This window comes from Microbacterium aureliae (assembly GCF_054780155.1).
This window is the reverse complement of sequence record NZ_BAAGWW010000002.1, coordinates 1021471-1079141: the sequence shown is the minus strand read 5'-3', so window position 1 is coordinate 1079141 and position 57671 is coordinate 1021471. Positions and strand designations below refer to the sequence as shown.

General features: G+C 71.8%; 48 protein-coding genes and 1 pseudogene (2 of these 49 only partly in view). 22 read left to right on the top strand and 27 right to left on the bottom strand.

Features of this window, described 5'->3' with window-relative positions; translation table 11 throughout:
- Together ACYVF4_RS11060 and ACYVF4_RS11055 are read right to left on the bottom strand one after the other, a co-directional pair.
- Positions 1-966, bottom strand: partial view of a glycosyltransferase gene (locus ACYVF4_RS11060; protein ID WP_460722628.1) — the 5' portion only. The gene continues 1881 nt to the left of window position 1, outside the view; only the first 966 of its 2847 coding nucleotides appear in the window; the start codon lies at positions 964-966; its stop codon lies beyond the left edge, outside the window.
- 78 nt (positions 967-1044) lie between these two features.
- Positions 1045-1371: a WhiB family transcriptional regulator gene (locus ACYVF4_RS11055; RefSeq protein WP_460722626.1), complete on the bottom strand. Its 327-nt coding sequence runs from the start codon at positions 1369-1371 to the stop codon at positions 1045-1047.
- A 230-nt stretch (positions 1372-1601) separates the two neighbouring features.
- On the opposite strand from ACYVF4_RS11055, the gene ACYVF4_RS11050 reads away from it, so the two are divergent.
- From ACYVF4_RS11050 to ACYVF4_RS11035, 4 genes are all read left to right on the top strand, one after another.
- Positions 1602-3002 (top strand): O-antigen ligase family protein, encoded by a 1401-nt coding sequence (locus ACYVF4_RS11050; RefSeq protein ID WP_460722624.1) that lies wholly within the window; start codon positions 1602-1604, stop codon positions 3000-3002.
- Complete coding sequence (locus ACYVF4_RS11045; protein WP_460722622.1) at positions 2999-4303, top strand: O-antigen ligase family protein; 1305 nt, start codon at positions 2999-3001, stop codon at positions 4301-4303. Before ACYVF4_RS11050 ends, ACYVF4_RS11045 begins: the two co-directional genes overlap by 4 nt.
- Positions 4304-4387: 84 nt before the next feature.
- Positions 4388-6301 carry a glycosyltransferase gene (locus ACYVF4_RS11040; RefSeq protein ID WP_460722620.1) on the top strand — a complete coding sequence of 638 codons (1914 nt, stop codon included), beginning with the start codon at positions 4388-4390 and terminating at the stop codon, positions 6299-6301.
- Between the two features lie 2 nt (positions 6302-6303).
- Complete coding sequence (locus ACYVF4_RS11035) at positions 6304-7269, top strand: glycosyltransferase family 2 protein (RefSeq protein ID WP_460722618.1); 966 nt, start codon at positions 6304-6306, stop codon at positions 7267-7269.
- A 34-nt stretch (positions 7270-7303) separates the two neighbouring features.
- Here the strand turns inward: ACYVF4_RS11035 and ACYVF4_RS11030 are convergent, their stop codons facing one another.
- The 10 genes from ACYVF4_RS11030 to ACYVF4_RS10985 form a co-directional block, all read right to left on the bottom strand.
- On the bottom strand, positions 7304-8509 hold the full coding sequence (locus ACYVF4_RS11030) for a polysaccharide pyruvyl transferase family protein (RefSeq protein ID WP_460722616.1): 1206 nt from the start codon (positions 8507-8509) through the stop codon (positions 7304-7306).
- Between the two features lie 12 nt (positions 8510-8521).
- On the bottom strand, positions 8522-9805 hold the full coding sequence (locus ACYVF4_RS11025) for a glycosyltransferase (RefSeq protein ID WP_460722615.1): 1284 nt from the start codon (positions 9803-9805) through the stop codon (positions 8522-8524).
- Complete coding sequence (locus tag ACYVF4_RS11020; protein WP_460722613.1) at positions 9802-10791, bottom strand: lysylphosphatidylglycerol synthase domain-containing protein; 990 nt, start codon at positions 10789-10791, stop codon at positions 9802-9804. The genes ACYVF4_RS11025 and ACYVF4_RS11020 overlap by 4 nt, the downstream gene beginning before the upstream one ends.
- A 114-nt stretch (positions 10792-10905) precedes the next feature.
- Complete coding sequence (locus ACYVF4_RS11015; protein ID WP_460722611.1) at positions 10906-12996, bottom strand: acyltransferase family protein; 2091 nt, start codon at positions 12994-12996, stop codon at positions 10906-10908.
- Positions 12993-14135 carry a polysaccharide pyruvyl transferase family protein gene (locus tag ACYVF4_RS11010; protein WP_460722609.1) on the bottom strand — a complete coding sequence of 381 codons (1143 nt, stop codon included), beginning with the start codon at positions 14133-14135 and terminating at the stop codon, positions 12993-12995. Before ACYVF4_RS11010 ends, ACYVF4_RS11015 begins: the two co-directional genes overlap by 4 nt.
- A 1-nt stretch (position 14136) precedes the next feature.
- On the bottom strand, positions 14137-16272 hold the full coding sequence (locus ACYVF4_RS11005) for an acyltransferase family protein (RefSeq protein ID WP_460722607.1): 2136 nt from the start codon (positions 16270-16272) through the stop codon (positions 14137-14139).
- Positions 16269-17021 carry an ABC transporter ATP-binding protein gene (locus tag ACYVF4_RS11000; RefSeq protein WP_460722605.1) on the bottom strand — a complete coding sequence of 251 codons (753 nt, stop codon included), beginning with the start codon at positions 17019-17021 and terminating at the stop codon, positions 16269-16271. The genes ACYVF4_RS11005 and ACYVF4_RS11000 overlap by 4 nt, the downstream gene beginning before the upstream one ends.
- Complete coding sequence (locus ACYVF4_RS10995; RefSeq protein WP_460722604.1) at positions 17021-17812, bottom strand: ABC transporter permease; 792 nt, start codon at positions 17810-17812, stop codon at positions 17021-17023. The genes ACYVF4_RS11000 and ACYVF4_RS10995 overlap by 1 nt, the downstream gene beginning before the upstream one ends.
- A gap of 20 nt (positions 17813-17832) precedes the next feature.
- A complete protein-coding gene (gene glf, locus ACYVF4_RS10990) occupies positions 17833-18975 on the bottom strand; it encodes a UDP-galactopyranose mutase (protein ID WP_460722603.1) in 1143 nt (380 codons plus the stop codon).
- Positions 18972-20033 carry a glycosyltransferase family 2 protein gene (locus ACYVF4_RS10985; RefSeq protein ID WP_460722601.1) on the bottom strand — a complete coding sequence of 354 codons (1062 nt, stop codon included), beginning with the start codon at positions 20031-20033 and terminating at the stop codon, positions 18972-18974. The genes glf and ACYVF4_RS10985 overlap by 4 nt, the downstream gene beginning before the upstream one ends.
- A gap of 240 nt (positions 20034-20273) precedes the next feature.
- On the opposite strand from ACYVF4_RS10985, the gene ACYVF4_RS10980 reads away from it, so the two are divergent.
- Complete coding sequence (locus ACYVF4_RS10980) at positions 20274-22118, top strand: hypothetical protein (RefSeq protein WP_460722599.1); 1845 nt, start codon at positions 20274-20276, stop codon at positions 22116-22118.
- 14 nt (positions 22119-22132) lie between these two features.
- Here the strand turns inward: ACYVF4_RS10980 and ACYVF4_RS10975 are convergent, their stop codons facing one another.
- Genes ACYVF4_RS10975 through ACYVF4_RS10965 form a run of 3 tightly spaced genes read right to left on the bottom strand, consistent with a single transcriptional unit; the run spans position 22133 to position 26302 of the window.
- The gene (locus tag ACYVF4_RS10975; protein ID WP_460722597.1) at positions 22133-22879 is read right to left on the bottom strand and encodes an ABC transporter ATP-binding protein; all 747 of its coding nucleotides are present in this window, start codon (positions 22877-22879) and stop codon (positions 22133-22135) included.
- Positions 22876-23784 (bottom strand): ABC transporter permease, encoded by a 909-nt coding sequence (locus ACYVF4_RS10970; RefSeq protein WP_460722595.1) that lies wholly within the window; start codon positions 23782-23784, stop codon positions 22876-22878. The genes ACYVF4_RS10975 and ACYVF4_RS10970 overlap by 4 nt, the downstream gene beginning before the upstream one ends.
- Before the next feature lie 52 nt (positions 23785-23836).
- On the bottom strand, positions 23837-26302 hold the full coding sequence (locus tag ACYVF4_RS10965; RefSeq protein ID WP_460722593.1) for an SH3 domain-containing protein: 2466 nt from the start codon (positions 26300-26302) through the stop codon (positions 23837-23839).
- A 144-nt stretch (positions 26303-26446) separates the two neighbouring features.
- Between ACYVF4_RS10965 and rfbA the strand changes: the two genes are divergently transcribed.
- Genes rfbA through ACYVF4_RS10950 form a run of 3 tightly spaced genes read left to right on the top strand, consistent with a single transcriptional unit; the run spans position 26447 to position 29736 of the window.
- Complete coding sequence (gene rfbA / locus ACYVF4_RS10960) at positions 26447-27316, top strand: glucose-1-phosphate thymidylyltransferase RfbA (protein WP_460722591.1); 870 nt, start codon at positions 26447-26449, stop codon at positions 27314-27316.
- The gene (gene rfbB, locus ACYVF4_RS10955; RefSeq protein WP_460722589.1) at positions 27313-28314 is read left to right on the top strand and encodes a dTDP-glucose 4,6-dehydratase; all 1002 of its coding nucleotides are present in this window, start codon (positions 27313-27315) and stop codon (positions 28312-28314) included. Before rfbA ends, rfbB begins: the two co-directional genes overlap by 4 nt.
- Positions 28315-28317: 3 nt before the next feature.
- Positions 28318-29736 (top strand): sugar nucleotide-binding protein, encoded by a 1419-nt coding sequence (locus tag ACYVF4_RS10950; RefSeq protein WP_460722587.1) that lies wholly within the window; start codon positions 28318-28320, stop codon positions 29734-29736.
- Between the two features lie 15 nt (positions 29737-29751).
- On the opposite strand, the gene ACYVF4_RS10945 is transcribed toward ACYVF4_RS10950, so the two are convergent.
- Genes ACYVF4_RS10945 through purE form a run of 3 tightly spaced genes read right to left on the bottom strand, consistent with a single transcriptional unit; the run spans position 29752 to position 32791 of the window.
- Positions 29752-30876, bottom strand: a complete 1125-nt coding sequence (locus ACYVF4_RS10945) for a glycosyltransferase (protein WP_460722585.1) — start codon at positions 30874-30876, stop codon at positions 29752-29754.
- Positions 30873-32327 (bottom strand): LCP family protein, encoded by a 1455-nt coding sequence (locus tag ACYVF4_RS10940; RefSeq protein ID WP_460722583.1) that lies wholly within the window; start codon positions 32325-32327, stop codon positions 30873-30875. Before ACYVF4_RS10940 ends, ACYVF4_RS10945 begins: the two co-directional genes overlap by 4 nt.
- A complete protein-coding gene (gene purE, locus ACYVF4_RS10935; RefSeq protein ID WP_460723128.1) occupies positions 32324-32791 on the bottom strand; it encodes a 5-(carboxyamino)imidazole ribonucleotide mutase in 468 nt (155 codons plus the stop codon). Before purE ends, ACYVF4_RS10940 begins: the two co-directional genes overlap by 4 nt.
- A 112-nt stretch (positions 32792-32903) precedes the next feature.
- Between purE and ACYVF4_RS10930 the strand changes: the two genes are divergently transcribed.
- Entirely contained in the window at positions 32904-33740 is an 837-nt protein-coding gene (locus ACYVF4_RS10930) for a nitroreductase family protein (RefSeq protein WP_460722581.1), read from the top strand.
- A gap of 57 nt (positions 33741-33797) precedes the next feature.
- Here the strand turns inward: ACYVF4_RS10930 and ACYVF4_RS10925 are convergent, their stop codons facing one another.
- The 3 genes from ACYVF4_RS10925 to ACYVF4_RS10915 all read right to left on the bottom strand — a co-directional run bounded on the left by ACYVF4_RS10925 (position 33798) and on the right by ACYVF4_RS10915 (position 36430).
- Complete coding sequence (locus tag ACYVF4_RS10925) at positions 33798-34934, bottom strand: 5-(carboxyamino)imidazole ribonucleotide synthase (protein ID WP_460722579.1); 1137 nt, start codon at positions 34932-34934, stop codon at positions 33798-33800.
- Between the two features lie 51 nt (positions 34935-34985).
- The gene (locus ACYVF4_RS10920; protein ID WP_460722576.1) at positions 34986-35540 is read right to left on the bottom strand and encodes a PH domain-containing protein; all 555 of its coding nucleotides are present in this window, start codon (positions 35538-35540) and stop codon (positions 34986-34988) included.
- 92 nt (positions 35541-35632) lie between these two features.
- Positions 35633-36430 carry a biotin--[acetyl-CoA-carboxylase] ligase gene (locus ACYVF4_RS10915; RefSeq protein ID WP_460722574.1) on the bottom strand — a complete coding sequence of 266 codons (798 nt, stop codon included), beginning with the start codon at positions 36428-36430 and terminating at the stop codon, positions 35633-35635.
- Between the two features lie 123 nt (positions 36431-36553).
- Here ACYVF4_RS10915 and ACYVF4_RS10910 point away from each other — a divergent pair, with 123 nt between their 5' ends.
- Together ACYVF4_RS10910 and ACYVF4_RS10905 are read left to right on the top strand one after the other, a co-directional pair.
- A complete protein-coding gene (locus ACYVF4_RS10910) occupies positions 36554-38143 on the top strand; it encodes an acyl-CoA carboxylase subunit beta (RefSeq protein ID WP_460722572.1) in 1590 nt (529 codons plus the stop codon).
- Positions 38140-38370, top strand: a complete 231-nt coding sequence (locus tag ACYVF4_RS10905) for an acyl-CoA carboxylase subunit epsilon (RefSeq protein ID WP_460722570.1) — start codon at positions 38140-38142, stop codon at positions 38368-38370. The genes ACYVF4_RS10910 and ACYVF4_RS10905 overlap by 4 nt, the downstream gene beginning before the upstream one ends.
- Positions 38371-38666: 296 nt before the next feature.
- Here the strand turns inward: ACYVF4_RS10905 and ACYVF4_RS10900 are convergent, their stop codons facing one another.
- Genes ACYVF4_RS10900 through ACYVF4_RS10885 form a run of 4 tightly spaced genes read right to left on the bottom strand, consistent with a single transcriptional unit; the run spans position 38667 to position 42976 of the window.
- Complete coding sequence (locus tag ACYVF4_RS10900; RefSeq protein ID WP_460722568.1) at positions 38667-39731, bottom strand: hypothetical protein; 1065 nt, start codon at positions 39729-39731, stop codon at positions 38667-38669.
- Positions 39728-40975, bottom strand: a complete 1248-nt coding sequence (locus tag ACYVF4_RS10895) for a sensor histidine kinase (protein ID WP_460722566.1) — start codon at positions 40973-40975, stop codon at positions 39728-39730. Before ACYVF4_RS10895 ends, ACYVF4_RS10900 begins: the two co-directional genes overlap by 4 nt.
- Positions 40972-41643 carry a response regulator gene (locus tag ACYVF4_RS10890; RefSeq protein ID WP_460722564.1) on the bottom strand — a complete coding sequence of 224 codons (672 nt, stop codon included), beginning with the start codon at positions 41641-41643 and terminating at the stop codon, positions 40972-40974. The genes ACYVF4_RS10895 and ACYVF4_RS10890 overlap by 4 nt, the downstream gene beginning before the upstream one ends.
- A 10-nt stretch (positions 41644-41653) precedes the next feature.
- Positions 41654-42976 (bottom strand): class I SAM-dependent RNA methyltransferase, encoded by a 1323-nt coding sequence (locus ACYVF4_RS10885; RefSeq protein WP_460722562.1) that lies wholly within the window; start codon positions 42974-42976, stop codon positions 41654-41656.
- A 40-nt stretch (positions 42977-43016) separates the two neighbouring features.
- Between ACYVF4_RS10885 and ACYVF4_RS10880 the strand changes: the two genes are divergently transcribed.
- Both ACYVF4_RS10880 and ACYVF4_RS10875 read left to right on the top strand, forming a co-directional pair.
- A complete protein-coding gene (locus ACYVF4_RS10880) occupies positions 43017-43685 on the top strand; it encodes a Maf family protein (protein ID WP_460722560.1) in 669 nt (222 codons plus the stop codon).
- Between the two features lie 75 nt (positions 43686-43760).
- On the top strand, positions 43761-45527 hold the full coding sequence (locus ACYVF4_RS10875) for an acetyl/propionyl/methylcrotonyl-CoA carboxylase subunit alpha (protein WP_460722558.1): 1767 nt from the start codon (positions 43761-43763) through the stop codon (positions 45525-45527).
- Between the two features lie 39 nt (positions 45528-45566).
- Here the strand turns inward: ACYVF4_RS10875 and ACYVF4_RS10870 are convergent, their stop codons facing one another.
- Positions 45567-47015, bottom strand: coding sequence for an NAD(P)H-quinone dehydrogenase (locus tag ACYVF4_RS10870; protein WP_460722556.1), 1449 nt, complete (start codon positions 47013-47015; stop codon positions 45567-45569).
- An 87-nt stretch (positions 47016-47102) separates the two neighbouring features.
- Between ACYVF4_RS10870 and ACYVF4_RS10865 the strand changes: the two genes are divergently transcribed.
- Genes ACYVF4_RS10865 through ACYVF4_RS10855 form a run of 3 tightly spaced genes read left to right on the top strand, consistent with a single transcriptional unit; the run spans position 47103 to position 50286 of the window.
- Positions 47103-47936: a purine-nucleoside phosphorylase gene (locus ACYVF4_RS10865; RefSeq protein ID WP_460722554.1), complete on the top strand. Its 834-nt coding sequence runs from the start codon at positions 47103-47105 to the stop codon at positions 47934-47936.
- The gene (locus tag ACYVF4_RS10860; protein ID WP_460722552.1) at positions 47933-49648 is read left to right on the top strand and encodes a phospho-sugar mutase; all 1716 of its coding nucleotides are present in this window, start codon (positions 47933-47935) and stop codon (positions 49646-49648) included. Before ACYVF4_RS10865 ends, ACYVF4_RS10860 begins: the two co-directional genes overlap by 4 nt.
- Positions 49649-49701: 53 nt before the next feature.
- Entirely contained in the window at positions 49702-50286 is a 585-nt protein-coding gene (locus tag ACYVF4_RS10855) for a GNAT family N-acetyltransferase (RefSeq protein WP_460722550.1), read from the top strand.
- A gap of 132 nt (positions 50287-50418) precedes the next feature.
- On the opposite strand, the gene ACYVF4_RS10850 is transcribed toward ACYVF4_RS10855, so the two are convergent.
- Positions 50419-52344 carry a BglG family transcription antiterminator gene (locus tag ACYVF4_RS10850; protein WP_460722548.1) on the bottom strand — a complete coding sequence of 642 codons (1926 nt, stop codon included), beginning with the start codon at positions 52342-52344 and terminating at the stop codon, positions 50419-50421.
- 146 nt (positions 52345-52490) lie between these two features.
- Between ACYVF4_RS10850 and ACYVF4_RS10845 the strand changes: the two are divergent.
- The 6 genes and pseudogenes from ACYVF4_RS10845 to ACYVF4_RS10820 all read left to right on the top strand — a co-directional run.
- Positions 52491-52733, top strand: a pseudogene (locus ACYVF4_RS10845) (PTS sugar transporter); the annotation flags it as partial.
- 147 nt (positions 52734-52880) lie between these two features.
- Positions 52881-53156: an HPr family phosphocarrier protein gene (locus tag ACYVF4_RS10840; RefSeq protein ID WP_460723126.1), complete on the top strand. Its 276-nt coding sequence runs from the start codon at positions 52881-52883 to the stop codon at positions 53154-53156.
- 6 nt (positions 53157-53162) lie between these two features.
- Entirely contained in the window at positions 53163-54836 is a 1674-nt protein-coding gene (gene ptsP, locus ACYVF4_RS10835; RefSeq protein ID WP_460722546.1) for a phosphoenolpyruvate--protein phosphotransferase, read from the top strand.
- Complete coding sequence (locus tag ACYVF4_RS10830; RefSeq protein WP_460722544.1) at positions 54833-56377, top strand: PTS mannitol transporter subunit IICB; 1545 nt, start codon at positions 54833-54835, stop codon at positions 56375-56377. The genes ptsP and ACYVF4_RS10830 overlap by 4 nt, the downstream gene beginning before the upstream one ends.
- A 102-nt stretch (positions 56378-56479) precedes the next feature.
- Entirely contained in the window at positions 56480-56917 is a 438-nt protein-coding gene (locus tag ACYVF4_RS10825) for a PTS sugar transporter subunit IIA (RefSeq protein ID WP_460722542.1), read from the top strand.
- On the top strand, positions 56917-57671 hold the 5' portion of the coding sequence (locus ACYVF4_RS10820; protein WP_460722540.1) for a mannitol-1-phosphate 5-dehydrogenase. The gene runs 400 nt beyond the window's last position; the window shows 755 of its 1155 coding nt (coding positions 1-755); the start codon lies at positions 56917-56919; the stop codon falls past the right edge of the window. The genes ACYVF4_RS10825 and ACYVF4_RS10820 overlap by 1 nt, the downstream gene beginning before the upstream one ends.

The window sequence follows — 57671 nt, the reverse complement described above, 5'->3', positions numbered from 1 at the left end:
CCCTGCCAGCTGCGACCACGACACACGGCGGGTGGCGGCGATGCGGGTGCGCGCCCGCGCGACGGCGAGGATGCGGACCGCGGCGACGGCCGCCGCCCCCCACTCGGGCAGGATGAGCGACGGATGCTTGCGCACGAGGTGCAGGATCGTGCGTCCCGCTGCGGCCGGAAGTATCGCGAGCCACAGCAGCGGCACGGCGGCGGCGGGGGCGTACGCCATCCGGCGGTGCAGGCGCGCGACGCGGGAGGCGTAGGCCAGGCGGCGCCGGCGCGCCGGGTACAGCGGGGAGGGCATCCCCGCCACACCATCGCCCGAGACGGCGACGAGGGCCGCGGGGGCGAGGATCACGCGCGCGCCCGCCAGCCGCGCCCGGATGCCGAGGTCCAGTCCCTCGTCGGCGCCCGAGAGCCCCGCGTCGAGGCCGCCGAGCGTGCGCCAGGCGTCGGCGCGGACGAGGATGCCGCGCACGTCCGCCCCCATCACGTCGTCGCGGCCGTCGTGCTGGCCCTGATCGAACTCGCCGTCGGCGAGCCCCACGGTGCGGCCGAACCGGTTGATGGAGACGCCCAGCGAGACGATCACCGTGCGGTCGTCCCACCGCACGAGCTTGGGCGCGACGAAGGCGACCGACGGCGCGAGCTCCAGGGCGCCGGCGAGATGGCCGAGGGCCTCGGGCTCGGGCGCGGTGTCCTGCGCGAGCAGCCACACCGCATCGGCATCCGGATGCAGGTCGACCATCGTCGTCGCCGCCGCGTACGTGGTGGCCGCCGGGGCGGTCACCACCGAGGCCGGCGCGGCGGCGACGACGTCGGCGACCCCGGGGTCGTCGCCGCACACGACGATCGTCAGGTGGTCGACCGGGCGACTCTGCGCGGCGAGCGCCGCCAGGGTCCGCCGCAGGTGGAAGGCGGCGGGTGTGCGACCGTCGGGGCGCACGACGAGGATGGCGTGTACTCGGGCGGGCATGACTCGGTCAGCCTAAGCCGCGCGATCGGCGATGCAGTCCGCACGCGCCGGAGGCGCGGGATCCGCCGACCGGACCGCTCAGCCGGCGCGCCGCTTGAGCTTGCGTCGCTCGCGCTCGCTCAGGCCGCCCCAGATCCCGAAGCGCTCGTCGTTCTGCAGCGCGTACTCGAGGCACTCGCCCCGGACGTCGCACGTGCCGCAGATGCGCTTGGCATCACGGGTCGAGCCGCCCTTCTCGGGGAAGAACGCCTCGGGGTCGGTCTGCGCGCACAGCGCGTCGGTCTGCCACGAAAGCGGATTGTCGTCCTCGCCCTCTGCGGGACGCCGTAACCCCGGCACCCCCAGCTGGACTGGATCGACGAACCAATTGTCGGGAACGCCTGAACGGTATTGTGAGCCCGCCATATCGTCCTCCCCCTGTTTCTTCCCCCCGCCACGCCGGTCCGCGTGTACCGATAATTACACCCATGTAGTTCCGCGCGGTCAAGTCGCGGATACTAAAACCTCAACTCCCTGTTGAACCTTCACGACTCGCCGTCGGCGTGTCGCGGGTACGTAACGGTCCGGGCGCCCCCGGCGCCCGGCATCCGGTCGCGAGGCTCGGCCGCCCCGCGCGCGGAGTAGCCTGTGTGACGATGGCCGTCCACACCACGCATCCGGCGTCCGCGCCGCCGACTCCGCCGGTGCGCGAGAAGACGGGGCATCTGCTGCTGCGCGGCTGGTGCATCTTCGTCCTGTTCACGGGATTCGCCGGCGTCGGTTGGGTGCTCGCCTTCGGCGAGATCGGCGGCGCGATCGTCGGCCTCGGCGGCGGCGCGGTGTCCCTCGTGCTGTGGAGTCTCGTCCGCCCCCCGGTGCACTGGCAGCGCCTGCCGTGGATCGCCCTCGGCTACGTCGCGTGGGCGACGGCGTCGGTGCTGTGGTCCGCGTGGCCCGCGGCGACGGCGGTGACGCTGGCCCTGCTGTACGTGACCACCCTGCAGGCACTCTTCGTCGGCGCCGTGCTGACGTGGCGCGAGCTCATCCGCGCGATCGCGTCGGCCCTGAAGTGGACGATGGCCCTGTCGCTGCTGTTCGAGCTGTGGGTCGCCCTCGTGGTCGGGGTGCCGGTCCTGCCCGGGTTCGTCCCCCGCGACGAGCCGGTGGACCCGATCCTCTACTGGTCCCGCGCGAACCTCTTCGACGGCGGTCGGATCCAGGGCATCATGGGCAACGCCAACCTGCTGGCGCCGGTGGCGCTGCTGGCGATCATCGTCTTCGCGATCCGGTTCGCCGCGCGGGTTCCCCGCCGCTCGCTGCTGATCGGCTGGATCGCACTGGCGGCCTTCCTGTTCGTGCGGGCCGCATCGGCGACGGCGTTCCTGGCCGCGGCCGGCGTCGCGGTGGTGCTGATCACCGTGCTTCTCATGCGCACCGCCCGTCGCCCGGGCGCGCGCACCCGCTACTACATCGGCTACGCCGTCGTCGCCCTCGGCGGCGCGGCGGCGCTGTGGTTCGGGCGCGAGGCGATCTTCCGCGCCGTCGGGCGCAGCGCCGATCTCACCGGCCGGGAGGACATCTGGCGCGCCGTGCTCGAGCGCGCCGGCGAGCGCCCCGTGGCAGGCTGGGGATTCAGCACGCCGTGGCTGCCGTGGGTGCCCCAGTTCGACGGGTGGATCATCGATCACGGCGAGACGGTCATGCAGGCCCACAGCGTGTGGGTCGACGTCTACCTGCAGCTGGGAGTGGTGGGGGTCGTCCTGGTGACGCTCACCTTCGCCGCCTACGTGTGGCGCTCGTGGTTCTTCGCCGTGGACCGCCCGCGCTGGGACCTGCGCGCCGACCGTCCGTACTCGCCGCTGACGCTCCTGCCGACGCTCGTGGGCGCCATCCTCCTCGTCCAGAGCCTCGCGGAGTCCACTCCGCTGCTGCTGTGGGGGTGGATGCTGGTGGTGATGCTCGGCGGCAAGATCAAGCAGTCCCCGCACATCGGGGTGGGGCCGGCCGAGCACAGCGCGGCCATCGAGCGCGGCGAGCCCGCCGGCCCGCCGTCGTGAGCAGCCCCGCAGATCACCGCCTCTCGGCCTGGCTCGGCGGAGTGCTGGCCTCGGCGGCCTTCGCCCGCGCCTACACCAGTGCCGTCCTCGGCGCGGTCTTCGGCGCCTATGCGATCGAGCGGCTGACCAGCCACGTGACGTACGTGACGATCATCGTCGCCCTGTGCGGCCTGGGTATCGGCGTCCTCGTCGCGCGACGCGAGGAGATCTCGCTCATCCGGCTGCTGCCCACCACGCTCGTCATCTTCCTGGGGTGGACGCTCGCGAGCACGTTCTGGAGCACCGATCGTGGACTGTCCCTGGGCAGCTGGGCGTCCACGGCCGGGGTTGCCCTGCTCGCCGTGGTCATCGGCCACGTCCGGGACACCCTCCAGACCGCCCGGGCGGTCGGCGACGTGCTGCGCGTGATCCTGGGGATCTCGCTCGGCGTCGAGATCCTGTCCGGGGTTCTGCTGGACACCCCGCTGCGCTTTCTGGGGGTCCAGGGCGCGATCGCCGACCTCGGACCGATCCAGGGGATCTTCGGCACGCGCAACCTGCTGGGCTTCGTCGCCGTCATCGCTCTCATTACATTCCTCATCGAGTACCGGACGCAGTCGGTGCGCCTGGGCACCTCGGTCGCGTCGGTCGGCCTCGCCGGCATCCTCGCGGCGCTGAGCGACTCTCCCACCGTCCTCGTCCTCGCCGTCGCCGTCGGTGCGGCGACCGGTGCGCTCGCGCTCGTGCGCCACGCCTCGGCCGCGCGGCGCCCCGCCCTGCAGTGGGTCCTCGCGGTGGCGGTGACGGTGACGATCCTCGTGGGGTACGTGGCGCGGCATCCGATCATCGCCTTCATCAACGCCGGCCAGGACTTCTCGCTCCGCGTGGACCTGTGGAACGCGATGGTCGACTTCGTCCGCGCGCGACCGGTGCAGGGCTGGGGCTGGTACGGCCCGTGGGTCTCGGACGAGCTGCCCTTCAACGTCATCAACTTCCGCCTGGACACCACCCACGCCACCGGGCTCAACGCGTACTTCGACGTCCTTCTGCAGGTGGGCTGGTTCGGCCTGCTGGCCTTCGGCGCGTTCGCGGGAGTCGCCCTCGTACGGTCGTGGCTGGATGCCAGCGAACGGCAGAGCGTGATCTACGCCTGGACGCCGCTCGTGCTCATCGCGCTGCTGGTGGACTCCTTCTTCGAGAGCTTCACGCTGGCGGGCATCGGCTGGATGATGCTGGTGCTGTGCGCCGTGCGAGCCGGGCAGTCCTCCCGGGCGTGGCGGGAGCGGCTGGACCGCCGGCCCGAGGGCACCACGCTGGGCTGAGCCCACCCGGGGTGCGCTCATGCGGGCGCGCTAGGATGCACTCTTGGTCGCGCCCGGCCCCTTCCGCCGAACCCCGGAGCTGTCTTGCCTCACGTCCTGCAGAAAGTCGTCCTCCCCCAGGAACGAGACCCCGACCTGCTGCCCCTCTACGTCGACCCCGAGACCTGGTCGATCATCGACGAGGAGCACGTCCGGGTGTCCAACCGGGCGCACATCGGCAACGTCCTCGGGCGGCAGCGCGCGCGCATCCAGGCGGGCCGGCGGGTGTCGTTCGGCTCCTACTTCAACGCCTTCCCCGCGTCGTACTGGCAGCACTGGACCTCGGTGCGCAACATCCAGCTCACCGTTCGCACCAAGGGACGCGCGACGATCCTCGTCTACCGGTCCAACGGCGGCGGGACGCCGCAGCGACTGGCGACCGAAGAGGTCTCGGGCCAGGCCTCGACCACGTTCGACCTGACCCTCACCCAGTACAGCGACGGCGGGTGGATATGGTTCGACATCGTCTCGGACGACGAGGTCGCGATCTTCGAGGGCGCCGAATGGACGACCGAAGAGGAGCCCGCCCGCACCGGCAAGGCGTCCATCGGCATCACGACGTACAACAAGCCCGACTACTGCATCGCGACGCTGCAGAGCATCGCGGCCAACCCCGACGTCGTCGAGCTGATCGACAGGATCTTCGTCGTCGACCAGGGCACCGAGCGCGTGGACGCCGAGTCCGAGTACCCGGCGGTGGCCGAATCGCTCGGCGAGACGCTGCGCATCATCACCCAGCCGAACCTCGGCGGTTCGGGCGGGTTCGCGCGGGCGATGTACGAGACCCTGGAGCGACCCGACAGCGACTTCGTCCAGCTCCTCGACGACGACGTCATCATCGAGCCCGAGTCGCTGCGCCGCTCGGTGGTCTTCGGGCGCTTCACCACCGAGCCGACGCTCGTGGGCGGCCACATGTTCGATCTGCTCGACCGCCCGAAGCTGCACGCGTGGGCCGAGGTCGTCGACGACAAGCCGTTCATGTGGCGAAACCTCTTCCAGGAGAAGATGCCGCACTACTTCGGCGAGACGAACCTGCGCCAGACCGGCATCCTTCACATGCGCATGGATGCCGACTACAACGGCTGGTGGATGTGCCTCATCCCGAAGCAGGTCATCCGCGAGGTGGGTCTGGCCCTGCCGGCCTTCATCAAGTGGGACGACGCGGAGTTCTGCGTCCGCGCGGGCAAGGCGGGCTATCCCACCGTGTCGATGCCGGGCGTCGCCCTCTGGCACGTCTCGTGGCTGGGCAAGGACGACGCCATCGACTGGCAGGCCTACTTCCACGGACGCAACCGGCTCGTCGCGGCGCTCCTGCACTCGACGCAGAAGCGAGGCGGCACGCTCATCCGCCACAGCCGTCGCATCGACATCAAGCACCTGCTGATGATGCAGTACTACCCCGTGGCGCTTCGCAACCGGGCGCTCCGCGATGTGCTGCGCGGCCCGCAGCACATGGCCCAGAACATCGCCACCGCGATGCCCGCGGCCCGGGCGCTGGCGAAGGAGTTCCCCGAGACGGTCGTGCACAAGGACGTCGACAAGATCCTCCGCGCGACCAAGGGCCGCCAGACCTTCCGCCGGCTCAAGCGCAACGTCTTCGACAGCCCCACCGGCATCGCGCTGCGGTGGTTCACCGCCACCACCCTGATCTCGCACTGGCTGCACACCCCGAAGCCCGAGAACGTCGCGACCCCCGAGGTGGAGTTCGGCAAAGGCGACGCGAACTGGTGGCGCCTGCCGCTGCACGACAGCGCTCTGGTGAGCGCGGCGGACGGCTCCGGCAAGAACATCTACGTCCGCGACCGCGCGTTCTTCCGCCGCGCGATCGTCGAGACGGTGATCCTGCACTGGCAGCTGCAGCGCCGCTGGCCGAAGCTGGCCAAGCAGTACCGCGCGCACCTCGGCGAGATGACGTCGCCGGGCTCGTGGGCTCGCATCTTCGGCGAGGGCGACCGCTGACGATGGCGGAGCCCACGCCCGGAGCGACGTTCGATCCCGCCTCCGCGACGATCGCGATCGTCACCTTCAACCGCTCGTACCTGCTCACGCGGCTGCTCGAGAGCCTGGTGAGGATGCAGCCCCAGCCCGGGCACGTCGTCATCGTCGACAACGCCTCGACCGACGACACCACCGCGGTCGTGGAGTCCTTCCGCGACCGGCTGGGCGCCACGCTGGTGTACCGCAGGCTCGAGACGAACACCGGCGGGTCGGGGGGATTCAGCGAAGGCATGCGCGTGGCGTACGAGCTGGGTTCGGAGTGGATCTGGCTCATGGACGACGACGTCGAGGTCATCCCCGACGGCCTGGCGAAGATGGGCCGCTGGGCCCCCCGGTTCCAGAGCATCCAGGGCCGGCGCTACGACTACGACGGCAGCGAGTTCTACTGGCAGTACCGGATCGCCGAAAGGATGGGCATCCCCATCCCGTTCGCCCCCGCGGGGTTCGACGAGTCCGGCTTCAAGCCCATGAACTCCGGCTGCTTCGAGGGCATGTTCATCCACCGCGACATCGTCCGGCAGATCGGCCTGCCCGATCCGCGGTTCTTCATCTACTGGGACGACCAGCTGTACGGCTGGCTCGCCTCGCGCAAGACCGCATCGGTGATCGTCGACGAGTTCGTCCTGCGCCGCACCCGCGAGATCAAGCAGTGGGACATGGGCGTGCGCCACATGAACGCCTCGAGCAACGCCTACCGGTACTACATCATGCGCAACCGCGCGATCATCAAGCAGTACTATCGGTCGCTCGGGGTCTACAGCCCGGTGCTCTTCGGACTCGGCACCGCCCTGACCTTCGGCAAGGAGCTCATCCGCCTGGTCTTCGTCGAGCGGACGGTGCGCGGCACGTCGCACCTGTTCCGCGGGCTGCGGGACGGGCGCGCGATCTCGCGCGACCGGTCATGGTCGCCCATGCCCGCGCTGGGCTGATCGCCGCCCGCGAAGACCGCCGCACCGCCCAGGCTCAGACGCCGGGCCACCCGCTGCGGGCGTCGGCCACGAGCCGGTCGCCCATCTCGCCCACCCGAGTGTCGACCGTCGCGATCACCTCGTCGCGGTGGGCGGCGAGGTGCGCCGTGAGCCCCATGACCTCGTCGACGGCGTCGGGCTCCAGCATCCGCTCGATCGGACGGGAGAGCTCGGGCAGGCCCAGCTGCTCGTAGAACAGCCGGCCCTTGTCGACGTAGTACAGCACCAGCGCCGGCACGCGCGCGCACGCGGCGAGGATCGCCGAGTGCAGCCGCGAGGCGACGAAGTAGTCGCACCGCTGGATCACGGCCGAGAGCTCGGCGGGCGAGAAGCGGTCGTCGTCGAGGACCCGGGCGCGGTGGGGCTCCTTCATCCGCGAGATGATGTCGTGCGCGAGCGCATCGTCGCCCTCTGAGGCGGCCATGTGCATGGGGAAGAACAGCAGATTCGCGCTCGACTCCGCCGTGATGCGGTCGGCGAGCCTCACCAGGTTGTCGCGATACGTCTCGAAGTCCGCTGTGTCGGAGCTCTCGCCGCGCAGCGCGAACGGCAGCCAGCCCCCCTTGCGGTAGTGGAACCAGCGCCGCACGCCCATCCCCACGACGTCGTCCAGGAACGCCCCGTCGACGTCCAGCGACGTCTGCAGCCGGCCGGCGAGGTCATCGGACCAGGGCGCGACGGGCGCGAGGATCGCGGGGTCGAACGACGCCGTGACCGGGATGCGGACCCCCCAGGCGCGGAGCTTGTCGGCGGACTCCTCGTCGCGCACGACGAAGCCGCGGGTGCGGCCCACGGTGTACGCGATGGCCCGACGGCTGCTGGGCGCCGAGGTCGGCCCGATCCCCTGGAACGCCCCGAACACGTTGCGGTTCACGAGCGAGACGCCGGTGATCTTCAGAGCCCAGTACAGCAGCCCGAGGCGGTTGGTGTAGTCCTTCAGGATCTCGCCGCCGCCCCACAGCACGACGTCCGCCGTGCGCGCGTGACGCAACAGCCGCAGATAGTCCAGCGGCCGGATGCTGTAGGGCGACTGCGGCAGGAACCGGATCCCGAACCAGCGCTCGTCGCGCTCGTCGAACTGCGAGAGCGCGTGGATGTCGGCGTCGGGCCACCGGCGGCGGACGACCTCGATCAGACCGGCGAGGATGGCGCGGTCGCCGCGGTTCTTCGGCGAGTCGCTGTTGAGGATGAGGACACGCATGAGGTCGGGCTCCTAATCGGCGGCGGGGGCGGGGCGGTCGCCCAGGAAGGGGTCCAGCAGGAACTCGGCGGTCTCCTCCGCGATCCGAGGCCAGTCGAACCGGGCCGCGGTGGCGCGCGCGGCGTCCGCGACGGCGCGCAGGCGCTCGGGGTGCCACGAGAGCACGTCGGCGAGGTCGCGGGCGAGGGCCGGCACGTCGCCTGCCGGCGTGATCACGCCGTCGACCCCGGAGGTGACCACCTCGCCGGCGTTGCTGGCGTCGGAGGCGATGGTGGGCACGCCGTAGGCGAGGGCTTCGAGCAGCGACACGGGCAGGCCCTCGGCGTCGCCGTCACCGGTCACGATCGACGGCAGAACGCAGACGTCCGCCTGCCGGTACAGCAGGTCCTTGTCGGGCCCCGACTGATACCCCACGAAGGCGACGCGGTCCGCGAGCCCGAGCTCCCGGGTCTGCGCCTCCAGCTGCGGACGCAGCGGACCGTCGCCGGCGACGATGAGCCGGGCGTCGGGGACCGTGTCCCCGACGTCGGCGAAGGCGCGCAAGAGCAGCGAAACGCCCTTCTTCTCTGCCAGCCGTCCCATGAACAGCACGGTGCGCGCCGGACGCGGTTCGGACCCCGCATCCTCCACCGGACCGGCGAAGGCGACGTCGACGCCCATCGGGATGACGCGCGAGCGCTCGCGGATCCCGCGCCACGCGCCCTCGTCGAAGAAGGGGCGCATGCGCTGCAGCGACGTCTCGCTCACCGCGGTGAAGCGGCGCGCCGAGGCGGACACGCGAGAGACGACGGCGCGCCCGGCGGCGCCGAACCGGCCCCACACCGCCACGTCCGAGGCGTGGGTGGTGAAGACGAAGGGGATGTCGGCGCGACGTGCGACCGGTGCCACGCAGACCGCCTGCGGCGTGAACCAGTGGGCGTAGACGATGTCGGGGCGGTCGCGCGCGACGACGCGGCGGACGGCACGGTATTCGCCCCACAGCAGCGCCGGGACGGCGAGCAGCTGGAGCGGATTCCGGCGGATGGCGGGCATGATGCCGTGGCCGGCCAGCGACTGCCAGCGACGAGGCCGCAGGTAGTGGAACCGGAGCTCGGTGAAGCGCTCGTGCACCGTCCGGTCGGCTGTGCCGCTTCGCGCGTCGTGCGGCGCCAGGACCGTGAAGCGCCAGTCGGGGCGGGCCTCGGCCAGCGCGACCACCTGATCGTGGACGAAGCGCGGAACGGTGTCCCGAGGGCCCGACGGGAAGGTCGAGGCCACCACGAGGACATGGCGGCGGGCGGCAGCGGGTCGATTCATGCGGGATCGGCTCCGATCGCGGCGGGCCTGCGGCGCCCGCGCGAGGCCCAGGCGAGCGCGAAGAAGACCAGGTCCACCACGATGCTCCACAGGCGGAGCACGATGACCAGGACGAGCGCGACGGCACCCGGCATGACCACGGCGAGAAGGAGCCCGAGCGTCCCCTCGCGCACGCCGAGGCCGCCGGGGGCGAAGACGGCGAGCATGCTGACGGCGGATGAGAGGCTGGCGGCGCCGATGACGAACAGCGCGTCGGTGAGCGGCAGCTGCGGATAGACCGACACCGCGACCAGGTAGTAGCTGGTGCCCGTGATCAGCGCTCCGCCGACGTACATCGCCGTCGCTTCGAGCATGGCGGCCCACCCGGGGAACAGGCTGGGATCCGGCTGTCCGCGGCGGAGCACGCGGAAGGCGAGCGCCAGCAGACGGTGGAAGACCGGCGGGACGAGGGCGATGACCCCGGCAGCCAGCGCCGCCACCATGGCCCATCGCACCCACGGCGCGAGGGCCGCCGCCCGGGAGTCCAGCATGACCAGCGCGATCCCCACGACGAGGGTCGCCATGATCTGCAGCGCGCCTTCGAGGACGCCGCTGACCGCCAGCTTGGAGCGCGGCACCCCATGTCTTCCGGCGAAGTAGACCTTGCCCAGGATCCACGTCGCCGCCCCGGGGATGTAGCGGCCGAGCCAGGACTTCGCGTAGATGTACGTGAGCTCGATGTAGTGGCCGCGGAGCCCGGTACCGCCGAGGCGGTGCAGCAGACGCAGCCAGATGAACACCCCGAGATAGCGGAAGAGCAGGCTCAGCACGGTGGCCGCGATCAGCGGCCACCACGACAGGGTCAGGCCCCGCAGCGCAGTCCAGTCGATGCTCAGGACCGCCACGGCGAGGAACGCCAGCAGCAGCGCGTAGAAGAGGATGGGCACGGCGCGTCGCAGCCAGCGGCGACGGCGCGACGGCGCGACGGCCGATGCGTCGTCACTCATGCGGCGAGCGCTCCCCTCGCTCGGCGCGGCGCCGAACGGGCGACGGGCCAGCGGGAATCGAGGGGCGACAGCACCGGGCGAGTCTACCAACCGTCACCTGTCGGCCCCGCCAGTTCAGCCGCCGACGACCGCCGCGATCTCGCGATCCAGGTACGGCGCCAGGGTTCGCGCGTAAGTCGCCGTCAGGTGCGCGCCGTCCCGCGTGGTGATCACGCCGCCCACCACCATGTGGCAGCGGTCCGTGTCGCACATGTAGCCGTTCAGGTCGACCAGGTGGGCGTAGGCATCCCGCTCGACCGCGTCGGCCAGCCCGTCGTCGCGGAGCGCATCTGCGCGCGGCAGGGAGCAGGCACCCGCGGTCACGGCGCTCCGGTCGAGGACGCACGTGAGGGCGTCGCCGCCGAAGAGAGGATTGTCGCGGATGGCGATGACGGGGGTCGCCGGGTCGGAGCGCGCCGCCCACGCCGAGGCGTGCCCCGCGGCCCGCGCGTCGCGCAGGGATTCACCGGGCGGGACGACGTACTCGGCCTTGCTCGAGTTCGTCACCAGGATGGCGTCGAGCGGAGTCTGCGCGACGAACCGGTCGACGTCCTCGTTCCAGTCCGCGCACCGCCGGGTCAGCGCGCGGTTGGGCTGTTCGCGCGGCAGGTCCGTCCAGTGGCACCCCGCCCGCCCGGCGATGTCGATCCGCCAGCCGTGGGCCCGGGCGATCTGCTCGTAGGCGCCGATGAGGGCGTTGCTGTGCGAGTCGCCCACGGCGAGCAGGTGCTTGGTGTAGCCGCTCTCGGGGCCGACGCGGCACATCGCGAAGTCCTCGGAGCCCAGCCCCGCCCAGCATTCGGGGCGGTTGGCGTCGTCCGATGCGAGCGACTCGACCGCGGGCAGGAGGGACGACGTCGCATCCCAGGCATCGGCGCACTCCGGGCGATCGGGATCGGCGGCTGCGGCCCCGTGACAGCCTCCGGCCTCCACGGTCGGGCGCAGGGCGTGGGCGGACCACTGCACCCCTGCCGCCACGATCGGGACGACGGCGATCGCCGCCAGGGCCGGCGCGAGGCCGCGCGCCCGGCCGCGCGCGGCGGTCCGGGCCGACAGGGGACGTTCCAGGACCCACCACGTGAGCGCCGCCAGAGCGACGGACAAGGCCAGCACCAGCACGCCTCCGGCCGGACCGAGCCGGCCGTCGACCCGCCCGCGAAGCGCGAGGTACCCGATGAGGACGGGCCAGTGCCACAGGTACAGCGAGTACGAGATCTTGGTCAGTCCCGCGAGGGCTCGCGAGCGCAGCACCCGCGCTGCGCTCGAGTCTCCCCGCGCCGAGACCGAGAGGACCACCAGGGCCGCGCCCCCGACGGGCACGAGCGCGGCGGCACCGGGATAGGCCGCCGCCCCGTCGAGCACGAATCCGCTGGCGAGGATGAGCACGAGCCCGAACCAGCCCGACACCGCCGGCACCGGCATCCGCTTCGCCGCACCGAGACCGATGATCCCGCCGACGAGCAGGCCGGCACCGACCTCCCACGCACGGGCAAGAGTGTCGAAGTAGGCCGCGGCGGCGCCCTCGGCATTGCGCACCACGGCGTAGGCGAACGAGGCGATGGTCCCGAGGGCGGCGGCAGCCCACAGCGCGACAGTCGGGCGGTGCCTCACGCCCGGCATCGCGCACACCAGCGCGACGACCGCCGGCAGGATGAGGAAGAACTGCCCCTGGATCGACAGCGACCAGAAATGCTGCACGGGACTCGTCAGCGGACCCGCGGCGCCGTACGCGAGCTGCGAGCCGATGAGCTGCCAGTTCTCGAGGTACAGCGCCGCCGAGATGATCTCGGCGACGGTCTGCGATCGGGTCCAGGGCGGCAGCAGCACGAAGGTCATGACCAGGGTCGCGCCCAGCACGACGGCGGCGGGCGGCGCCAGCCGGCCGAAGACCCGTGACCACCGGGCCACGAGCCTGCCCTGCTCGCCCGCACGGATCGCGGACCCCAGCGACAGCGCCAGGACGACTCCCGAGACGAAGAGGAAGACGTCGACGCCGCCGGACACCCTCCCCTGCCCGAAGAGGTGGAACACCACGACCAGGGTCAGCGCGACCGCCCGCAGACCGTCGATCTCGGCGATCCGGGCTGTCCGTGGCGCCGCCACAGTGCTCGGTCGCCCGGAGGCCGGCGGGGCGCCGGCGTCCGCGGCCACCGACGTCGCGGTCATCGCGCGGGGTAGAGCGAATCGGCCAGCGCGAGCTTCCGACGCGCCAGCTCGCGGGCGTGGGCGGGGAAGCCCGCCTCGATCGTCGCATCGGCGGCGTCCGGCTTGTCGCCGGCGGTGAGAACGGACCACCCGGTCCCGAGTGCAAGCAGCGACGAGTGCTTGACGTCGTAGTAGCCCGCCTCGCCCTGGACGATCAGGCCGGACGCGCCGGCCGCCGCGGCGAGCAGGTGGAAGTGGAAACGGCTGGTCAGCCAGCGCTGCCCGGAGCGGGCCGGCAGCCCGTCCGACCAGATGTGCCCGAACGGATACACCCGCTCCGCCGATCCCGTCGCGCCGAGGTACCGGACGTCGTCCGGGGGGATCGCCTCGACCATCCCCACCTCGCGCGCAGTGCCCGAGAAGGAGCGGATGGTGCGCCGCACGTCGTCGTCGTCCCACGCCCGCAGATCGCCCTGCACCAGGACCATCCGATCCGGGCTCGGCCGCGCGTCGAACACGGGCCGGTCCAGGGCCAGCGCCAGGAAGGCGTCGTCGAGGCCGACGTCCGCCCCCGCGAGGCGGGCGCTGGGCTCATCGCGGAACTCCGCGTGGTCGAATCGGGCGAACCGCGACGCCAGCCACGGCGCCTGCTGCTCGGTCAGCGGCATCAGCCCCTGCCCGGTGGCGAACAGGCGGATGCCGAATGCCGCGCGGAGCGCCACGAGCGCCCCGACGAGACCGAGGTTGTCCTGCCAGAGGGCGTTGAGGTATCCGCCGCCCAGCAGGTGGACCGAGGCCATCCGCCGCAGCGCCAGCAGGCCGGGATCGAAGCGCGGGGATCCGAGCTCCACCACGAGCCGGGTGATGCGCTCGGTGTCGGCGAGCGGGTCGTGCATGGGGCTCGACAGCGCGAGCTCCCACAGCGTGTTCGTGACGCGGAGCCGGGGATGGGTGTCGGCGAACAGGTGCGAGGCTCTGCCGGGATGCGGGCAGTCCAGCCACACCTCGCGGTGCGGGTGCCGCACGGCGAGGTAGTCGAGCCAGGCGCGGGTGATCAACTCGTCGCCGTAGTTCGGGTGACCGGCGGTCGAGATCAGGTAGAGCGGATCGCCCTGGTCCCGACGCCCGAGGCCACGGATGGCCGGCACCGTGAATCTCATGTCACTTCCCCAGTGCCCGGTCGAGCTCGCGGCCGAGAGCGGGCGCCATCGTCTCGGAGAACGTCGCCGAGTAATGACTGCGGTCGTAGTGGGTGATGACTCCCCCGACGACGAAATGGCAGGTGCCGTCGTCGCACTGCGCCGCGTTGAGGTCCACCGCGCGGACGCCCCGCGGCAGCGCGCGCTCCAGCGCGAGGTCGATGGGGTCCAGCGGCAGCGCCTCGCTCCGGGGGAGGGCGCACGGGTCGTCCGATCCCCGTTCGGCCGCGATGCAGTCCGGGACGCTCTCGGGCGCGATCGGACCGTCCCGCAGGACCACGACAGGCGTGCCCTCAGAGGCCAGCGCAGTCCACATCCCGCGGAAACCGTCCGCCACCTTCTGCAGGTCCGCGCGCTCGGAGATCACGTCCGTCATGGGACGCGAGCCGCTTGCGGTGACGATGAGGTCGACCTCGGGATCCGCGGCCGCCACGCCGGGGACGCGCTCCTTCCACTCCCGGCAGGCGGGGTCCTGCTCGATGCGCAGCTCGTCCCCGAAACCGGCGACGACATCGTCGTACGTGGGCAGCGCCGCCCGGCATCCCGCATACCACATCAGCTTCACCTGCCAGCCGCGGTCCTCGGCGAGTGCTGCCACAGCCGGCAGGTAGTGCTCCACGTGCGAGTCCCCGACGAGGGCGATCGTGGTGTCCGCGTCGCGGGGCCCCCACACGCACTGCGGGACGCCGTCCACCTCGTCGCAGTCCTGGTAGGGCACTCCCGCCCACTTCACCGGAGTGTCCTGCCGGGCGAAGTCCGCACCCAGGACGGGGGTGACCTGATGTGCGCCGCCGCAGTCGGCGTCGAGCATCGCCGCGGCTCCGAAGCAGCCCGAGTCCTTGAGCTCGGCCACTGTCGCCCGCGCCTGCTGCAGCTCACGGTCGAGAACGGCGATCGGCGTGAGTCCGACGGCGACGATCACGGCGGTGGCGGCACCGAGCGCCGCGGCCGTGCGCACCTTCGCGCGGACGTCGAGATCGTGCGAGCCGCGGAACCGGTCCTCGACGTAGGTCTTCGTCAGCCAAGCCAGGACGAAAGAGCCGACGAGGATGCCGAACTTCTGGAGCATCGTCAGCGGCGCCCCGGTCATGAGCGGGATGAGGACGATCGGTGGCCAGTGCCACAGGTAGAGCGAGTACGAGACGTCGCCGACCCACTGCACCGGGCGGCGCGCCACCAGCCAGTCCGGTCCCCGCCTGCCCGGGGCGTGCCCGGCCGAGATCACGGCGAGGGCTCCGGCCACCGGCACGACGGCGGCGTAGCCGGGGAACGGGGTGGCTCCCGAGAACGCGAAGATGGACCACGCGATGAGGCCGTACCCGGCCCACGCGACGACGGCCGCGAGCCGGGGGTTGGCGGCTGCGCGACGCGCGACGGGCGCCGCGAACACGCCGAGCAGCGCCCCGGCGGCGAACTCCCACGCGTGCGTGAACGTGGAGAAGTAGCCGTAGGCCTCGGCCCGGACCAGGACGGAGTACGCGAACGAGCCCGCGAGGACGGCCGAGATCGTCGCCACGACCGCGAGACGCTGCGCGCGCGCCGTGCGCGTGCGAGCGATCAGGACGGCCACGGTGAGCAGCACCGGCCACACGAGGTAGAACTGCTCCTCGACCGACAGCGACCAGTAGTGCTGGACGGGCGAGGCGCCCTGGTCCTCGGCGAAGTAGTCGACGGAGTTCGACGCCAGCAGCCAGTTCTGGACGTACACCGCGCTGGCGACGATCTCTGAGAGGAACTGCCGCCACAGCACGCTCGGCACGGCCACCAGCGTCGTGACCGCCGTCACCAGCAGCACGACGAACGCCGCGGGGATCAGGCGGCGGACGCGGCGCATCCAGAAGGTCGTCAGGACGGGCCTGCCCGTGCGGGCGGAATCGCGCAGCAGGTGCGAGGTGATGAGGAAGCCCGATATGACGAAGAAGACGTCCACCCCGACGTAGCCGCCCGGGATCAGCCCCGGCGCGAGGTGGAAGGCGACCACCGCGAGCACGGCGACCGTGCGGAGCGCCTGGATCTCGGGCCGGAAGCGCGGTCCGTCCTCGAACCAGTGCGACGCGGGCCGACGGCTCCGCGCCGGAGCGGTGGATGCGCGGGTCACGAGCCGGCCACCCCCTCGCTGTCGGCGTTGTAGCGGTCCAGGACGTCGGCGATCGGGCCGTCCATCGTCAGGCGGTGACGGTCGAGATAGAGCCCGCGGGTGCAGAAGCGGCGCAGATCGCGCTCGTTGTGGCTGACGAAGAAGAGCGTCCTTCCCTCGGCCAGCATCTCGTCGATGCGGCGGTAGCACTTCTCGCGGAAGGCCTTGTCGCCCACCGCCAGCACCTCGTCCACGAGCAGGATCGGCTCGTCCAGCTGCGACACCACTGAGAAGGCCAGGCGGACCTTCATGCCGTTGGACAGGTGCTTGTAGGGAGTGTGCTGGAAGTCGGCCAGTTCCGCGAAGTCGATGATGGAGTCGTAGCGCCGCGCGACCTCCGCACGCGGCATCCCGTGCAGCCCCGCGGTCAGACGCACGTTCTCGCGAACGGTCAGGTCGCCGACGAATCCCCCGGTGATCTCGATGAGGGGGGCGACGCCGCCCGCCACCACCACACGGCCCTCATCCGGCAGGAGGACGCCGGCGACGAGCTTGAGCAGCGTGGACTTGCCCTGGCCGTTGCGCCCCACGACGCCGATGGCCTCGCCGGCGCGGACCTGGAAGCTGACCTCGCGGAGCGCCCAGAACTCATCGGGCCGGGAACGACGGGAGGGCCCGGCGAAGAGGTCCTTGAAGGACCGGCGGCCGCGTCTGTTGCGGCGGAACCGGATGCCGAGGCCCTCCACGCGGATGGCGACGTCGCCGGACATCACAGCTCCTTCAGCACGGGTCGTTCGAGCCGCCGGAAGACCGCGAGCCCCGCCCCCAGGATCAGCACGGACAGGAGGGCCGCCGAGACCACGCTCAGCGTGTCCCACTGATCGGGGAAGAAGCCGACACGGTAGAGGGTGAAGATCCCCGCCAGCGGGTTCAGGGCGGCGAGCTGGGCGAAGACGCCCGGCAGGTCCGCCACCCCGTAGATGATCGGCGACGCGTAGAACAGGGCGCGGAGGATGAGGCGCGTGGTGCGCTCGAGGTCGCCCCACAGCACGCACAGCGGTGAGACGATCAGGCCGAGGCCCACCAGCAGCATGGTCTGCAGGAGGACGGCGACGGGGATCCACAGCACGCCCCACGTCACGCTCGCCCCGCCGAAGACCGCGAAGAGTGCGAGCACCGGCAGGGACAGCAGGAACTCGATGCCCTTGCTCAGCACGATCCGGTTGACCCAGATCGACCGGGGAATGGCCGTCGAGCGCACGAGTCGCGCGTCCTTGTTGAAGGCCTTGGTGAAGTCCGTGACGGATGCGTTGAACCACACCCACGGCAGCAGCGCCGTGATGAGGAAGACGATGTACGGCTCCTCGCCCACGCCGCGACCGAAGACCTGGGTGAAGACGAACCAGTAGATGAGGCTCATCACCAGGGGATCGAGCACCGACCACAGATACCCCAGGGTGCTCGTGGCGTAGCGCACGCGCAGGTCTCTCGCCGACAGGAGCCACAGCGAGTGCAGATAGCGACGCGGCGAGCCCGCGGCGCCGACGAGGACAGTCGTCACGGAGAGTCTTCCCCCGGCCCTCAGGCCAGGTGGTTGTTCCACATCGACAGCGCCGCCCCGATCGCCATGTGCATGTCGAGGTACTGGTAGGTTCCGAGACGCCCGCCGAAGTGCACGTCCTTCTCGCCCTTCGCCAGCTCGCGGTAGGTCAGCAGACCGGCACGGTCCTCCGGCGTGTTCACCGGGTAGTAGGGCTCGTCAGCGCGGCCGGCGAACCGGGAGTACTCCCGCATGATCACCGTGCGGTCGGCGGGGTAGGACTCCGCCCGCTCCGGGTGGAAGTGCTTGAACTCGTGGATCCGCGTGTACGGCACCGATGCGTCGGCGTAGTTCATCACCGACGTGCCCTGGAAGTCGCCGACGTCGAGGACCTCCTCCTCGAAGTCCAGCGTGCGCCAGCTCAGGGCGCCCTCGGTGTAGTCGAAGTAGCGGTCGACGGGACCGGTGTAGACGACCGGCAGCTGTCCGACCGTGGCCTGCTTGTTGAGCGGCTGCGCGGTGTCGAAGTAGTCGGTGTCGAGCCGGACCTCGATGTTCGGGTGATCGGCCATCCGCTCGAGCCAGGCCGTGTAGCCGTCGGTGGGAAGCCCCTCCCACGTGTCGTTGAAGTACCGGTTGTCGTAGGTGTAGCGCACCGGCAGGCGGCTGATGACCTCGGCGGGCAGCTCCCGCGGGTCGGTCTGCCACTGCTTGGCGGTGTAGTCACGGATGAAGGCCTCGTACAGCGGGCGCCCGATGAGCGCGATGCCCTTCTCTTCGAGGTTGGCCGCGCTCTTGGCGTCGAACTCTCCGGCCTGCTCCAGGACGAGGGCCTTCGCCTCATCGGGGGTGTAGGCGGCCTGGAAGAACTGATTGATCGTGCCGAGGTTGATCGGCAGCGGATAGACCACGCCCTTGTGGTTGGTGTAGACGCGGTGGACGTAGTCGGTGAACGTCGTGAACCGGTTCACGTACTCCCACACGGTCGGGTTGGATGTGTGGAAGAGATGCGCCCCGTATCGGTGCACCTCGATCCCGGTCTGCGGCTCGTTCTCGCTGTACGCGTTCCCGCCGAGGTGGGACCGACGGTCGATGACCGTCACCTTGCGACCGGCCGCGGCGGCCCGTTCGGCGATGGTCAGGCCGAAGAAGCCGGAGCCGACGACGAGGAGGTCGGTGTTCATTGGGGTCCAATCTGCGGGCCGGAGTCACGGGTCGAGAGGTGCCGGGGCATGGCCACCGGCATGGAGGGGTGGTGCGTCGCGTCGGCGACGCCCACGCGGTTGGGGTCGAGCGTCCGCTCGGGGGCGTACTGCAGGAGCTTGATGCGCTCGAGGGCGTCCTCCATGAGCGTGCGGTTGGTGCGGAGCATGTCCGATATCACCAGGAGCGCGAAGCTCAGCAGCGCGCCCACGAGCAGGGCGCTTCCCAGGATGAGCGACTGGATGTGGTCCCCGGCGGCGCCGATCCACGTGAGCACCAGGAACCGGACGAACGGGATCGCCGCACCGACGAAGAACAGCACAGCCAGCGAGAGGAAGACCACGTGCGGCTTGAACATCACGTAGCTGCGCATGATCGCCTGACCGGAGCGCCCCATGTGCTGGAAGATGTTCTTGAACAGCCGGGACTCCCGCGTCTTCGGGTTGGTCTTGATCGGCATGCTCGCGATCCGCAGGCGCTTGTTCCCCGCCTGGATGATCGTCTCCATGCAGTAGCTGAACTGGGTCACGACGTTCAGGCGCACCAGGCTCTCGCGCGAGTAGGCGCGGAAGCCGCTGGCGGCGTCGGGGAGGTCGGTCTCGGCGGCGAAGTTGACGACGTGGGAGCCGATGCCCTGCATCAGCTTCTTGAACGGCGAGAAGTGCTCGATCGTCTTGGTCTGGCGGTCGCCGATCACGATGTCCGCCTCGCCGGCCACGATGGGCTGCACGAGGTCCGCGATGCGCTCCTGCGGATACTGGTTGTCGCCGTCGGTGTTCACGACGATGTCCGCGCCATGCTGCATCGCATAGTCGACACCGTCCCGGAACGATCGGGCCAGACCCATGTTGCGCGTGTGGAAGACGAAGTGCTCGACGCCGAGCGAGCGGGCGATCTCGACGGTGTCGTCGGTCGATCCGTCATCGACGACGAGGATGTGGATCTCGTCGATCCCGGGGATCTCTTTGGGGATCGTGGCGAGGACCGACGGCAGGGTCTGCTCCTCGTTGAGGCACGGGATCTGGACGAACAGGCGCATACGGGGAACGGTCCTTCAGGTCGAGTGGGCAGAAGTCGGCGCGAGCGCACCTGTGTCTGCCGCTGGACATTGTATCGACGGCCCCCTGAACGACTGCTTCACGGCGCGCGACCGCTCGGGCCGCGGCCGGGGCGCGACGCCGCCGCCTCTCAGACGGCACCGGCTACACTGGCCCGCGCACCGGTCGACTGCCCGAGGCCGTCCGACTTCCCCCGCCCCGCGTTCATGAGGACCTCTCCCGTGTCGATCGCCGATGTAACGATCCCGACCACGCTCCGCCGACGGAGCGAGCCCGCCCGTCCGGCCGCCGCCGCGTCCGGAACCTGGTGGCGCGTGCTCGCCGTGGCCGTCGTGGTGGCCGCCATCGGCCTGCACGTCTTCTCGGCGTGGGACGCCAACGCGCCGCGCACCCCGTGGGACGAGAACCACGTCCTGCAGATGGCGCGCTGGATCTCGGGCGATCACAACGTCACGCCGCTGTCGGGTGCGGGCTACTACCCCGGCTGGTCGTTCATGATGGCCCCGATCTGGTGGTTCACACATGACGCGGCCACCGTGTACGCCGCGGCCATCGCGCTCGGCAACGTCGTGGCGATCGCGACGATCGTGCCGCTGGCGCTGACGGCACGCCGGCTGAGGCTCGGCTGGGCGCAGGCGGTCACCGTGGCGGGCCTCGTCATGTGCCTGCCCGCACGCATCGTCAACGCCGACTATGTCCTGGCCGAGAAGCCGCTCATGTTCTTCCTGGCCTGGGCGCTGTTCGCCGCGGTCGCACTGTGGCTGCGCCCGACCTGGTGGCGGATGACGCTCTTCGCCCTCGCCGTGGTCGCCGCGTATTTCGTGCACGCCCGCGCGCTGACCATCGTCATCGTGGCGGCCGTCTGGCTGCTGCTGTTCCTCCGCCGCCGGTGGGTTCTCGTGCCGCTCGGCCTCGCGGTGCTGGCCGGCGGATCCTTCGCCGTTCGCGAGATCTCGTCGGCGATCCATCAGCACGTGCTGCTCACCGGCTTCTCGCAGGGCAGCAGCGTGCTGAAGAAGCTTCTGGCGGCCCCGCCCAGCGACATCGTGAAGGTCTTCGTCACCCAGATGTGGGCGCAGTTCGTCGGCACGGCGGGGCTGATGGCGATCGGCCTGGTCGTGCTGGCCGTGTGGGTCTGGCGGGAGCTGCGGCGCGCGCACGTCGGTGTCGGCGGATTCCTCCTGGGAGTCACCCTGTCCACCATCGCGATGAGCGTGGTCTCGTGGGCCGGATCACCGGACCTCGCCCCCACCGAGGGCGCCCGCTTCGACGCCTCGATCTACACCCGCTACATCGACCCGGTCGCGGCGCTCATCAGCCTCGTGGCGCTGGTCGCGATCGTGCGCGTGCTCGGCCGGAGCGTCGTCATGGTCGCGCTCGTCGTCTCGGCGGCCGCGTCCGCCCTCGTGGTGCTGTGGATCGCCCCCACCGTGCCGACATGGGGGAACCTCAACGGTCCGGCCAACTCGGCGGCGATCCTCAGCTGGGACCGCTTCTTCCCGACCGGGTCGCCGTATCCCGTGCCGCTCGTGCCGTGGTTCACCAACCCGAACAAGTGGTGGCTGCTGGCGTCGGTCTTCCTGATCGCCGCGCTCATCGGCTGCCTGCTGCTGCGCGCCCGGCCGCATGTGCTCGTGGCGGTGGGCGCGGTGGTCATGATGCCGCTGTCGATCGCGGCGAACCAGACGCAGTTCCGCGACTATCCCGACGACATCTCGGCGGCGGTCGAGCAGGTGGAGGAGGTCACGGGCGAACAGGCGGCGCTCGACTTCCACCGCGACTGCCGGGACTCGTCCCTCTCCATCCATCAGGCCGTGAACTGGGTTCCTTACTGGCTCTCGCCCCGCGAAGTCGAGCTGGTCAGCCTGAAGAGGGGCGAGACCTTCGATTCCGAGCTCGTGGTGGCGTGCGGATGGTGGCCGGAGGCCGCCGACTTCGGGGCCCTCCCCGTGGATGCCGGCGACGACTACGGATATCGCCTGTGGGTCCTGCCCGGTGGAGTGCAGCAGGAGCTCGCCGACGAGGGGCTCCTGCTCACGCGCGAAGAGGTCGGCGCCGGGAACTGACCGCTCGCCGCGGATCAGGCTGCGTTCATCGCCTCGATGGCGTCTTCGACGCCGCCGTCGAAGACGAGCTGGCCCTTGCGGATGACGATGGCGCGGTTGCAGAGCTCACGCACCATCTCCATGTCGTGGCTGACGATGACGAGGGTCTTGCCCCCGTCGATAAGCTCGTCGAACTTCGCCCGGCACTTGGCGCGGAAGGGCGCATCGCCGACCGACAAGATCTCGTCCACGAGCAGCACATCGACGTCGACGTGGATCGCGACCGAGAACGCCAGTCGCATGAACATGCCCGACGAATAGTGCTTGACCTCCTGGTCGATGAAGTCCTCGATCTCGCTGAACGCGACGATCTCGTCGTAGCGCGCCTCGATCTCCTTCTGCTGCATCCCCAGGATGGCCGCATTCAGGTAGACGTTCTCGCGACCCGACAGCTCGGGGTGGAAGCCCGCCCCCACCTCGATGAGTCCGGCGACGCGACCGCGCGTGAGGATCTCCCCCGCGTCGGGCTTCATCACGCCGGACAGCAGCTTCAGCAGCGTGGACTTGCCAGAGCCGTTGTAGCCGAGGATGGCGACCGATTCGCCCTCGTTGATGACCACGTCCAGTCCGCGCAGCGCGTGGAAGGGGGTGGCGATGCGCCGTCGGCGCACCCAGCTGACCACGGTGTCCTTGAACGAGTGGGCGTGGTTGAGCAGGAAGGTCTTGCGGACCCCGTCGACGATGATGCTGGGCCGCGCTGCGGCGGGGATCATTTCGCTCATAGATCCTGGGCGAACCTTCCTTCGAGGCGGCGGAAGACGAGCTGACCGAGCGCGATGACGACTACCGAGATCAGCAGCGCCCACACCGTGCCCAACGCGAGATCCGAGGGCAGGGACAACGACTGCGCCTGCATCTGCTCGAGCGTCACCGGCTGCCAGAAGGCGTAGTGGAAAAGCTCCACGGCCTGCGTGACGGGATTGAGCAGGTACAGCTCGATGAGCCACGGGGTGTCCGCGAAGGCGTCCCGCACCATCGTCCAGAAGTAGAGGACGGGCGACGCCCACGTCACCAGCATCAGCAGCAGCTCGACGATGTTCTCCGCGTCGCGGAAGCGGACGTTGAGGGCGCCGAACAGCAGCCCGGCACCGAAGGCGAAGAGCATGAGGATGAGGATGCCGGCGAGCGCCGCCCCGATGCCGAGCAGCGAGATGTGACCCAGCCACCCGAGGAACACGCAGACGATCATCAGCAGCGCCAGCTGGGGCAGGAAGTGGATGAAGGCGACGAACACGGCCGAGACCGCGAACAATTGCCGCGGCAGGTACACCTTGCGAACGAGCGGAGCGTTCCCGACGATCGAGGTGGTCGCGTTCTTGAAGGCCTCCGAGAAGAGGTTGATCCCGATGATCCCCGAGAACAGGTACACCGCGTAGTTCGGGATGCCGCGCTCGAGCTGCAGGAAGACGCCCATCACGAGCCAGAACACCACGAACTGCGCGGCGGGGCGCACATAGGACCACGTCCAGCCCAGCGCCGAGTTGCGGTAGCGGGTGGTCACGCCGGTGCGCACCAGGAGACGCAGGAGGTAGCGCCAGCGCACGACGTCCAGAAGCCCCCTGCTGGTACCGGGAACGCTGAAGTCCGAACGCGGCACATCCGCAAAGAGGTCTCGCTTGATCGCCACGATCTGCAATCCTAGGCGAGCGCCGCTGGGCGCATGCCTCGCGTGCGGCCCGTCACTTCAGATAGTCGCCGTGCACCCACCCGCGCCGCGTCCCCGCGGTCACCTCCCGCCACGATCCCGACGCCGCGACGATGACGACCGTCGTCCCGGCGGCGAGCGTGCCCAGCGACGTCGCGGTGGTGCTGGGGGACGTCCGCAGGTTGACCGAGGCGGTCGTCGTCGTGCGGACGTGTGCGATGTCCTTCATGGGGACCCAGAGCTCGCCCCCTTCCGTGCGCAGCAGGCGCCACGCCCCGTCGGCCGAGGCGCCGATCGCCGGGGCGATCACGCCCGCCTTGAGCGCTACGGCCTCGTCGGCGCAGAGCGCATGGGGCGCCTTCCGCCCGGTCGTGGCGACCTTGACGATGTAGGTCCAGGTGGCGGACGTCACGCCGGTCGGCGGGAGACATGCCTTGTCCGCTGACGTGGCCTGACGCAAGTCCGTCACCGGCACCCACAGATCGCCCGCCCCGGTGCGCAGCAGGCGCCATTTCAGGTCGTCGCTGGCGCCGACCGCCGTCGCCATGGTTCCCGCCGGCAGCGCAGCGGAGCCCGCATCGCACGTGGCGCTCGGAACGGCGCGTCCCGTCGTCGCCGCCGACGTGACGAAGGTCCACGAGGCCGGGCGGGTCGACAGGGGAACCGCGCACGCGATGTCCTGCGCGGTGGCCTGGCGCAGGTCCGCCAGCGGCAGCCATTTCTCGGCGCCGCCGATGGAGAGCTTGCGCCACGACCCGTCCGCAGAAGTGGCCACGGCGCTGCCGACCGCACCCGCGGGCACGGGGGTCGCACCTGTCTCGCACGCGCCGTCAGGAGCGGTGCGCGACGTGGTCGCGACGGCGGTGACGTACGTCCAGGACGCGGGCGCGGTCCCGCTCGGCGAGGCGCACGCCGCTTCGGCGGACGTCGACCGCCGCAGGTCGGCGACCTTCGCCCACAGCCTGCCACGCTCGGTGTCGAGCAGACGCCACAGGCCGTCGGCCGAGGTGCCGCTCGCACGGGCGGCGATGCCGGCGCCCAGCGGCACCGCGCCCGCGGTGCAGGCTTCGGACGGGGCGGCACGGCCGGTCGTGGGGACGGTGACGGTGTAGGTCCACGACGCGGGCCCCACGCCTGCAGGAGTGGTGCACGCCGCCTCGCCCGTGGTCGCGCGACGAATGTCTGTGAGCGGCACCCAGAGGTCGCCGTCAGCCGTGCGCAGCTGGCGCCATTGACCATCGGACGACGTCGCGACGGCGGTCGCGACCGTCCCGACGGTCAGCGGTGCGCCCGTCCCGCAGTCGGCGTCCGGCGCCGCGCGGCCGGTCGTGGCCGCGATGACGGTGTACGTCCACGACGCCGCGGAGATGCCGCCCGGGTACGCGCACGGCGCCTCTGCCGACGTCGCCTGCCGCAGGGACTCCCGCGGCACCCAGCGGTCCCCCGACGACGTGCGGATCTTCCGCCACGAGTCGTCGGCGGTCGTCGCCAGGGCCTTGGCGACGGTGCCCGAGGACAGGGTCACGGCACCCGTGGCGCACTCCGAGTGGGGCGCGGTCCGCGCCGTCGTGTCGGCGAGCGTCACATAGGTCCAGGACGCGGGGCTCGTCGACGCCGGCGCCGCGCACGGCGAGCTTGCCTGGGTCGATCCGAACCAGTCGGTGAAGTAGTTGAAGAAGTTGCGGTTGCCGTAGGCCGAGCAGCCGTCACCGCTGCCGTAGCCGGCTCGCAGCGCTGCCGCGTTCGGCTGGTACGGCGTGTAGTAGTAGAGGTTCGCCGTCGCCTGGTTCTCGACGTACACCGGCGACGTGCCGCACCCGTGGTTGGGGTTGTACAGGATGTTCCACGTCTTGCCCGGGGCGTACCACGTGAAGAACTGACTCGTGCCGGCGGGGTTGGCATAGCGCTTGAACTGCCAGGCCGCGCCGTAGACCTGGTTGAAGAACCCGTAGTAGCGGGTGTCGCACGCGGCGGTGTCCGGGCACCCCTGGCCCATCGCGATGGTGTACCGCCATTCGCTCGGCCACGTGTGGGTGACGAGCCCCTGCTCCTTCTGCAGGGTGACCAGGATCACCTGCGGGTTGATCCCGCAGGCCTGGGCGACTTTGAGGATGATGCGCGACGCCCGCTCGCGCACCCCGCCGCTGTAGGCCCCGCACATGGCGTCGGCCGTGGTGCTGCGCGAGGTGTCGTACCAGTCCTTGAGGCACGTGTACCCCGACTGGCAGCTGGGGACCTTGGCCTCGAGGAAGGCCTGGATCTGCGCCTCCGACATCGTGCCGCGGTTGAAGAACACCGAGTTGCTGACGATGTTGCCGGCTTTGAATCCCGACAGGTCCGCCGTCTTCACCGGTTCCTGGGCGACCGTCGCGGGCGCTGAGGCCGCGACGTCGGCCTGCCGCGGAACCGGCTCGACGGCCTGCGCGCCGGACCCGCCCAGCAGCGAGACGATGACCGCCACCGCGGTGATCGCTGCAGCGAAGGACGATCTCGCCGTCACTGGACCACTCGCTTCTCGATGGCATTCACGTGACCAGTGTGACTGATGGGGCATGAGTAATACAACAACCCGCGACCGGCACGTCCGCGACACGCTGTCGATCGCCGATTAGCGACGGTCCGGTGCGAATGCGAGGATGACGGCATGCGGGGGATCATTCTGGCCGGCGGCTCCGGCACGCGCTTGCACCCGATCACCCTCGGAGTGTCCAAGCAACTCGTCCCGGTGTACGACAAGCCGATGGTCTACTACCCGCTGTCAACGCTCATGCTGGCGGGCATCGACGAGATCCTCGTCGTGACCACCCCCCACGATCTGCCGTTCTTCGAGAGGCTTCTCGGGGACGGCTCCCAGTTCGGGGTGTCGATCTCGTTCGCCGTGCAGCCGTCGCCCGACGGCCTGGCGCAGGCCTTCACGATCGGCGCGGACTTCATCGGCTCGGATGCGGTGGCGCTCGTCCTCGGCGACAACCTGCTGTACGGGCCCGGGCTCGGCACGCAGCTGGCCCGCCACCGCGACATCGACGGCGGGGCGATCTTCGCGTACTGGGTCGCGGACCCCTCCGCATACGGCGTGGTCGAGTTCGACGCCGCCGGAAGGGCGGTGTCGCTGGAAGAGAAGCCCACCTCGCCGAAGAGCAACTTCGCCGTCCCCGGACTGTACTTCTACGACAACGACGTCGTGTCGATCGCGGGCGGCCTGAGCCCGTCCGCCCGAGGGGAATACGAGATCACCGACGTGAACCGCGCGTACCTCGAGGCCGGCAAGCTCCAGGTGGAGGTGCTGCCGCGAGGCACGGCATGGCTGGACACCGGCACCTTCGATCAGATGACGGATGCCGCCGAGTACGTCCGCACGATCCAGCGCCGCACGGGCATGTCCATCGGCGTCCCCGAAGAGGTCGCCTGGCGCCAGGGGTTCCTGTCGGACGACGAGCTGCGCACGCGCGCCGAAAAGCTGCTGAAGTCGGGCTACGGCCGCTACCTGCTGAGCCTGCTGGAGCAGGGGCGATGACGCGCCGGCTGCTCGTCACCGGCGGCGCGGGCTTCATCGGTTCGAACTTCGTCCATCACGTCATCGAGCACACCGACGACCACGTGACGGTCCTGGACAAGCTGACGTACGCCGGCAACCGCGCGTCGCTGGCCGGCCTGCCCGAGGACCGGCTTCGCTTCGTGCAGGGCGACATCTGCGACGCGCCCCTCGTGGACCGGCTGTTCGCCGAGGTCGACGCCGTGGTCCACTACGCCGCGGAGTCCCACAACGACAACTCCCTGCACGACCCGCGACCGTTCCTGGACACCAACATCGTCGGCACCTACACGCTGCTCGAGGCCGCGCGCCGGCACGAGCGACGGCTGCATCACGTCTCGACGGACGAGGTCTACGGGGATCTCGAACTGGACGACCCGGCGCGCTTCACCGAGACGACCCCCTACAACCCCTCCTCGCCCTACTCCTCCACCAAGGCCGGATCGGACCTGCTCGTGCGGGCGTGGGTCCGCTCGTTCGGCGTCCAGGCGACGATCAGCAACTGCTCCAACAACTACGGCCCCTACCAGCACGTCGAGAAGTTCATCCCTCGACAGATCACGAACGTCCTGCGCGGCATCCGGCCGAAGCTCTACGGCACGGGCCACAACGTCCGCGACTGGATCCACGCCGACGACCACTCCTCGGCGGTGCTGCGCATCCTCGAGGGCGGGCGCGTAGGCGAGACCTATCTGATCGGCGCCGACGGCGAGAAGGACAACCGCAGCGTCGTCGAGGCCATCCTGACGTCGATGGGTCAGCCGGCCGACGCCTACGACCTGGTCGCCGATCGCGCCGGGCACGACCTGCGCTACGCCATCGACTCGTCGAAGCTGCGTGCCGAGCTCGGCTGGATGCCGCGCTTCGCCGACTTCGAGACCGGACTGGCATCGACGATCCGCTGGTACCGCGACAACGAGGCATGGTGGGCCGGCGCGAAGGACGGCGTCGAGGCGTTCTACGCGGCGCGGGGGCAGTGACCGGTGGACATCGACTTCTCCAAGCCGCTCTCCCGCGCCGAGACCCCCATCCCCGGCCTGACCGTATGGGAGCTCCCGGTCCACGGTGATTCGCGAGGGTGGTTCAAAGAGAACTGGCAGCGCGAGAAGATGACGACCGCGGGCCTGCCCGACTTCGGGCCGGTGCAGAACAACATCTCGTTCAACGATGCCGCCGGCACCACGCGAGGCATCCACGCGGAGCCGTGGGACAAGTGGGTGTCCGTGGCGACGGGGCGGATCTTCGGCGCATGGGTCGATCTGCGCGAGGGGCCCACCTTCGGGGCGGTCCACACCGCCGAGCTGGACCCGTCGCGCGCGGTCTTCGTCCCGCGCGGCGTCGGCAACGCCTACCAGACGCTCGACCCCGACACCGCCTACGTCTATCTGGTCAACGACCACTGGTCGGCCGACGCGGAGTACACCTTCCTGCACCCGGCCGACGAGACCGTCGCCATCGGCTGGCCGATACCGCTGGCCGACGCCGAGCTGTCGGCCAAGGACCTGGCCCACCCCCGCCTGGCGGAGGTCGCACCGGTGCCGCCGCGGAAGACCCTCGTCGTCGGCGCCGACGGTCAGCTGGGCCGGGCGCTGCGCGCGGCATGGGGCCCCGCCGGGCACGTGGAGTACGCCGGCCGTGCCGAGCTGGACCTCACCGACCCGGGCCTCGACGGCGCCCGACGATGGCGGGACTACGACACCATCGTCAACGCCGCGGCCTACACGGCCGTCGATGCGGCCGAGACGGCGGAAGGGCGCACGCGCGCCTGGGCGGTCAACGCCACCGCGGCGACCCGGCTCGCCCGCATCGCCGCAGAGAACGGGCTCACCCTCGTCCACGTGTCGAGCGACTACGTCTTCGACGGGACCCGTGCCGGGGCCTACCTCGAGGACGATCCCGTGGCTCCGCTCGGTGTCTACGGTCAGACGAAGGCCGCCGGCGACGGCGCCGTCGGCGGGGTCCCCCGCCACTACATCGTGCGCACCAGCTGGGTCATCGGCGACGGCGCGAACTTCGTGCGCACGATGACCGCGCTGGCCGAGCGCGGCGTGGACCCGGCCGTCGTCGCCGACCAGGTGGGGCGCCTCACCTTCGCCGAAGACCTCGCCGCCGGCATCCGCCACCTGCTGGACGCGCGGGCGCCGTACGGCACCTACAACGTCACGTGCAGCGGCCCGCCGGCCTCGTGGGCGCAGATCGCGGCCCGGGTGTTCTCGCTCACCGGGCACGACCCCGGACGCGTCCGGCCCACGACCACCGCAGAGTACTTCGCCGGCGCGGCGACGCCCGTCGCTCCCCGGCCGGCCAACAGCGTGCTGGATCTCGCCAAGGTGACCGCGACCGGATTCACGCCGCGCGACGCCGACGAGGCGCTCGCGGCGTACCTGAACGCCCCGCGGTAGCCTTCCGCGACGCCGTCACAGGTTGGCGTGCAGCTCCCAGACGCGCTCGGCGGCGCTGCGCCACGAGAACACGCGCCCGCGGTCGGCGGCGAGCACGCCCAGGCGCTCGGCGGCGGCCGCCGAGGCCAGCCCCTCGGCGAGCGCCGCGCCGATGCCCTCACCCAGGATGACGGCATCCGTCCCCGGCACGAGGACGCCGCCGTCCACGACGACCTCGGAGTGCGTCGGCGACGCCGAGGCGATGACGGGGACGCCGAGGCTGAGGGCCTCGACCACCCGCCAGGGGAAGGCGGCGCGGCGGGACGGCGCGACGAAGGCGACGGCGGCGCCGAGCACCGCCGCGCGGTCGTGCGGGTCCAGCGAGCCGCGCGCGTGCACCCGTCGCTCCGGCACGCCGGCGGCCTCGGCGAGCTCGGCGACCGCCGGCTCCCGCCCCTCGGCGACGTCGATGACGACGACGGGAAGATCGATCCCGGATGCCGCGACCCCGGCCAGCGCCGCGGCGACGCCGTCCGTGCCGGTCGGTCCGGCGCTCAGCAGAACGAACCCCTCGGGGAGCCCGAGGTCGCGCCGGCGCCCCACCTCGTCCGACGGGACGGCGAATCCCGCCGGGGCGGCGCCGGCGATCACCCGCACGCGGTCGCCGAGCTTCGCGACGGCCGCCAGGCGCTCGGCCAGCGCGTAGGTGGGGACGACGACGGCGTCGGCGTGCCTGGCGGCCCGCTTGAGCATTGCCCGGTGCCAGGCTGCGCTCGCGCGCGGCAGCTCGTCGGGCGCCTCCCACGGGCGCGGGTCCCACACCGTCACGACGGTCTGGTCGTTGTCGTGCACCCGGTCGTGGCGGACCAGCGGCGCGAAGAGGGTCGGCGAGTGGATCATGCCGCCGCCGATCCCCGTGGCGACCCCGAGCTGCAGCGCGGTGGCGAGTTCGCGACGGGCGAGCGCCGTGCGGCGCACGCCGGCGAGGCCCGGCACGCTGCCGAGGTCGCCGGTCCCGCCGGCCGGAGCGATCGCCTCGACCTCGCAGCCCTCGGGCGCTCCCGTCACCAGCGCCCGCGCGAGCTCGCGCGAGGCCTCTGCCAGGAAGGGATCGACCGGCGCGGCGACCTGATCGAGCATCACCCGCAGCGTCGCGGTCATGGCGCCGGCGTCTCGGTGGGAGTCGGCGGGTGGAGGGCCTGGCGCACCAGGTCGCGCACGTACGCGTAGTCGGTGTCGCCCTCTTCCACGCCGTTCTCGGGGGTGAGCTCGATCGTCGTGACGGGCTGCTCCTTGGCGTCGACGGCGAGGTCGGCCAGATACGGGATGAGCGAGGACGGCAGATCGGTCTCGACGAGGTCGGTGCCGGCGGCGGCGATGTCCTGGAAGCGGGTGAGCACCGTCTGCGGCGTGAACTGCGCCAGGATCGCCTGCTGCAGCGCGCGCTGTCGCTTCATGCGGTCGAAGTCGCTGGTGGTGTACCGCGAGCGGGCGTACCACTGGGCGGTGTCGCCGTCCATGCGCTGCGTGCCCGGTTCGATCCAGCCGGTCGCCCACTCCTCGGCAGGCTGCCCGTCGTAGGAGGGACCGCCACCTTCAGGCAGACGCTCCTCGACGGTGATCTCGACACCGCCCAGCGCATCCACGAGGGCGGCGAAGCCGTGCATGTCGATGAAGACGTAATACGGGATCTCGATGCCGAGGATCCCGGCGGCGGCGTCCTTGGTCGCCTCGACCCCGGGCGAGGAGCCCTGGGCGGCGGCATCGGGGTACAGCGCCTCGCCGTCGCGGCAGACCTCGACCTCGGTGCGCAGCTGGTTGATGCCGCTCCCCCACCCGCACGTCGCGTCGGCGAACCCCTCGTGGACGTCGGGGTACAGCTCCTTCATGGGACCTTCGGCGAACGGGAAGCCGCCCATGTCACGCGGGATGCCGGTGATGGTGGTCGCGCCGGTGTCGGCGTTGACCGAGACCACCGAGATGCTGTCGAAGCGCATCGAGTCGCGGCCCTCGCCGCTGTCGGCGCCGAGGAGCAGGATGTTGTAGTAGCCGTCGGAGGGGGGCACGGCCGGGCCGCTGGCGCCGAAGATCGCGCCCAGCGTGTCGCGGGTCGTGCCGGCAGCCACCGCCGCGTACGCCGCCGACCCCGCCGAGACGACGAGCAGGACCACACCGAGCAGCGCGATGCCGAAGCGGGCGAGGGGGCCGGTGCGCACGAGCCGCACCAGGCGCAGGGTGTCGATCGTGAGCACGACCCACAGGAGGGCGTACCCCACGAGCAGGATCTGCGCCGCTGTGAGGACGAACCAGTTGGTCCCGAGCAGGAACGCCGCGGGGCGCCACAGCAGCGCGACGAGGACGGCTACCGCCGCCGCCGTCCACAGCGCCAGGGTGGCTCCGAGACCGAACCTGCCGAGCCGCCGGTTGCCGGCGAGGACCTGCGCGGACCCCGGGACGAGGAAGTTGAGGACGACCAGCCACCAGCCGCGGCGGGTCATGTGGGCCGCGGACCGCGAGTCGGGATAGCGGATCGGGTAGGGATTGACCACCGACGCCGCCGAGGCGGGCGCCGCGCGCCCCGCGTCCCGCCGCGGCGGGCTGGCGATGCTCACAGGGAGTCCTTCAGCCGCCGGTTCTTCTCCTCGACCTGCGCCTCGAGCGTGCGGGCGTACTCCTCGATGCGGTCGCCGACCTCGGCGTCGGCGCTGCCGAGGATGCGCGCGGCGAGCAGCCCGGCGTTCTTCGCGCCGTTGATGGAGACCGTGGCGACGGGGATGCCCGCGGGCATCTGCACGATGCTCAGCAGGGAGTCCATGCCGTCGAGCGTGGCCAGCTGGACCGGCACGCCGACGACCGGCAGGGCCGTGAGCGAGGCCAGCATGCCCGGCAGATGAGCGGCGCCGCCTGCGCCGGCGATGATGACCCGGATGCCGCGGCCCCGGGCCGCACGCCCGTAGCGCATCAGCTTCTCGGGCGTGCGATGCGCCGAGACGACCTCGACCTCGTGGGGGATGCCGAAGTCGGTGAGGACCTGGGAGGCGTCGCTCATGACGCGCCAGTCCGAGTCGGAGCCCATCACGACCCCGACGAGGGGTGCCTGAGAGGAGTGCAGCGGCGTGGTCACCCGTCAAGGCTAGGGCGAGTCGCTGGGCAAACCCCGCAACGGCACGGATCGTAGGCTGTCGATCATGCCCTCCCCCGACCCGTCGGACCTCGACGACCTGTTGAGCGCGCGATTCGGCGACGCCGCGCCCGCGCTGACCGATCCCGCGCTGCGCGGCAACCCGACGCTCGCGGTGCTCCTCTCTCACCGGTCCGTCCGCAGATTCGCGCCGGAGCCGGTCGGCGACGAGATCGTGCAGGCGCTCGTGGCCGCCGCCCAGTCCGCGGCCTCGTCGTCGAACAACCAGGTGTGGAGCGTCGTCGAGGTCCGCGACGCCCCCCAGCGCCGGCGACTCGTCGACGAGGCGGGGGCGAGCGCCTTCGCCGCCGACGCGCCCGTCATCCTGCTGTTCGTCGCCGACTGGGCGCGGGCGTCCCGCATCGCCGCCTGGCGAGAAGAGGGTGACGTCGCCGTGGACTACCTCGAGTCGACGCTGGTGGGGTTCGTGGATGCCGCGCTCGCGGCGCAGAACGCGGTCATCGCCGCCGAGAGCCTGGGCCTCGGGACCTGCTACCTGGGGTCCCTGCGCAACCGTCCCGAGGTCGCCGCAGGAATCGCCGGGCTGCCCGAACGCGCCGTCGTCGCCTTCGGCGTCGCGCTCGGCCGGCCCCACCCCGACGACGCGGCGGGCATCAAACCGCGGCTGGCGCCGTCCGTCGTGCACGGCCGCGAGCGGTACCGTCCGGTCGAGCCCGCCGACGTCGAGGCTTACGAGGAGCGGCTCGCCCGGTACAACGCCGGGCAGGGCCGCGTCTCGCCGTGGGCGCGCGCGATCGTCGCGCGCGTCCGCGACATCCGCGGGCTGCACGGGCGGGAGGACATGCGCGCGTGGCTCGAGCGCCGGGGCCTGCCGTCGCGGTGAACCGCGCGGTGCTCCGTCGGTGAAGGTCCTGTCCGCGCAGACCCCGTCCGCGAGGATTCAGTCCGCGAAGAAGTCCGCGGCCGCCCGCGCCTGGTAGACGACCTCGTCGAGGTCGTCGCCGGCGACGTTGACGTGCCCCACCTTGCGGCCCGGCCGGGGGGCCTTGCCGTACGTGTGGATCTTCGCGACGGGGTGCTCCGCCATCGCCGCGGCGAAGCGCTCGTCCAGCCCGCCGGACTGCGGTCCGCCGAGGATGTTCACCATCGCGGACCAGCGGTGCCGCGGTGCGGCATCGCCCAGGGGCAGGTCCAGCACCGCGCGCAGGTGCTGCTCGAACTGGCCGGTGACCGCACCATCCTGCGACCAATGGCCGCTGTTGTGCGGGCGCATCGCGAGCTCGTTGACGAGGATGCGGTCGTCGGTCGTCTCGAAGAGCTCGACGGCGAGCATGCCGGTCACGCCGAGACCCTCGGCGATGGCGACGCCGACGCCGGCGGCGACCTCGGCCAGCCGCTCGTGGGCGTGCGGGGCCGGGGCCACCACTTCGGCGCACACCCCGTCCCGCTGGACGGTCTCGACGACGGGGTAGACGACGGTCTGGCCGGACGGCCGGCGGGCGACCTGCTGGGCGAGCTCCCGCGTGAAGTCCACGAGCTCCTCGGCCAGCAGCGCACCGCCGCGGCCGTCCTCGGCGAGCGCGGCGAACCAGTCGTCGGCCCCGTGGGCGTCCGCGACGACGCGCACGCCCTTGCCGTCGTAGCCGCCGCGAGGCGTCTTGACCACCGCACGGCCGCCGTTGTCCTCGAGGAACCGGCCGAGCTCGGCGGCGGTGCTCACCGCCGCCCATTCCGGCTGAGGCATGCCGAGCTCGGCGAGCCGGGCGCGCATGCGCAGCTTGTCCTGAGCGAACTGCAGCGCGTCCGGTCCCGGGTGCACCGCGACGCCGTCCTCGACGAGGGCGCGCAGCACCTCCTGGGGCACGTGCTCGTGGTCGAAGGTCACGACATCCACGTCGCGGGCGAACGCGCGCACCGTCGCGGCGTCGCGGTAGTCCCCCACCGATGTCGCCGCCAGCGCCGCCGCCATGCCCTCGTCCTCGGCGAGCACGCGGATCTCGACACCCAGCTCGACCGCCGGCGCGATCATCATGCGCGCCAGCTGTCCGCCGCCGACCACTCCCACTCGCAGCGTCATGCCGCTCCCTTCGACGGTTCCATCTTCGCGCACCCGACCGGCGCGCGCAGGTCAGGCTGTTCCGGGGCCGGGGGGAAGCGGCTGCGCGTCGCGGTGGGCGAGGATCTGGTTCACCTCGATCTGGTCGACCAGCGCCTCGTGCACCAGGGACACGCTGGGTACGTCGGCGAGGCGGAGGGGGGCGTCCATCCCGTCCGAGAGGAGCAGGGTTCCCGCACCCCACAGCCGCTGGATCGGCCCGCGCCGCACCTGGATGGTGTACCCGCGCACGTGGCTCAGCTCGCGGTGGCGTACGGCGACGACGCCGCGCCGCTCGATGACCCGCCGGGTGGTGATGGTGTACACGTGCGACAGCCAGGATGCGAAGGGCATCACGACCAGCAGCAGCACGATCGCGGCCGCCGCGGTCAGCAGCATCCAGTCCTCGAATCCCGCCGGCAGGTTGCCGAGCAAATAGCCCACCGCCCCGGCGACGGCGACCAGCACCAGCGCCGACCACATCAGCCGCCGCGCGTGCGGGCGGAAGCGGGCCACCCGGAGCTCCGGCGCGGGAGCGCCCGGAGCCGGCATGGACGGCCGGCCGCCGTACGGGGTCGGCTGGGTCATGGCTCCCATTGTGGCGCTCGGGGCCGACCCTCGGACCCCAACGCGCCCGGCGCGGTCGTTCTCGCCGCCGGCGGGGCCGACGACGGATGCGCTCAGCGCACGTGGACGACGTCGCCCGAGCTGACCGCGGTCTCGAGCCCGGCGCCGTCGCGCACGACCAGACGCCCCTCGCCGTCGATGCTCTCGGCGACCCCCGTGAGCGTCGACCCGTCGGGCAAGGCGACCGAGACGGCGCTGCCCACGGTGGCGCACAGCGCCTGGATCTCGGCGTGGACCCCGGTGGCCACGGCGTCGCCTCCGGTGCCGGTCAGCGCGGCGAGGTACTCGTCGAGGGCCGTGAGGTAGTCCGCGAGCAGCCGGTCGACATCGACGTCCAGCCCCGCCGCGGCGAACGACGTGGCGGTCTCGACGGGCAACTCGGCCGCGCTCATCGTCGTGTTGACCCCGGCGCCCACGACGACGAGATCTGGATCCGCCGGGCTCACCTCGGCGAGGATGCCGCACACCTTGCCGCCGTCCAGCAGCACGTCGTTCGGCCACTTCAGCCGCGCCGTGTGGGTCGTGCCGGGCAGCTGCTCCAGGACCGCGCGCGTCATGGCCGCCCCGGCCGCCAGCGGGATCCAGCCGCGCGCGGCGGTGGGCAGGCCGTCCACCCGCAGGACCACCGAGGCCGCCAGGGCCGTACCCGGTGGGGTCGTCCAGGCTCGGTCGAGGCGCCCGCGGCCCGCGCGCTGATCGTCGGTGACGAGCACCGACAGGTGCGGCCAGCCGGCGGGGTCGTCGATGAGGTGCCGGACGAGATCGGCGTTGGTCGAGTCGGTGTGCTCGACGACCTGGACGCGCGGGCTGACGGCGGCGGCCTGGGGGAATCCGTTTTCGGGGATGCTCACACGCCCCACCCTAGGACGCCACGCCGATCACCGGCCAGGGTGTGCCGGACGGACAGGGTCTGCCCGAGGGGCTTGTACGAACCCTCCAACCGTTGCGGGCGGCCGCTCGCTAGTGTGGAACGCGTGACCGAAGAGCTCGATCTGTCCACGACCGCCGGCAAGATCGCCGACCTGCGCGCACGCTTCCAAGAGGCGGTCGTCGACGCCGAGAAGACGGCGCAGGCCAAGCAGCACGCCAAGGGCAAGATGACCGCGCGCGAGCGCATCGAACTGCTCGTCGATCCGGGCAGCTTCGTCGAGCTGGACGAGTACGTCCGCCACCGGACCTCGGTGTTCGGCATGGACAAGTTGCGGCCGTACGGCGACTCGGTCGTCACCGGCGTCGGCACGATCCACGGCCGGACGACCGCCGTCTACGCGCAGGACTTCTCGACCTTCGGCGGGTCCCTCGGCGAGGTTGCCGGCGAGAAGATCATCAAGGTCATGGAGTTCGCGCTGCGCAGCGGCATCCCCATCGTCGGGATGCTGGACTCCGGCGGCGCGCGGATCCAGGAGGGCGTGGTGGCCCTGGGCAAGTACGGCGAGATCTTCCGGCTGAACACCGCCGCGTCCGGGGTCATCCCGCAGATCTCCCTCATTATGGGCCCCGCCGCCGGCGGCGCGGTGTACTCCCCCGCGCTGACGGACTTCGTGGTCATGGTCGACAAGACCAGCCAGATGTTCGTCACCGGCCCCGACGTCATCAAGACCGTGACCGGCGAGGACGTCGGCATGGAGGAGCTCGGCGGCGCGCACACGCACAACACCCGCTCGGGGGTCGCCCATTACCTCGCCGAGGACGAGGACGACGCGATCGACTACGTCCGGACGCTCCTGGGCTTCCTCCCCGACAACAACATGGCCGAGATCCCGGTGTACGAGACCGGGTTCGAGTTCGAGACGACGGATGCCGACCGCGCGCTCAACGCGATCATCCCCGACTCGCCGAACCAGCCGTACGACATCCACCAGGTGATCCGGCACATCGTCGACGCCGAGGACTTCCTCGAGGTCCAGCCGCTGTTCGCGCCCAACATCGTGATCGGCTTCGGCCGGATCGAGGGCCGCTCGGTGGGCATCATCGCCAACCAGCCGTCGCAGATGGCGGGCACCCTCAACATCGAGGCCGGCGAGAAGGCCAGCCGCTTCGTGCGCTTCTGCGACGCGTTCTCGATCCCGATCGTCACCCTCGTCGACGTCCCCGGCTACCTGCCGGGCACCGACCAGGAGTGGACCGGCGTCATCCGCCGCGGCGCGAAGCTGCTGTACGCCTACGCCGAGGCCACCGTGCCGCTGGTGACGGTGATCCTGCGCAAGGCCTACGGCGGCGCCTACATCGTCATGGGCTCCAAGCAGCTGGGCGCCGACATCAACCTGGCGTGGCCGACCGCCGAGATCGCGGTGATGGGCGGGCAGGGCGCCGTCAACATCCTCTACCGCGGCGAGATCAAGCGCGCCGAAGAAGCCGGCGAGGACGTCGCCGCCGTCCGCACGCGTCTGGCCAACGAGTACACCTACAACGTCGCCTCGCCGTTCCTCGCCGCCGAGCGCGGGGAGCTCGACGGCATCATCGAGCCCGCCGCCACGCGGGTGGCGATCGCCAAGGCGCTGCGCGCGCTGCGCGGCAAGCGCGCCAGCCTGCCGCCCAAGAAGCACGGGAACATCCCGCTGTGACGATCGCCGACCACACCCCCGAGGGCGACGTCACGATCGACGTCCGCCGCGGCTCGCCGACCGACGAGGAGCTCGCCGCGCTCATCGCCGTCGTGAGCGAGGCGTACGTCGACGAGGCCGAGCACGCCGTCGCCGCCGACGACCCGGTCCGCAGCGCGTGGCACGTCTCGGCGCGGGGCCTGCGCGCTCCGCTGCGCCGCGAGCTCGGCTGGGGCCGGTTCGGCTGACGCCCGGGGGCGGTGTCCCCCGAAATACCTACAGACGCTCCGGTCGCATACCGGAATACTGGTTCGTGCTGGAACGCTTTGCGTTCGGCTGACCTGCCCTCCTCTCGGACGGCACAGGTTCGGCCACTGCGGACGGTTTTCGGGTAGCCGTCCGCTCGGCGAGGGGCGGACGGCTTCGCCCGCCCCTCGCCCCATCCCACGTCGATCCCCGCCCCGGCATCCCTCCCCCGCCGAGACGGGGATCGTGCCGTGCGGGCACGCGGCCGGGCGAGCACGCGAATGTGCCGGCGCGGAGGTCAGCGGGCGGCGCCGGCGGGGTGATCGATCTCCATCCAGAGGTCGACCGAGTCCTCGTCGCTCAGCCCCGCGCCCGAGTCCGAGCGGCCGACGACCGTGACCGCCACGCGTTCGTGCGGCGACGTGCGGATGTACAGCCGGTCCGAGCGCGCCGAGCGGAGCGTCTCGGCCAGCTGCGCCCGGATCGTCCCGAGCGCGGCGTCGTCCAGGCCCTCGAGCCCGCCCTCATCCAGCACCGTCACCGTCGCCCCGCGCCTGCGGGCCCGCTCCAGCTCTGCGCGCACGTCGTCGTCGAGCAGCCGCGGACCCCGCAGCTCATCCCGCAGGCGCCCTTCGGCCAGCCGCGCCTCGAGGCGCTCCTCGTCCGAGAGCTCCCCGCCGGTGGCGATGACGCGGCCGAGGACGGGCCCCGCCACGGCGAGCGCGCTCTGGACCTGGACGCGCCGCTCCCGCTGGCGCACCACGTGCGAGGCCTGCCATGCCGACGCGGCGCGCTGCAGCTGCGCGAGGCGCGCGGTGTCGCGCGCGGCCCGGTCGATCGACCGCATGAGCAGCTGCGAGCACGACAACCACACCATCGAGCCCACCAGTCCCAGCTGGAGAGCGCTCGGCCCCATCCATGTCAGCGACGCCGCGATGAGCATGATCATGCCCGCCCACGCGAACCACGGCCGGTGGCGGACCATCACGATCACCATGAGCGCGCCGATCCCGCCGAGGTACCACGTGACGAAGGGCTCACGTCGCAGCCCCTCGGCGACCGCGAGCGAGATCGCGGAGGGGACGACCGCGGCGCTGACGAGCGCCAGCACGGCCGACGGCATCGGCAGCGTGACCTGCCTGCGTGAGCGAGGCAGTACCGCGCCCTCCGCGGCCGCCCGGGCCGTCCGCGCGCGACCGGGCTCCCAGAACAGGCACAGCCAGGTCGTCCCGAGGTAGAGCACCAGGGCGACGACGATCAGGCCGGGGTTCGCGACGGGCGCGGTCCACCACAGGCCGCGCGCCGCGAGGTACGCCGTGAACGCGAAGGCGAGCGCGGTCAGGACGTTGCGGACGCTGATCACTCGACCTCCTCCCGCCAGGTCAGCCGCACCCGCGTGCCGCCGTGCCCCGAGGTCACATGTGCCTCGCCGCCCACCGATGCCATCCGCGCCACGATCGAGCCCCGGATGCCGAGCCGGTCGGCCGGCACGCCCGCCAGCTCGAAGCCGGGTCCGGAATCGGCGACATCGATGCGGATGCCGTCGCGCACCGGCTCGATGACGGCGTGCAGGCCGCGTCCCCCCGCGTGCTGCACGGCGTTGCTGACGGCCTGCGTCGCCGCCATCGACAGGGCCTCGGCGACCCGGCCCGGCAGGATCACGGTGCCCGGCTCGACACGCTGCTCGACGACGATGGATCCGCCCAGCTCTCGCGCCGCCTCGTCGATCTCGGCCGCGAGGGTCACCGCGTCGCGCGGCTCGTCGCTGCCGGCCGCGGCCACCTGCTCGGTCGAGGCCAGGCCCGTCAGCGCCTCCCGGGCCATCGCGACGGCCAGGGTACGGGCGCGCGGGGAGTCCGCACGCTCCGCGGCGATGAGCGCCGCGAGCACGCTGTCGTGCATGAGCGCGGCGATCGTCACGCGCTCCTGCTCGGCGGCGTCGGTCGCCGCCGCCTTGGCGTAGCTGTCGACCGCCTTCGCGCGCGTGGCGTCGACACCGGCGGCCATGGAGCGGAAGAGCCAGCCGAGTGTCAGCAGCACGCCGCCGAGGATGATCGCGAACGACACGTCGAGGGTGAGCCGGAACCCCAGCGTGCCGCTGAATCCGCTCACGACCAGCCGCACGAGCCCGTACAGGACCGGCGCGAGGATCGTCCAGGCGATCTGCAGCGGGAAGGGGAAGGCGAGGACGGCGGCGAGGGTGGCGATGTTGACGAGGAACCAGACCCACGGATCCTCGTCGATGGGGATCCCCGGAGCGGCCGGCGTCAGCGGCCAGGCGGCCAGGGCGAGCACGAAGACGACGGCGAAGGCGCCGGCCGTCGCGCGCACGCCGCGACCGAACAGGCACGCGAGGATCATGACGGCGAGGGGGATGAACGCCACCGGCAGCAGGGGGTCCTGGTACCACGGCGAGTAGCCGTCCGAGAGGACCGCGGTCACCAGGGCCTGCACGCCCAGGACGAGGGAGCCCAGTCCCGCGGCGACGGTGATGATCCGCTCCACGCGCGTGCGCGTGAACGACCCGATGGCCGGCCTGCCGTCGCGCGCGGGGGCGATGTGCGTCCAGGCGCGGTCGAGCACGACGCCCGCGCGGTCGAGCGTCACGAAGTGGCCTGACCGGCGTCGCCGGCGGGCTCGGCGAGGATGCCGTCCTCCATCGCGCGTCGCAGCAGATCCACCTTGGTGGGGGCGGGCCGCCCCACCTCGACGTACTTCACCCGCACGCGCGTGATGTTCTCCTTGGCCGTCGAGTACGCCACGCCGAGTCGCTCGGCGACGACCTTGAGGGGCAGCCCCGCGGCGTACAGGCGCAGCACGTCGCGCTCGCGGGCGGACAGCTGGGCGTCGGCGAACTCCCGGTCCCCCTCCACGGCGCTCGCCCACTCGACGTTGTTGAGCGGCTCCCCGCGGGCGACGGTGCGCACGGCGGCGGTCACGTCGTCGATCGGGGACGCCTTGCTGACGACGCCGGCCGCGCCGGCCGCGAGTGCTTCGCGCACGGCGGCGGGACGATCCGCCACGCTGTGGATGATGACGCTCGAGCCGTCGCCGACGAGCCGGTGCACGTTGCCGGTCACGGTCGTGCCGTCGCCGAGGGTCAGATCCAGCACGACCACATCGGCGGGCGAGGAGCCGGTGGCGGACCGCCACGTGAGGTAGTCGGCCACCGTGCTGCCCGAGAAGACGACGTCCTCGTTGCCCGCGCGCAGGCACGCCGCTTCGAGCCCGAGCCTCACGGACTCGTGGTCGTCGATGAGGGCGACCCGCGTCATAGCGGCCACTCTAGCGAGGCCCCGCCGTGCGGATGAGCGTCGTGACGGCTTCGACATGGTGCGAGTGCGGGAAGAGGTCGACCGCGCGCACGCGGGAGGCCTCGTAGCCGCTGTCGCGGAAGGTCGCCATGTCGCGCGCGAGCGCCACCGGGTCGCAGGCGACATAGACGACCGCGGCGGGCCCGAGCTGGGCGAGGCGCTGCACGACGTCCCGGCGCGCCCCCGCGCGCGGCGGGTCGAGGACGACCACGCCGCGGGACAGCCGCTCCCGCTCGGCGGCCGACAGCCGGGACTCCAGCTGCGCCAGCCACCGGTCGACGCGGCCGGTCTCGGCGCGCGCGCCCACCCACTCGGCGAGGTTCTGCCCGGCGTGCTCGGTCGCGCGGGCGTCGGACTCGACGGTGGTGATCCGCGCACCGGGCCCGACGGCGTCGCCGAGGGCGGCGGCGAGCAGGCCGACGCCGCCGTAGAGGTCCAGGTGCCACGCGTCGGGATCGGCGCCGGCCGTGCGCACCTCCTCGGTCACGAGGGCCGTGAGCGCCGCGGCGGCGAGGCGGTGGACCTGCCAGAATCCGCCTGCGTCGACCCGGAAGTCCCGCCCGCCGACGCGCTCGACGAGGGTCTCCCGGACGGGATCGCGCCGCACGGGCTTGCCGGGGCGGCGTTCAGGTCGCGGCAGGATGCGCACCCGGCCGTCCGCCGGGAGCACGAGGTCGACGCGGCCCGGGGCCGCGCCGGCCAGCTCCGCCGCGGCGTCGGCGACCGGCTCGGCGGCGAGGGGCAGGTCGTCCACCTCGACGACCCGGTGGCTGCGCGCCGCGAACGGCCCGATGCGTCCCTCGTCGTCGACGTGCAGGCTCACTCTGGTGCGCCATCGAGTGCCGTCCGCGGGTTCGGGGTCCAGGTCCGACGCCGCCACCGCGTCGCCGGCCGTGAGGATCGATGCGGGCACGTCCAGCCTGCCGATACGGGCGAGCGCGTCCTTGAGGACGCGCAGCTTCAGCGCCCGCTGGGCACCGAGGGCGATGTGGCCGTAGTCCGCACCGCCGGGGCGCCGGTCCGCCGGCACGTCCAGGTCGGCCTGCGGCCACACGTGCGGGCGCCGGTCCGGCGACGCGGCGAGCACCTCGAGCACCTCGCCGCGCCAGAAGCTGCGGCCGTCGCCCGCCGCGGCGTTGGCGGCGTCGATCCGCACGCGCACCCGCTCGCCGGGCAGGGTGTCGGGCACGAACACCACCCGCCCCTCGTGGCGGCCGACGAAGACGCCGCCGTGGGCGACGTCGGTGATGTCGAGGTCGACGATCGGTCCGGCGGAGGCGGTCGAATCGGTCACCTGACGAGCCTAGTTCGGCAGGACCGCCTAGTTTTGTCGCATGCGCGTGTGCCTCGCCTCGACCTCGCCCGCCCGTCTCATGCTGCTGCGGCAGTTCGGCATCCACCCCCTCACCGTCGCGCCCGACGTGGACGAGGAGGCGGTGATCGCCGCCGTGGAGCAGGCCGAGGGCCGCATCCTGCCGCCCGACGAGCACGTGCTGCTGCTGGCTCGGCGCAAGGCCGCCGACGTCGCGGCGCGGCTCGTCGACGACGAGCCCGGCTTCGACGGCGTCGTGATCGGCGGGGACTCCATGTTCGAGATCGACGGCCAGGTGCTCGGCAAGCCCGGCACCCCCGAGAACGCCACCGCCCGGTGGCACGCCATGCGCGGGCGCACCGGAGTGCTGCATTCGGGGCACGCCGTGGTGCGGGTGAGTCCCGGCGGGACGGCACGGGAGGTGCACGCGGTGGCCGCGGCATCCGTCACCTTCGCCGACGACATCTCGGATGCCGAGATCCAGGCGTACGTCGCCAGCGGCGAGCCGCTGCAGGTGGCGGGCGCCTTCACCGTCGACAGCCTCGGCGGGGCGTTCATCACGCGCGTCGAGGGCGACCCGTCGACCGTGGTGGGGATGTCGGTGTCGACGCTCCGGCGGCTCGTGGGCGACCTCGGGGTGGAGTGGACGAGCCTGTGGCACACCGTCGATCCGTCGACGCAATTGTCGTAGGAAGCCCACGTTTCTCGTCGGTTCTTGTAGCAACCGCTCAAAAGCGGTGCGTTCGGCCTCGGTAGGCTGGCACGCATGCCTCATATCGCCAAGGTGCTCATCGCGAACCGCGGCGAGATCGCCGTCCGTGTCATCCGCGCCGCGCGCGACGCCGGCAAGGCGTCGGTCGCCGTCTACGCCGACCAGGACCGCGACGCCCTGCACGCCCGGCTCGCCGACGAGGCGTACGCGCTCGAGGGCTCCACGAGCGCCGAGACGTACCTCTCGATCGACAAGATCCTCTCGGTCGCGCGACGCTCGGGCGCCGACGCCGTGCACCCCGGCTACGGCTTCCTCGCCGAGAACGCCGAGTTCGCCCGCGCGGTGACCGCGGCGGGCCTGATCTGGATCGGCCCGAGCCCCGAGGCCATCGAGGCCCTGGGAGACAAGGTCACCGCCCGTCACGTGGCCGAGAAGGTGGGCGCACCGCTCGCACCGGGCACCCCCGGGCCGGTCGACGGCGTCGACGACGTGATCGCGTTCGCCGAGGAGTTCGGCCTGCCCATCGCGATCAAGGCCGCGTACGGCGGCGGCGGCCGCGGCCTCAAGGTCGCCCGCGAGCTCGGCGAGGTCGCCGAGCTGTTCGAGTCGGCCACGCGCGAGGCGATCGCCGCCTTCGGGCGCGGCGAGTGCTTCGTCGAGAAGTACCTCGACCAGCCCCGGCACGTCGAGACGCAGTGCCTGGCGGATGCCGCGGGCAACGTCGTCGTCGTCTCGACCCGCGACTGCTCGCTGCAGCGCCGTCACCAGAAGCTCGTCGAAGAGGCGCCCGCGCCCTTCCTCACCGACGCGCAGAACGAGATCCTGTACACCGCGTCCAAGGCGATCCTGCGCGAGGTCGGCTACGTCGGCGCCGGCACGTGCGAGTTCCTCATCGGCGCCGACGGCACCATCTCGTTCCTCGAGGTGAACACCCGGCTGCAGGTGGAGCACCCGGTGTCCGAAGAGGTCACCGGCATCGACCTCGTGCGCGAGCAGTTCCGCCTCGCCGAGGGCGGGACGCTCGACTACGACGACCCGGCGCCCGAGGGCCACTCCATCGAGTTCCGCATCAACGGCGAGGACCCCGGCCGCGGCTTCCTCCCCCAGCCCGGTCCCATCCACGTCTTCAAGACGTTCGGCGGACCCGGCATCCGGCTGGACTCCGGCGTCACCGCCGGCGACGCCGTCAGCGGCGCGTTCGACTCCCTGCTGGGCAAGATCATCGTCACCGGGCGCGACCGCGCCGAGGCGCTGGAGCGGTCCCGCCGGGCGCTGGACGAGTTCGAGGTCGCGGGGCTTCCCACCGTGCTGCCCTTCCACCGCAAGGTCGTCCGCGACCCCGCCTTCACCGCCGAGGACGGCCGGTTCGGCGTGTACACGCGCTGGATCGAGACCGAGTTCGACAACGACATCCCCGCGTGGGACGGCGAGCTCGAGGCACCCAAGCCCGAGGCGTCGCGTCACACCGTCGTGGTCGAGGTCGCCGGCAAGCGGCTCGAGGTGAGCCTGCCCGACCGCGTCGTGGCCAGTCCCGCCGTCGTCGGCCGCCCCGCCGCCGTCCCGCCGTCGCGGCGCTCGCACGCCCCGAACGCCGTCGCCGCCGCCTCCGGCGACGCGGTGAAGTCCCCCATGCAGGCCACCATCGTCAAGGTCGCCGTCGAAGAGGGCCAGGCCGTCGTCAAGGGCGATCTGGTGGTCGTGCTCGAGGCGATGAAGATGGAGCAGCCGATCCAGGCGCACAAGGACGGCGTGATCGGCGCGATCAACGCCGACCCCGGCACCACGGTCTCGGCCGGGCACCAGCTGCTCACCATCTCGTGAGACGTTCCGGATGCCGGGAGCACCGGCATCCGGAATCGATCACTCCTCGGCGTCGTCGCGATCGACGATGTGCATCGCCCGCGCGGCGTCGGTGATGCTCCCCGCCAGCGACGGGTAGACCGCGAACACGCGCGAGACCTGGTCGACCGTCAGGCGTCGCTCGACGGCGATGGCGATCGGGTAGATGAGCTCGGACGCGCGGGGGGCGACGATCACGCCGCCGACGACGGTGCCGCTGCCCTGACGGGCGATGATCTTGACGAAGCCGTCGGTGATCCCCATCATCTTCGCGCGGGGGTTCGAGGCCAGCGGCAGCTTGTGGACGACGCCGTTGACCTCTCCGTCCTCGACGTCCTGCTCTTGCCAGCCGACGGCGGCGATCTCGGGCGCGGTGAAGATGTTCGAGGTGATGCGGCGCCGCTCGAGCGGGATCACCACGTCGCCGAGGGCGTGGAAGACGGCGGTGCGGCCCTGCATCGAGGCGACCGAGGCCAGCGGGAAGAACGTGGTGCAGTCCCCGGCGGCGTAGATGTTGGGCACCGACGTCCGCGCGACGCGGTTGACCTGGATGTGCCCCGACTCGGTCATCTGGACGCCGGCCTCTTCGAGCCCGATGCCGGCGGTGTTGGGGATCGAGCCGACCGCCATCAGGCAGTGGCTGCCCTCGAGGGTGCGGCCGTCGCTGAGGGTGACCACGACGCCGTCGCCGACCCGCTCGACCTTGTCGGCGCGGGTCTTGGACAGCACCGTCATGCCGCCGCGGGTGAAGACCTTCTCGAGCACCGCCGCGGCGTCCTTGTCCTCGCCGGGCAGCACCTGGTCGCGGCTCGAGACGAGCGTCACCTTCGAGCCCAGGTTCATGTAGGCGCCGGCGAACTCCGCGCCGGTGACGCCCGAGCCCACGACGATCAGGTGCTCGGGCAGGGCCGGCATGTCGTAGAGCTGCGTCCAGGTGAGGATCCGCTCGCCGTCGGGGCGGGCCGACGGCAGCTGGCGCGGGGACGCCCCGACCGAGACGACGAGGGTGTCGGCCTCGATACGGTCGAAGTCGGTGCCGCCGGGTCCCGTCGAGACGACGACGGCGCCGGGGCCCTCGAGACGGCCGTGGCCCGAGATGATGCGCACGCCCGCGGCGGCCAGCGACGCCCGCATGTCGTCGGACTGCTGCCGGGCCAGCGACAGCAGCCGCTTGTTGACGGCGGCGAGGTTGATCGCGATCTCGGGCTTGAGCGGCTTGCCCTCCTTGCCGCGGGCGAACAGCTGCACGCCCAGGTCGCCGGCCTGCGAGATGGCGACGGCGGCGTCGGCGGTGGCGATGAGGGTCTTCGAGGGGACGACGTCGGTGATGACCGCCGACCCGCCCACGCCCGCGCGCTCGACGAGCGTGACCTCGGCGCCCAGCTGGGCGGCGGCCAGCGCCGCCTCGTATCCGCCGGGGCCGCCGCCGATGATCGCGACGGACTGCGTGCGCTCGAAGCTCAAAGACATGGGACCCATTCTTCCCTGTCGGTCCCGCCGGGCCGCCACCCCGGTGCGATCTGGCCCTCGAGGGCCCGCAGTTCCTAGAGTGGGGGGATGCTCGACACGCACGACCACCCCCTGGACGACCCCTCCGCCGATCCGTTCGAGATCGCCGCCCAGGCTGCCGACGACATCGCCCGGATCACGGGCGTCGACCGTCACGACATCGCCCTCACACTCGGCAGCGGCTGGGGCAGGGCCGCCGAGCTCATCGGCCAGGCGACGGCCTCGTTCCCCGCGACCGAGGTGACCGGCTTCAGCCGGCCCGCCCTCGAGGGCCACGTCGGCACGCTCCGCAGCGTCGTCACCCCGCGCGGGCGCCGCGTGCTGGTGATCGGCGCGCGCACCCACTTCTACGAGGGGCACGGCGTCCGCCGGGTCGTCCACAGCGTGCGCACGGCCGCGGCGACCGGAGCGCGCACGATGGTGCTCACCAACGGCGCCGGCGGCATCAAGACCACGTGGCGTCCGGGCCAGCCGGTCCTCATCAGCGACCACATCAACCTCACCGGCGCGTCGCCGCTCGAGGGCGCGACCTTCGTGGACCTCACCGACCTGTACTCCACGCGCCTGCGCGACGTCGCACGGCGGGTCGACCCTTCCCTCGACGAAGGCGTGTACTGCCAGTTCCGCGGACCCCAGTACGAGACTCCGGCCGAGGTGCGGATGGCGAAGACCATCGGCGGGCACATCGTGGGCATGTCCACCGCCCTCGAGGCCATCGCCGCACGGCAGGCGGGCATGGAGATCCTGGGCTTCTCGCTCATCACCAACATGGCCGCCGGCATCCAGACCACCCCCCTCAGCCACCAGGAGGTCATCGAGGCGGGCCGCGAGGCGGAGCCGGTGATCTCGTCGCTGCTGGCCCGCGTGATCGGCGAGCTGTGAACGACGACCTGCTCGGCACTGCGCGGGCCTGGCTCGCGCAGGACCCCGACCCCGAGACCCGCGCCGAGCTGACCTCGCTCCTCGATGCCGCCGAGGGCGGCGACGCCGACGCGACGGACGTGCTCGCCGACCGGTTCCGCACCCGCCTGGCCTTCGGCACCGCGGGGCTGCGCGGCGCGCTCGGCGCCGGCAGCAACCGCATGAACCGTGTCCTCGTCGCGCAGGCGGCGGCGGGCCTGGCCGCCTACCTGCGCGAGCAGGCCGGGATGACGGCGCAGCCCGAGCAGCCCGGTGACGTCGATCCGGATGCCGCGCCCACCGTCGTGATCGGCTACGACGGCCGCCGGAACTCCGACGTGTTCGCCGCCGACTCCGCCGAGATCTTCGCCGGAGCGGGGCTGCGGGCCATCCTGCTGCCGCGCCTGCTGCCGACGCCGGTGCTGGCCTTCGCGGTGCGCCATCTGGGCGCGGATGCCGGTGTCATGGTGACCGCGAGCCACAACCCGCCGCAGGACAACGGCTACAAGGTGTACCTCGGGGGCGCCGACGACGGCGCCCAGATCGTGCCGCCGGTGGACGCCGAGATCGCCGCGCACATCCAGCGCGTCGCCGACGCCGGCGACATCAGCGCGCTCCCCCGCTCCCTCGGCTACGAGACCGCCGCCGAGTCCGTCGTCGACGCCTACGTCGCCGCGACCGCCGCCGTCGCCCCCGCCGGCCCCGGCGCCGAGGGCCTCACGTGGGTCTACACCGCGATGCACGGCGTCGGGTGGCAGACCGTCCGGCAGGTGCTCGGCGAGGCCGGCTACCCCGAGCCGGTGCTCGTCGACGAGCAGATCGAGCCGGACGGGACCTTCCCCACGGTGGCGTTCCCGAACCCCGAGGAGCCGGGCGCGATGGACCTCGCGTTCGCCCGGGCCGCGGCATCCGGTGCCGAGCTCGTGATCGCCAACGACCCCGACGCCGACCGGCTCGCCGTCGCGGTTCCCGACGACCAGGCCGAGGGCGGCTGGCGGCGGCTCACCGGCAACCAGATCGGACTGCTGCTGGGCTGGCGCGCGGCACGCCTGGCCGCCGAGCGCGGTCCGGCCGAGGGGGCGTCCCTGGCCTGCTCGCTGGTGTCCTCGCCCGGCCTCGCGCGGGTCGCGGAGCACTACGGGCTCGGCTTCCACGCGACCCTCACCGGCTTCAAGTGGATCTCGCGGGCGCCGGGCATGGTCTACGGATTCGAGGAGGCCCTCGGGTACCTCGTGAATCCCGAGACCGTCCGCGACAAGGACGGGATCTCGGCCGCCGTGGCGATGCTGGGCCTGGTCACCGAGGCGCGCGCCCACGGCCGCACTCTCGCCGACCTGCTGGCGGAGTTCGACGCGACGTTCGGCGCGTTCGCGAGCGACCAGATCTCGGTGCGCGTGGACGACCTTTCGCGGATCGGCCACATCATGGCGGCGCTGCGGGCCGGCCACCCCGAGCGCATCGGCGACGTGGACGTGGAGCGCGTGGACGACCTCGCCGAGGGCGTGGACGACCTGCCACCGGGCGACGTGCTGCGGTACTGGCTCGTGGACGGCTCGCGGGTGATCGTGCGGCCGAGCGGCACGGAGCCGAAGCTCAAGCTCTACCTCGACGTCCGCGGCGACGACTCCGACGACGCCGCCCGCCGGGTCGCCGCCCTCGCCGACGGCTGCCGCGCGCTGCTCGACGCGCTCTGACCCGGCGGCCGTGGCCGGCGGGCGGGCGGGATGCCGGGCGTTACGCTCGACGGGTGCTGCTTATCGAGCCGGTGACCCTCGCCAACGACGTCGTGCGGCTCGAGCCGCTCGCGGACGAGCACGCCGACGAACTCGCCGCGGCGGCCGTGGGACTGGAACACGCGTGGTACACCTCGGTGCCGCGCCCCGCCGACGTCCCCGCCGAGATCGCCGCTCGCCGCGGGGCGCATCTTGCCGGGACGATGAACCCGTGGGCCATCCGCCGGCAGGACACCGGCGAAGCGGTCGGCATGACGACCTTCTGCAACATCGACCAGCCCAACCGGCACGTCGAGATCGGCTACACGTGGCTGGGCGTGGCCGCGCAGCGCACGGCGGTCAACTCGGCCGCGAAGCTGCTGCTGCTGGGCCACGCGTTCGGGGACTGCGACGCGATCGCGGTGGAGTTCCGCACGCACTGGCACAACAGGCAGTCCCGCGCCGCGATCGAGCGGCTCGGAGCCCGGCTCGACGGCGTGCTGCGCAACCACCAGGTGGCCGCGGACGGGACGCTGCGCGACACCGTCGTCTACTCGATCCTGCCGCACGAGTGGCCCGCCGTCCGGCGCGGCCTCGAGGCGCGCCTGTCCCGCGGCTGACCCCCGTCTGACCCGCGCGTGTGACCCTGCCCCACCCGCGAGACTGCATCTCCCGCCCGAGACGACGGGGTCAGACCACGGTCTCGGGACAGAGATGCAGTCTCGCGGTCGAGGGATGCCGCGTGGGGGCCGTCAGCCGTCGATGACGGCGACGAGCTCGTCCAGGAAGCCGCCGAAGTCGGTGGCGCGCCGGACGATCCGCTGCACGCTGTCGCGCTCCGAGAAGACCTCGACGAACTGCTCGAAGACCGTCTGGAACGCCTCGCGGTCGGCCTGCGAGAACGCCACCAGGGCCACCACCTGCACCCGCCCGTCGCCCCACGGGATCGACGGCTCGGCGATCCCGATGGCGATCGAGGTGCGCGTGGCGGTCATCCCGATCGCGTGCGGGACGGCGAGCGCGTCGGTGAAGGCGGTGCTCGAGAGCCCCTCGCGCTGGATCGTCCGCTCGACGTAGTCGGCGTCGATCACGCCCTGTGCAATGAGCAGGTCCCCCAGCCGCCGGATCGTGCCCTCGACGCCGGCCGCGGCATCCAGCCCCCGCACGAACGCGGATGCCGCGAAGTACCGCTCCAGCTCGGTGCGCAGCCGCGCGAGGCGGCGTGCCCGCCGCGTGCGCCCCGCGGCCTGATGCACGCGCTCGATGTCCGCGTCGGTGAGGAAGGGCTGGATGCGCACGAAGCGGTCGCCGACGGCATCCGGCTCGATGGTGGTGAGGACGAGGTCGGTGTCGATCCCCGCCCAGTCGGGGTCGACGCGCGTCTCGACGCCGACGACCTCGATCTCGCGGCCGAGCGAGCGGTCGACGCTCGAGCGCAGCAGCTCGTGCAGCTCGTAGTAGCCGGGGCAGACGATGGTCGCCGTGAGCAGCTGGTCGGCCCGCCGGCTGCGCTCGAGCCGCCCGCCGACGTGCATGGCGATGTAGGCGATCTCGTCGTCCAGAAGCGGGATGTCCAGGCGCCGGTGCAGGCCGCTGGCGATGAAGACGGCGACGTCGAAGATCATCGGGTAGCTCGACTTGAGCGAGCGCGTCAGGGGGTTGCGGGACCACGCCTGCTCGCGGGCGCGGCGGCGCAGGTTCTGCACGTGCAGGGCGAGCCGCAGGATGAAGTCCTCGTGGACGATGTCGACGAGGAACTCCCCCGCGGCCTGCTCGACGACCTCGCGGACCACCGTCTCGACCTCCGGGTCGAGCCCCGCGCGGGTCTGCTCGTCGCGTGAGGCGTCGCCGGGGGCGACGATCCGGGTCAGGACGAGGGTCGCGAGGTGCTGCACGTCGGCGCTTCCGAGCCGAACCCCCATGTGCGCCTGCACGAGCTCGGCGAGCACCTGCGCCACTTCGCCCTGCCCGCCCGTCGCCTCGGCCCCCGAGGACTCCAGCGGCCGGTCGCGGGCGACGCGGTCGGCGGCGATGGCGATGTGCATGACGACGTCGGCGATGCCGATCTCGTTGACGAAGTACCCCAGGGCGCCAAGCCGCGCCACCAGCTGCGACTTGAAGGGGCCGAACGCCTGCGCCCCGACCGACTCGTCGCCGAGGGTCCGGCGCAGTGCCGCGAGGTCGAACGAGCCGGCATCCATCTCATCGTGCGCGAGCTTGGACAGCAGCCGGCGCTGGGCGACCTCGGTGCCGGCCAGCCGCGCGGTCGACCCGGCGCGCTCCAGCGTGAGCTCGGTGCCCCCGAGGAGCGCACGCACCCGGCCGAGATCCGCCTCGAGCGTGGCGGGGCTGACGAACAGCTCGTCGGCGGTGGCGAAGACGTCGATCCCGTCGGAGGCGTCCAGCAGCCGCCGCACGAGCGTGTGCAGGCGGTCGCGCGGCGTGCCGGTCTCGGCCGCCGACGCCCGCAGCGCCGCCTGCGCACCGGGCCCGGCGCGGTAGCCGTGCGGGCCGGACTCCACCGCCTGCCGTTCGGGTACGCGGGCGTTCACGGCCGTGACATAGGAGCGGATGCTGCGCGGGGTGACCCCGATCGCGTCGGCCAGCGACGCCGCCGTCGCCCATTCCCCGTCGCGGACGAGCAGGCCCAGCAGGCGGTCCTGTCTGGCTCGTGTCACGGTGCTCCTGGTGCGCGATCGCTGTCGCCGGGCGTGGGGGCCGCGGCGGACCCGCCCAGTCAACCACGACTTCCGCCGGCACCGGCTCGCGCTTTCCGCCCCCGCGGAAACGGGAGTGGTTGTCCCCTCCCAGCGAACTCACAAGAATGGCCACCAGAGGAGGCGGGTCGATGAGGATCCTTGTGGTGTGCGGCGCGGGCGCGTCGAGCACGTTCGTGGCGCAGCGCCTGCGCCACGCGGCCGAGGCCCGAGGATTCGCCTTCTCCGCCTTCGCAGGCACCGAGCAGTCGCTCCCGATCGACCTCGACGCCGCCGATGTGGTCCTCGTCGGACCCCACCTGGCGCACGCGCTCGAACAGATCGAACGGGATGCAGCCGCCCGCGGGACCGCGGTCGTGCTGCTTCCCGACGACATCTTCGGAGACCTGGACGGCACCCGGACCCTGGGGATCGTGCGAGCCGCCGCACCGGCATCCCCCACACCGCCCACCCCCGCCCCCACGCAGACAGCCACGACACAGACAGAGAGGTCGACCATGCCCGCCATCTCGAGGACGGTCCACATCGGGTCGTCGCACGGCCTGCACGCCCGCCCGGCCAAGCTGTTCGCCCAGGCCGCGAAGGACGCCGGCATCCCGGTCACGATCGCGAAGGGGTCGGGAGCGCCGGTCAACGCCGCGAGCATCCTGGGCGTGATCGCGCTCGGCGTGGAGTACGGCGACTACGTCACCCTCACCGCCGACGGCGACGGCGCCGACGACGTCCTCGACCAGCTGAGCGAACTGCTCACGACCGACCACGACGCGGAGTAACACGACATGGCAGAACTCAGAGGAGTCGGAATCGGCCTGGGCGTCGCCCAGGGCCCCGTCGCGCGCATGGCAGACCCCCTGCCCGCCCCGGCGGACGAGCCGAGCGCGCGGAGCGTCGAGGACGAGAAGGCCCGGGTCGCCGAGGCGGTGGCCGCCGTGGCGCGCGAGCTCGAGGCGCGCGGCGCGCAGGCGGGCGGCGCGGCACGCGACGTCCTCGAGGCGCAGGCGATGATGGCCGAGGACCCGACGCTCCAGGCCGAGGTGGACACCCGGCTGGCGCAGGGCAAGACCGGCGAGTTCGCCGTCCACGACGCCTTCGCGTCCTTCCGCGACCAGCTGACCGCGCTCGGCGGCTACCTCGGCGAGCGCGCGGCGGATCTCGACGACGTCGCGCAGCGGGTCATCGCCCGTCTGCGGGGGGTCGCCGCTCCCGGCGTCCCCGACCCGGGGCATCCGTTCGTGCTCGTGGCGAAGGACCTCGCGCCGGCCGACACCGCCCTGCTCGATCTCGACAAGGTGCTGGCGCTGGTCACCACCGAGGGCGGACCCACCTCGCACACCGCGATCCTCGCGCGCGAGAAGGCGATCGTCGCGGTGGTCGGGGCGACGACGGCGACGGCGCTCGCCGACGGCGAGACGGTGATCGTGGATGCCGCCGCCGGCGTCGTCACGACCGACCCCACCCCGGAGCAGCTGGCGCGGGCGCAGCGGCGGGCCGCCGACCGCGCCGCCGCCGCCGACGCGCCCGTGACGCCGGGGGCGCTGGCCGACGGCACCGCGGTGCCGCTGCTGGCGAACCTCGGGAGCCCGAAGGGTGCCGCCGAGGCGGTCGAGCTCGGCGCCGAGGGTGTGGGGCTCTTCCGCACCGAGTTCCTGTTCCTCAGCTCGAGCCAGGCTCCCACCGTCGCGCAGCAGCGCGAGGCGTACACCGCGCTGCTGAAGGAGTTCCCGGGCAAGAAGGTCGTCGTGCGGGTGCTGGACGCCGGCGCCGACAAGCCGCTGCCCTTCCTCAACGACGCGCACGAGGAGAACCCCGCCCTGGGGCTGCGCGGACTTCGCGCGCTCCGCGCGAGCGAGGACATCCTGCGCGAGCAGCTGACGGCACTCGCCGAGGCGGATGCCGCCACGCAGGCGGATCTGTGGGTGATGGCCCCCATGGTCTCGACGGTGGAAGAGACGGCGTACTTCGTCGAGATCGCCCGCGAATACGGCGTCAAGACGGCCGGTGTCATGGTCGAGGTGCCCTCGTCGGCCCTGCTGGCCGACCGCGTGCTCGCCTACGCGGACTTCGCCTCGGTCGGCACGAACGACCTGACGCAGTACACCCTGGCCGCCGACCGGCTGCTGGGCTCGGTCGCCGCGTTCCAGGATCCGTGGCATCCGGCCGTCCTGACCCTCATCCGCCAGGTCGGCGCGGCCGGCCGCGCGGCCGGCAAGCCCGTCGGCATCTGCGGCGAGGCCGCGGCCGACCCGCTGCTGGCGGTCGTCCTCGTCGGCCTCGGCGCGACGACCCTCTCGATGGCCCCGACCGCGCTCGCGGACGTGCGGGCCACGCTTCTGCAGTACTCCCTCGACGATGCGCGAAGCATCGCCGAGGCGACCCTCGCCGCCGACGACGCGGCGACCGCCCGAACCGCGGCACAGGAGGCCGCGGCCCGTACGAAGGAGACACAGCAATGACAACGGCGTCCGTCTCGGGAGGCAAGAAGGCGCGGGTCCACGTCCAGCGCTTCGGCACCTTCCTCTCCGGCATGATCATGCCGAACATCCCCGCGCTGATCGCGTGGGGCATCATCACGGCGTTCTTCATCCCTGTCGGGTGGACCCCCAACGCCGACCTGTCGACCATGGTCGGCCCGATGATCCACTTCCTGCTGCCGATCCTCATCGCCTACACGGCGGGCTACATGGTCTACAAGGTCCGCGGCGGCGTCGTCGCCTCGATCGCGGTCATGGGCGCGATCGCCGGGTCGGACCTGCTCATCGCGCAGTTCAACGCCGCGCTCCCCGAGGGCGAGGATCAGCTCGGCCAGATCCACATGTTCATCGGCGCGATGATCATGGGGCCGCTCGCCGCGTACACCATGAAGTGGCTCGACGGCCTGTGGGAGGGCAAGATCAAGGCCGGCTTCGAGATGCTCGTCAACATGTTCTCGGCGGGCATCTGGGGCTTCGTCATGGCCGTCGTCGGGTTCTACCCGGTGGCGTGGCTGGTCAACGGCATCATGACCGTCCTCGGCAACGCCGTGAACTGGCTGGTCGACACCGGACTGCTGCCGCTGACGAGCATCATCATCGAGCCGGCGAAAGTCTTCTTCCTCAACAACGCCATCAACCACGGCGTGCTCACGCCGCTCGGCCTCGCCCAGGCGGACCAGGACGGCAAGTCGATCCTCTTCCTGCTCGAGGCCAACCCCGGCCCCGGCGTCGGCCTGCTGCTGGCGTTCACGATCTTCGGCATCGGCGCGGCGCGCGCCTCGGCGCCGGGCGCGGCCGTCATCCAGTTCTTCGGCGGCATCCACGAGGTGTACTTCCCGTTCGCGCTCATGAAGCCGATCCTGATCCTGGCGCTCATCGCGGGCGGCATGACCGGCGTCACCACCAACATGCTCTTCGGCGCGGGGCTACGAGCACCCGCAGCGCCGGGCTCGATCTTCGCCGTGCTGGCGCAGACGGCCACGGACAGCTACGTGGGCGTGATCCTGTCGGTCATCCTCTCGGCGGCGGTCACGTTCGTCATCTCGGCGATCATCCTGCGCGCCTCGCGCAAGCGCGACCTGGCGGCGGAGGGCGACCAGTTCGCCGACGCGGTCTCGCGCACGGCCGAGAACAAGGGCAAGTCCTCGGCGGCGCTCGACGGCCTGCGCGGCTCGGGGGCGGCCACCGCCGCCGCGGCCGGCACCGCCGGCGCCGTGGCCACGCGTCCGGTCAAGAGCATCGTGTTCGCGTGCGACGCCGGCATGGGCTCGTCGGCGATGGGGGCCAGCGTCCTGCGCAACAAGATCAAGAAGGCCGGCATCGAGGACGTCACGGTGGTCAACAAGGCCGTCGCCAACCTCGACACCTCGGCCGACCTGGTCATCACGCAGAACCAGCTCACCGACCGTGCGCGCCACGTGGCGCCGGACGCCATCCACGTCTCGGTCGACAACTTCATGAACTCGCCGAAGTACGACGAGGTCGTGGACCTGGTACGCGAGCAGCACAAGGATGGGGTGTAGCCGCAGCAGACGACTGCGGGGTCGGGCGGCGAGAGGCCCCCGGCCCCGTGGTCCTTTTCCGGGGCCGCCGGCTCCGGCATCCGTGGGAAGAAAGGCGAGAACATGGCACGTGACGTCCTCAGCATCGGACAGGTGCGGATCCACTCCGGCAGCGCGACGCGCGAAGAGGCGATGAAGGAGGCGGCGGACATCCTCGAGGCGGCGGGCGCCGTGACCCACCGCTACTTCGACGCGATGCAGCAGCGCGAAGAGACCGTCTCGACCTACATGGGCAACGAGCTGGCGATCCCGCACGGCACGAACGAGACCAAGAACGAGATCCTCGACTCCGCGCTCTCGGTCGTCCGCTATGACGGCGGGGTGGACTGGGGCGGCGAGGCGGTCACCTTCGTCGTCGGCATCGCCGGCAAGGGCGACGAGCACCTCGAGATCCTGTCGCAGATCGCGATCCTGTTCTCGGACGAGGACGACGTGGCGCGGCTGAAGGCGGCGGCCACGCCCGAGGAGCTGTTCCAGATCGTCTCGTCGGCGGGGGTCTGATGAAGGCCGTCCACTTCGGCGCCGGCAACATCGGGCGCGGCTTCGTCGGGCTGCTGCTGCACGAGGGCGGCTACGAGCTGGTGTTCTCGGACGTCGCCGCACCTCTCGTCGACGCCATCAACGCCGCGAAGGAGTACACCGTCCACGAGGTCGGCGAGGGCGGCCGGGACACCGTCATCACCGGCTTCCGGGCACTCAACAGCGCCGAGGACCCGCAGGCGGTCGCCGACGAGATCGCCACGGCCGACGTCGTGACGACGGCCGTGGGTCCGACGATCCTGCCGTTCGTCGCCCCGCACATCATCGCCGGGCTCGCCCTGCGGGAGCCCGGCGCTGCGCCGCTGCAGATCATGGCGTGCGAGAACGCCATCAACGCCACCGACATCCTGCGCGACGAGATCGCGCGCCAGGCCGGCGAGGCGTGGGACGCCCTGGCAGGCAGCGCGGTGTTCGCGAACACCGCCGTGGACCGCATCGTGCCGGGCCAGCCCGAGGGCGCCGGCATCGACGTGACGGTCGAGCCGTTCTACGAGTGGGCGATCGAGCAGGAGCCGTTCGGGGCGTCCCCGCCCCGCATCCCCGGCGCGCACTTCGTCGACGACCTGGCGCCGTACATCGAGCGGAAGCTCTTCACCGTCAACACCGGCCACGCCACGACGGCGTACTTCGGCGCGGCGGCCGGGGTGGAGCGTATCTCGGACGCGCTGGCCGACCCGTGGATCGCCCCGCGGGTCGAGGCGGTGCTCGAAGAGAC

Coding starts and splice junctions, on each gene's coding strand:
- ACYVF4_RS11055 (WP_460722626.1), bottom strand. CDS start 1,371: ATGGCGGGCTCACAATACCGTTCAGGCGTTCCCGACAATTGGTTCGTC.
- ACYVF4_RS11050 (WP_460722624.1), top strand. CDS start 1,602: ATGGCCGTCCACACCACGCATCCGGCGTCCGCGCCGCCGACTCCGCCG.
- ACYVF4_RS11035 (WP_460722618.1), top strand. CDS start 6,304: ATGGCGGAGCCCACGCCCGGAGCGACGTTCGATCCCGCCTCCGCGACG.
- ACYVF4_RS11030 (WP_460722616.1), bottom strand. CDS start 8,509: ATGCGTGTCCTCATCCTCAACAGCGACTCGCCGAAGAACCGCGGCGAC.
- ACYVF4_RS11025 (WP_460722615.1), bottom strand. CDS start 9,805: ATGAATCGACCCGCTGCCGCCCGCCGCCATGTCCTCGTGGTGGCCTCG.
- ACYVF4_RS11020 (WP_460722613.1), bottom strand. CDS start 10,791: ATGAGTGACGACGCATCGGCCGTCGCGCCGTCGCGCCGTCGCCGCTGG.
- ACYVF4_RS11015 (WP_460722611.1), bottom strand. CDS start 12,996: ATGACCGCGACGTCGGTGGCCGCGGACGCCGGCGCCCCGCCGGCCTCC.
- ACYVF4_RS11010 (WP_460722609.1), bottom strand. CDS start 14,135: ATGAGATTCACGGTGCCGGCCATCCGTGGCCTCGGGCGTCGGGACCAG.
- ACYVF4_RS11000 (WP_460722605.1), bottom strand. CDS start 17,021: ATGTCCGGCGACGTCGCCATCCGCGTGGAGGGCCTCGGCATCCGGTTC.
- glf (WP_460722603.1), bottom strand. CDS start 18,975: ATGAACACCGACCTCCTCGTCGTCGGCTCCGGCTTCTTCGGCCTGACC.
- ACYVF4_RS10985 (WP_460722601.1), bottom strand. CDS start 20,033: ATGCGCCTGTTCGTCCAGATCCCGTGCCTCAACGAGGAGCAGACCCTG.
- ACYVF4_RS10975 (WP_460722597.1), bottom strand. CDS start 22,879: ATGAGCGAAATGATCCCCGCCGCAGCGCGGCCCAGCATCATCGTCGAC.
- rfbA (WP_460722591.1), top strand. CDS start 26,447: ATGCGGGGGATCATTCTGGCCGGCGGCTCCGGCACGCGCTTGCACCCG.
- rfbB (WP_460722589.1), top strand. CDS start 27,313: ATGACGCGCCGGCTGCTCGTCACCGGCGGCGCGGGCTTCATCGGTTCG.
- ACYVF4_RS10945 (WP_460722585.1), bottom strand. CDS start 30,876: ATGACCGCGACGCTGCGGGTGATGCTCGATCAGGTCGCCGCGCCGGTC.
- purE (WP_460723128.1), bottom strand. CDS start 32,791: ATGGGCTCCGACTCGGACTGGCGCGTCATGAGCGACGCCTCCCAGGTC.
- ACYVF4_RS10930 (WP_460722581.1), top strand. CDS start 32,904: ATGCCCTCCCCCGACCCGTCGGACCTCGACGACCTGTTGAGCGCGCGA.
- ACYVF4_RS10925 (WP_460722579.1), bottom strand. CDS start 34,934: ATGACGCTGCGAGTGGGAGTGGTCGGCGGCGGACAGCTGGCGCGCATG.
- ACYVF4_RS10920 (WP_460722576.1), bottom strand. CDS start 35,540: ATGACCCAGCCGACCCCGTACGGCGGCCGGCCGTCCATGCCGGCTCCG.
- ACYVF4_RS10890 (WP_460722564.1), bottom strand. CDS start 41,643: ATGACGCGGGTCGCCCTCATCGACGACCACGAGTCCGTGAGGCTCGGG.
- ACYVF4_RS10880 (WP_460722560.1), top strand. CDS start 43,017: ATGCGCGTGTGCCTCGCCTCGACCTCGCCCGCCCGTCTCATGCTGCTG.
- ACYVF4_RS10875 (WP_460722558.1), top strand. CDS start 43,761: ATGCCTCATATCGCCAAGGTGCTCATCGCGAACCGCGGCGAGATCGCC.
- ACYVF4_RS10870 (WP_460722556.1), bottom strand. CDS start 47,015: ATGTCTTTGAGCTTCGAGCGCACGCAGTCCGTCGCGATCATCGGCGGC.
- ACYVF4_RS10865 (WP_460722554.1), top strand. CDS start 47,103: ATGCTCGACACGCACGACCACCCCCTGGACGACCCCTCCGCCGATCCG.
- ACYVF4_RS10840 (WP_460723126.1), top strand. CDS start 52,881: ATGCCCGCCATCTCGAGGACGGTCCACATCGGGTCGTCGCACGGCCTG.
- ptsP (WP_460722546.1), top strand. CDS start 53,163: ATGGCAGAACTCAGAGGAGTCGGAATCGGCCTGGGCGTCGCCCAGGGC.
- ACYVF4_RS10830 (WP_460722544.1), top strand. CDS start 54,833: ATGACAACGGCGTCCGTCTCGGGAGGCAAGAAGGCGCGGGTCCACGTC.
- ACYVF4_RS10825 (WP_460722542.1), top strand. CDS start 56,480: ATGGCACGTGACGTCCTCAGCATCGGACAGGTGCGGATCCACTCCGGC.